57 protein-coding genes and 1 pseudogene (1 of these 58 cut by a window edge) are annotated in these 56,012 nt (G+C 72.1%); 29 read left to right on the top strand and 29 right to left on the bottom strand.

What is annotated here, in order from left to right; translation table 11 throughout:
* From OHB01_RS05435 to OHB01_RS05405, 7 genes are all read right to left on the bottom strand, one after another.
* Positions 1–180 carry the start of an MFS transporter gene (locus OHB01_RS05435; RefSeq protein WP_142650786.1) on the bottom strand. Its footprint begins 1,083 nt before the window's first position, so only the first 180 of its 1,263 coding nucleotides appear in the window; it begins with the start codon at positions 178–180; its stop codon lies off the left edge, out of view.
* Entirely contained in the window at positions 177–587 is a 411-nt protein-coding gene (locus tag OHB01_RS05430) for a DUF2237 family protein (protein ID WP_205830896.1), read from the bottom strand. Before OHB01_RS05430 ends, OHB01_RS05435 begins: the two co-directional genes overlap by 4 nt.
* Positions 584–2,140, bottom strand: coding sequence for an amidase family protein (locus OHB01_RS05425; RefSeq protein ID WP_142650785.1), 1,557 nt, complete (start codon positions 2,138–2,140; stop codon positions 584–586). The genes OHB01_RS05430 and OHB01_RS05425 overlap by 4 nt, the downstream gene beginning before the upstream one ends.
* A 5-nt stretch (positions 2,141–2,145) precedes the next feature.
* Positions 2,146–3,504, bottom strand: a complete 1,359-nt coding sequence (locus OHB01_RS05420; protein ID WP_142650784.1) for a DUF1116 domain-containing protein — start codon at positions 3,502–3,504, stop codon at positions 2,146–2,148.
* A gap of 123 nt (positions 3,505–3,627) precedes the next feature.
* Positions 3,628–4,323 carry a GntR family transcriptional regulator gene (locus OHB01_RS05415; RefSeq protein WP_205830895.1) on the bottom strand — a complete coding sequence of 232 codons (696 nt, stop codon included), beginning with the start codon at positions 4,321–4,323 and terminating at the stop codon, positions 3,628–3,630.
* Positions 4,320–5,279, bottom strand: coding sequence for a polysaccharide deacetylase family protein (locus tag OHB01_RS05410; protein ID WP_261985679.1), 960 nt, complete (start codon positions 5,277–5,279; stop codon positions 4,320–4,322). Before OHB01_RS05410 ends, OHB01_RS05415 begins: the two co-directional genes overlap by 4 nt.
* Entirely contained in the window at positions 5,276–6,022 is a 747-nt protein-coding gene (locus tag OHB01_RS05405; RefSeq protein ID WP_222709427.1) for an aspartate/glutamate racemase family protein, read from the bottom strand. Before OHB01_RS05405 ends, OHB01_RS05410 begins: the two co-directional genes overlap by 4 nt.
* A gap of 298 nt (positions 6,023–6,320) precedes the next feature.
* Between OHB01_RS05405 and OHB01_RS05400 the strand changes: the two genes are divergently transcribed.
* From OHB01_RS05400 to pth, 8 genes are all read left to right on the top strand, one after another.
* A complete protein-coding gene (locus OHB01_RS05400; protein ID WP_312845779.1) occupies positions 6,321–7,739 on the top strand; it encodes a nucleobase:cation symporter-2 family protein in 1,419 nt (472 codons plus the stop codon).
* Positions 7,740–7,783: 44 nt separating this feature from the next.
* Entirely contained in the window at positions 7,784–9,001 is a 1,218-nt protein-coding gene (locus OHB01_RS05395) for an aromatic ring-hydroxylating oxygenase subunit alpha (protein WP_142650781.1), read from the top strand.
* A gap of 33 nt (positions 9,002–9,034) precedes the next feature.
* Positions 9,035–9,229: a ferredoxin gene (locus OHB01_RS05390; RefSeq protein ID WP_168066390.1), complete on the top strand. Its 195-nt coding sequence runs from the start codon at positions 9,035–9,037 to the stop codon at positions 9,227–9,229.
* A 5-nt stretch (positions 9,230–9,234) separates the two neighbouring features.
* Entirely contained in the window at positions 9,235–10,482 is a 1,248-nt protein-coding gene (locus OHB01_RS05385) for an NAD(P)/FAD-dependent oxidoreductase (protein ID WP_328855018.1), read from the top strand.
* A complete protein-coding gene (locus OHB01_RS05380; RefSeq protein ID WP_142650779.1) occupies positions 10,479–11,009 on the top strand; it encodes a hypothetical protein in 531 nt (176 codons plus the stop codon). The genes OHB01_RS05385 and OHB01_RS05380 overlap by 4 nt, the downstream gene beginning before the upstream one ends.
* 28 nt (positions 11,010–11,037) lie before the next feature.
* Complete coding sequence (locus OHB01_RS05375) at positions 11,038–11,796, top strand: enoyl-CoA hydratase-related protein (RefSeq protein WP_142650778.1); 759 nt, start codon at positions 11,038–11,040, stop codon at positions 11,794–11,796.
* A 135-nt stretch (positions 11,797–11,931) separates the two neighbouring features.
* On the top strand, positions 11,932–12,528 hold the full coding sequence (locus OHB01_RS05370) for a 50S ribosomal protein L25/general stress protein Ctc (protein WP_142650777.1): 597 nt from the start codon (positions 11,932–11,934) through the stop codon (positions 12,526–12,528).
* Positions 12,529–12,706: 178 nt separating this feature from the next.
* Positions 12,707–13,318: an aminoacyl-tRNA hydrolase gene (pth, locus tag OHB01_RS05365; protein WP_142650776.1), complete on the top strand. Its 612-nt coding sequence runs from the start codon at positions 12,707–12,709 to the stop codon at positions 13,316–13,318.
* Here the strand turns inward: pth and OHB01_RS05360 are convergent.
* Positions 13,293–13,931, bottom strand: coding sequence for an exonuclease (locus OHB01_RS05360; RefSeq protein ID WP_205830893.1), 639 nt, complete (start codon positions 13,929–13,931; stop codon positions 13,293–13,295). The genes pth and OHB01_RS05360 overlap by 26 nt on opposite strands.
* 141 nt (positions 13,932–14,072) lie before the next feature.
* Between OHB01_RS05360 and OHB01_RS05355 the strand changes: the two genes are divergently transcribed.
* Genes OHB01_RS05355 through cysN form a run of 4 tightly spaced genes read left to right on the top strand, consistent with a single transcriptional unit; the run spans position 14,073 to position 18,436 of the window.
* Complete coding sequence (locus OHB01_RS05355; RefSeq protein ID WP_187280560.1) at positions 14,073–15,470, top strand: sugar transferase; 1,398 nt, start codon at positions 14,073–14,075, stop codon at positions 15,468–15,470.
* Positions 15,471–15,473: 3 nt separating this feature from the next.
* On the top strand, positions 15,474–16,247 hold the full coding sequence (locus OHB01_RS05350; protein WP_185949062.1) for a 3'(2'),5'-bisphosphate nucleotidase CysQ: 774 nt from the start codon (positions 15,474–15,476) through the stop codon (positions 16,245–16,247).
* Between the two features lie 12 nt (positions 16,248–16,259).
* Positions 16,260–17,174, top strand: a complete 915-nt coding sequence (cysD, locus tag OHB01_RS05345; RefSeq protein ID WP_142650775.1) for a sulfate adenylyltransferase subunit CysD — start codon at positions 16,260–16,262, stop codon at positions 17,172–17,174.
* Complete coding sequence (gene cysN / locus OHB01_RS05340) at positions 17,174–18,436, top strand: sulfate adenylyltransferase subunit CysN (protein ID WP_142650774.1); 1,263 nt, start codon at positions 17,174–17,176, stop codon at positions 18,434–18,436. The genes cysD and cysN overlap by 1 nt, the downstream gene beginning before the upstream one ends.
* Positions 18,437–18,770: 334 nt before the next feature.
* Here cysN and OHB01_RS05335 read toward each other — a convergent pair whose 3' ends face one another.
* The 4 genes from OHB01_RS05335 to OHB01_RS05320 are packed head-to-tail and all read right to left on the bottom strand — an operon-like array spanning position 18,771 to position 21,586.
* Complete coding sequence (locus OHB01_RS05335; protein WP_261985677.1) at positions 18,771–19,988, bottom strand: NAD(P)/FAD-dependent oxidoreductase; 1,218 nt, start codon at positions 19,986–19,988, stop codon at positions 18,771–18,773.
* Positions 19,989–20,005: 17 nt separating this feature from the next.
* Positions 20,006–20,605 carry a GTP cyclohydrolase I FolE gene (folE, locus tag OHB01_RS05330; RefSeq protein ID WP_142650773.1) on the bottom strand — a complete coding sequence of 200 codons (600 nt, stop codon included), beginning with the start codon at positions 20,603–20,605 and terminating at the stop codon, positions 20,006–20,008.
* Position 20,606: 1 nt separating this feature from the next.
* Positions 20,607–21,026, bottom strand: coding sequence for a hypothetical protein (locus OHB01_RS05325; RefSeq protein ID WP_142650772.1), 420 nt, complete (start codon positions 21,024–21,026; stop codon positions 20,607–20,609).
* A 35-nt stretch (positions 21,027–21,061) separates the two neighbouring features.
* Positions 21,062–21,586: a DUF2231 domain-containing protein gene (locus OHB01_RS05320; RefSeq protein ID WP_328855017.1), complete on the bottom strand. Its 525-nt coding sequence runs from the start codon at positions 21,584–21,586 to the stop codon at positions 21,062–21,064.
* Between the two features lie 127 nt (positions 21,587–21,713).
* On the opposite strand from OHB01_RS05320, the gene OHB01_RS05315 reads away from it, so the two are divergent.
* The 4 genes from OHB01_RS05315 (at position 21,714) to OHB01_RS05300 (ending at position 25,412) form a co-directional block, all read left to right on the top strand.
* On the top strand, positions 21,714–22,403 hold the full coding sequence (locus OHB01_RS05315; protein WP_328855016.1) for a helix-turn-helix transcriptional regulator: 690 nt from the start codon (positions 21,714–21,716) through the stop codon (positions 22,401–22,403).
* A 164-nt stretch (positions 22,404–22,567) separates the two neighbouring features.
* A complete protein-coding gene (locus OHB01_RS05310) occupies positions 22,568–23,491 on the top strand; it encodes a sulfotransferase (RefSeq protein ID WP_328855015.1) in 924 nt (307 codons plus the stop codon).
* On the top strand, positions 23,488–24,495 hold the full coding sequence (locus OHB01_RS05305; RefSeq protein ID WP_328855014.1) for a glycosyltransferase family 2 protein: 1,008 nt from the start codon (positions 23,488–23,490) through the stop codon (positions 24,493–24,495). The genes OHB01_RS05310 and OHB01_RS05305 overlap by 4 nt, the downstream gene beginning before the upstream one ends.
* Positions 24,496–24,635: 140 nt before the next feature.
* Complete coding sequence (locus OHB01_RS05300) at positions 24,636–25,412, top strand: WecB/TagA/CpsF family glycosyltransferase (protein ID WP_328855013.1); 777 nt, start codon at positions 24,636–24,638, stop codon at positions 25,410–25,412.
* On the opposite strand, the gene OHB01_RS05295 is transcribed toward OHB01_RS05300, so the two are convergent.
* The 5 genes from OHB01_RS05295 to OHB01_RS05275 all read right to left on the bottom strand — a co-directional run bounded on the left by OHB01_RS05295 (position 25,409) and on the right by OHB01_RS05275 (position 28,204).
* Positions 25,409–25,783 carry a DoxX family protein gene (locus OHB01_RS05295; protein WP_328709144.1) on the bottom strand — a complete coding sequence of 125 codons (375 nt, stop codon included), beginning with the start codon at positions 25,781–25,783 and terminating at the stop codon, positions 25,409–25,411. The two genes, OHB01_RS05300 and OHB01_RS05295, sit on opposite strands and share 4 nt — an antisense overlap.
* Positions 25,784–25,906: 123 nt before the next feature.
* Positions 25,907–26,179, bottom strand: coding sequence for a hypothetical protein (locus OHB01_RS05290; protein WP_205830891.1), 273 nt, complete (start codon positions 26,177–26,179; stop codon positions 25,907–25,909).
* Complete coding sequence (locus OHB01_RS05285) at positions 26,176–26,622, bottom strand: prevent-host-death family protein (protein ID WP_185949060.1); 447 nt, start codon at positions 26,620–26,622, stop codon at positions 26,176–26,178. The genes OHB01_RS05290 and OHB01_RS05285 overlap by 4 nt, the downstream gene beginning before the upstream one ends.
* Before the next feature lie 14 nt (positions 26,623–26,636).
* Positions 26,637–27,893: an RNA polymerase sigma factor gene (locus OHB01_RS05280; protein ID WP_142650767.1), complete on the bottom strand. Its 1,257-nt coding sequence runs from the start codon at positions 27,891–27,893 to the stop codon at positions 26,637–26,639.
* Complete coding sequence (locus tag OHB01_RS05275; protein WP_142624671.1) at positions 27,890–28,204, bottom strand: YciI family protein; 315 nt, start codon at positions 28,202–28,204, stop codon at positions 27,890–27,892. Before OHB01_RS05275 ends, OHB01_RS05280 begins: the two co-directional genes overlap by 4 nt.
* 232 nt (positions 28,205–28,436) lie before the next feature.
* Between OHB01_RS05275 and OHB01_RS05270 the strand changes: the two genes are divergently transcribed.
* Complete coding sequence (locus OHB01_RS05270) at positions 28,437–29,657, top strand: MFS transporter (RefSeq protein WP_168066386.1); 1,221 nt, start codon at positions 28,437–28,439, stop codon at positions 29,655–29,657.
* Positions 29,658–29,683: 26 nt separating this feature from the next.
* Here OHB01_RS05270 and OHB01_RS05265 read toward each other — a convergent pair whose 3' ends face one another.
* From OHB01_RS05265 to OHB01_RS05255, 3 genes are all read right to left on the bottom strand, one after another.
* Positions 29,684–30,541, bottom strand: a complete 858-nt coding sequence (locus OHB01_RS05265; protein ID WP_328855012.1) for a bifunctional 5,10-methylenetetrahydrofolate dehydrogenase/5,10-methenyltetrahydrofolate cyclohydrolase — start codon at positions 30,539–30,541, stop codon at positions 29,684–29,686.
* Complete coding sequence (locus tag OHB01_RS05260; RefSeq protein ID WP_328855011.1) at positions 30,538–31,158, bottom strand: cyclodeaminase/cyclohydrolase family protein; 621 nt, start codon at positions 31,156–31,158, stop codon at positions 30,538–30,540. The genes OHB01_RS05265 and OHB01_RS05260 overlap by 4 nt, the downstream gene beginning before the upstream one ends.
* 193 nt (positions 31,159–31,351) lie before the next feature.
* A complete protein-coding gene (locus tag OHB01_RS05255; RefSeq protein WP_328855010.1) occupies positions 31,352–32,299 on the bottom strand; it encodes an EamA family transporter in 948 nt (315 codons plus the stop codon).
* Between the two features lie 110 nt (positions 32,300–32,409).
* On the opposite strand from OHB01_RS05255, the gene OHB01_RS05250 reads away from it, so the two are divergent.
* Both OHB01_RS05250 and OHB01_RS05245 read left to right on the top strand, forming a co-directional pair.
* Positions 32,410–32,910, top strand: a complete 501-nt coding sequence (locus tag OHB01_RS05250; RefSeq protein ID WP_142650761.1) for a MarR family winged helix-turn-helix transcriptional regulator — start codon at positions 32,410–32,412, stop codon at positions 32,908–32,910.
* A 205-nt stretch (positions 32,911–33,115) separates the two neighbouring features.
* On the top strand, positions 33,116–33,523 hold the full coding sequence (locus tag OHB01_RS05245) for an ASCH domain-containing protein (protein WP_142650760.1): 408 nt from the start codon (positions 33,116–33,118) through the stop codon (positions 33,521–33,523).
* Between the two features lie 291 nt (positions 33,524–33,814).
* On the opposite strand, the gene OHB01_RS05240 is transcribed toward OHB01_RS05245, so the two are convergent.
* From OHB01_RS05240 to OHB01_RS05215, 6 genes are read right to left on the bottom strand one after another with little or no spacing between them, the layout of a single operon-like run.
* Positions 33,815–34,738, bottom strand: coding sequence for a sulfotransferase (locus OHB01_RS05240; RefSeq protein ID WP_328709147.1), 924 nt, complete (start codon positions 34,736–34,738; stop codon positions 33,815–33,817).
* A complete protein-coding gene (locus OHB01_RS05235; protein ID WP_328855009.1) occupies positions 34,735–36,135 on the bottom strand; it encodes a lipopolysaccharide biosynthesis protein in 1,401 nt (466 codons plus the stop codon). The genes OHB01_RS05240 and OHB01_RS05235 overlap by 4 nt, the downstream gene beginning before the upstream one ends.
* Positions 36,102–36,956: a sulfotransferase domain-containing protein gene (locus OHB01_RS05230; protein ID WP_142650758.1), complete on the bottom strand. Its 855-nt coding sequence runs from the start codon at positions 36,954–36,956 to the stop codon at positions 36,102–36,104. Before OHB01_RS05230 ends, OHB01_RS05235 begins: the two co-directional genes overlap by 34 nt.
* Positions 36,953–37,966: a hypothetical protein gene (locus OHB01_RS05225; protein ID WP_328855008.1), complete on the bottom strand. Its 1,014-nt coding sequence runs from the start codon at positions 37,964–37,966 to the stop codon at positions 36,953–36,955. Before OHB01_RS05225 ends, OHB01_RS05230 begins: the two co-directional genes overlap by 4 nt.
* Positions 37,963–39,360: a hypothetical protein gene (locus OHB01_RS05220; protein WP_328855007.1), complete on the bottom strand. Its 1,398-nt coding sequence runs from the start codon at positions 39,358–39,360 to the stop codon at positions 37,963–37,965. Before OHB01_RS05220 ends, OHB01_RS05225 begins: the two co-directional genes overlap by 4 nt.
* On the bottom strand, positions 39,357–40,664 hold the full coding sequence (locus OHB01_RS05215) for a YveK family protein (RefSeq protein ID WP_328855006.1): 1,308 nt from the start codon (positions 40,662–40,664) through the stop codon (positions 39,357–39,359). The genes OHB01_RS05220 and OHB01_RS05215 overlap by 4 nt, the downstream gene beginning before the upstream one ends.
* Before the next feature lie 323 nt (positions 40,665–40,987).
* Here OHB01_RS05215 and OHB01_RS05210 point away from each other — a divergent pair, with 323 nt between their 5' ends.
* Complete coding sequence (locus OHB01_RS05210; protein ID WP_142650755.1) at positions 40,988–42,019, top strand: glycoside hydrolase family 26 protein; 1,032 nt, start codon at positions 40,988–40,990, stop codon at positions 42,017–42,019.
* An 84-nt stretch (positions 42,020–42,103) separates the two neighbouring features.
* On the opposite strand, the pseudogene cysC reads toward OHB01_RS05210, so the two are convergent.
* Positions 42,104–43,354, bottom strand: a pseudogene (gene cysC, locus OHB01_RS05205) (adenylyl-sulfate kinase); the annotation flags it as partial.
* Positions 43,355–43,464: 110 nt separating this feature from the next.
* Between cysC and OHB01_RS05200 the strand changes: the two are divergent.
* Positions 43,465–43,983, top strand: coding sequence for a SigE family RNA polymerase sigma factor (locus OHB01_RS05200; RefSeq protein ID WP_328855005.1), 519 nt, complete (start codon positions 43,465–43,467; stop codon positions 43,981–43,983).
* The gene (locus OHB01_RS05195) at positions 43,980–45,245 is read left to right on the top strand and encodes a WD40 repeat domain-containing protein (protein ID WP_142650752.1); all 1,266 of its coding nucleotides are present in this window, start codon (positions 43,980–43,982) and stop codon (positions 45,243–45,245) included. Before OHB01_RS05200 ends, OHB01_RS05195 begins: the two co-directional genes overlap by 4 nt.
* 56 nt (positions 45,246–45,301) lie before the next feature.
* On the opposite strand, the gene OHB01_RS05190 is transcribed toward OHB01_RS05195, so the two are convergent.
* Positions 45,302–46,033, bottom strand: a complete 732-nt coding sequence (locus tag OHB01_RS05190; protein WP_168066382.1) for a methyltransferase domain-containing protein — start codon at positions 46,031–46,033, stop codon at positions 45,302–45,304.
* Positions 46,034–46,408: 375 nt separating this feature from the next.
* Between OHB01_RS05190 and mfd the strand changes: the two genes are divergently transcribed.
* The 7 genes from mfd (at position 46,409) to OHB01_RS05155 (ending at position 55,626) form a co-directional block, all read left to right on the top strand.
* Positions 46,409–49,906, top strand: a complete 3,498-nt coding sequence (gene mfd, locus OHB01_RS05185) for a transcription-repair coupling factor (protein ID WP_142650751.1) — start codon at positions 46,409–46,411, stop codon at positions 49,904–49,906.
* A 52-nt stretch (positions 49,907–49,958) separates the two neighbouring features.
* A complete protein-coding gene (locus tag OHB01_RS05180; RefSeq protein ID WP_168066380.1) occupies positions 49,959–50,603 on the top strand; it encodes a SurA N-terminal domain-containing protein in 645 nt (214 codons plus the stop codon).
* Between the two features lie 276 nt (positions 50,604–50,879).
* On the top strand, positions 50,880–51,857 hold the full coding sequence (locus OHB01_RS05175) for a MazG family protein (protein ID WP_328855004.1): 978 nt from the start codon (positions 50,880–50,882) through the stop codon (positions 51,855–51,857).
* Between the two features lie 82 nt (positions 51,858–51,939).
* Positions 51,940–53,220, top strand: a complete 1,281-nt coding sequence (eno, locus tag OHB01_RS05170; RefSeq protein ID WP_328709151.1) for a phosphopyruvate hydratase — start codon at positions 51,940–51,942, stop codon at positions 53,218–53,220.
* Between the two features lie 185 nt (positions 53,221–53,405).
* Positions 53,406–53,867 (top strand): septum formation initiator family protein, encoded by a 462-nt coding sequence (locus OHB01_RS05165; protein WP_328855003.1) that lies wholly within the window; start codon positions 53,406–53,408, stop codon positions 53,865–53,867.
* A gap of 273 nt (positions 53,868–54,140) precedes the next feature.
* A complete protein-coding gene (locus OHB01_RS05160) occupies positions 54,141–54,683 on the top strand; it encodes a DUF501 domain-containing protein (RefSeq protein WP_142650795.1) in 543 nt (180 codons plus the stop codon).
* A gap of 10 nt (positions 54,684–54,693) precedes the next feature.
* A complete protein-coding gene (locus tag OHB01_RS05155; protein ID WP_142650747.1) occupies positions 54,694–55,626 on the top strand; it encodes a Ppx/GppA phosphatase family protein in 933 nt (310 codons plus the stop codon).
* Positions 55,627–55,655: 29 nt separating this feature from the next.
* On the opposite strand, the gene OHB01_RS05150 is transcribed toward OHB01_RS05155, so the two are convergent.
* Positions 55,656–55,997 (bottom strand): ArsR/SmtB family transcription factor, encoded by a 342-nt coding sequence (locus OHB01_RS05150; protein ID WP_142650746.1) that lies wholly within the window; start codon positions 55,995–55,997, stop codon positions 55,656–55,658.
* Between the last annotated feature and the right edge of the window lie 15 nt (positions 55,998–56,012).

The raw sequence follows: 56,012 nt of genomic DNA, 5'->3' as shown, positions 1-56,012 counted from the left end.
GAAGGCCGCGGCCGTGGCGCCGCCGAGCGTGAGCGACTGCGTCGCCCCGCCGACCAGCAGCAGCGCGCCGAGCTGTCCCATGGTCGCGGGTATGCGGCCGACCAGCGTCACCACCAGGAACCGGCGACCGGTGGCGGCGGGCAGGGAGGTGTAGGCACGCAGGGCGCCCCAGCGGCTCACCGCTCGGCGTCCCGGCCGTCGTCCCGGCCGGGACGCGGGTCCACCCCGTACTCCATCAGCGCCTCGCGGGGGACCACCTCCAGGGCCCGGATGTTGGTCGCGGCGAGGTTCACCGGGCAGGCGCAGCCGGCCAGGTACGCCTCGTACCACTTGGAGGCGATGACACACCAGTGGTCGCCCGGCTTGAGCCCGGGGAAGGCTAGGTCCGGCCGCGGCGTCGCGATGTCGTTGTCGACCGTCGCCTGGAACGCGATGAAGCGCTCGTCCACGATCGCGCAGACCGTGTGCCCCTTGGGGTTGTCGGGTCCGGTGTAGCAGTAGCCGTCGCGCCGGTATCCGGTGATCGGGTCGAAGCCGCAGGGCTCCAGCGGCTCGCCGAAGACGTTCAGCGCCTGCTCGGTCATCATCGGCTCCTTGTGGTGGTGAGGTCGTCGCCCGCGGTCTCGTGCCGCGCCGGGGGCGGTGGGCAGCGGAAGACGTGCTCTTCGAACTCGGCGGCCACGCGGACCAGGCGCGCGTCCGCGCCGGGACGCCCGACGAGGAGCATGCCGACCGGCAGCCCGTCCACGAACCCGCAGGGGACGCTGAGCGCCGGGTGCCCGGTCAGGTTGAACACGCAGTTGTTGTCGTGCATCTCGAAGGGCATCTCGGTGTCGATCACGGCCGTGCGCGGGTCGGCCGGGAGGAGATGCGGCGGCATCGGGACGGTCGGCAGGACGAGGAGATCGACCTCGCGCAGCGCGTCGTCGATCTGCTCGCGCAGCCGCCGCCGCAGGCGCTGCGCGTAGGCCATGACCTTGCCGTGGGTGGCGTCCCGCAGCAGCGTGGCTCCGACGAGGGCCAGCACCCCGCCGACCGGGATGTCCTCGGGGCGCCGGGTCAGGGCCTCGCCGAACGCCTCCCCGAAGTTCGGGTGGTAAGGCCCGAAGTGGTTGTTGCCCTGGAGACGGGACTCGAAGACCGTGGTGAGACCGCCCTCGATGGAGATGGGCAGGTGGATGTCCCGCCCGAACCGGTGCAGCGGCACCGACACCTCGGACACGGTCAGTCCGAGCCGTTCCAGCGCCAGGCCGGACTCCCGCACCAGGCCGTCGACCCGGGGATCGGATCGGCCCGGCCACCCGAATCCCTCGGCGAGCAGCCCGGCGCGCAGCCCGGCAACCTCCCGGGCGTACCCAGCGGCGTACGGCTCGCCGTCCCCGTCCGGGCGCGGCGTCGCGGTCGCCTCGAGGAAGGGGATCAGGTCGGCGGCGGTCCGGGTGAGCACGCCGATGTGGTCCAGCGTGCGCTCGGTCGGCATGGCGCCGTCGTAGTCGATCACGCCGTAGGTGGGCTTGAGGCCGAACACGCCGGACCAGGCGGCGGGGTTGCGGACCGAGCCGCCGTGATCGGTGCCGATGCCGTAGTCGGCCTGCCCGGTCGCCACCAGGACGGCGGCGCCGCTGGAGGAGCCGCCGGCGGAGCGGCGCGGGTCCCAGGGGTTCCCGACGGGTCCGTGCGCGCTGGTGAAGCTCGACCCGGAGTAGCACAGGTCCTCGCAGACGGACGTGCCGAGGATCACCGCCCCGGCCGCCCGCGCCCTGCCGACCACCACCGAGTCGGACGCGGGCACGAAACCGGCCATGAGGCGGCTGCCCAGCGTCATCGGCACCCCGCGCACCGCGATCGACTCCTTGACGGTCACCGTCCGCCCGGCGAGCGGTCCGCTCCCCGGAGGTCCGGGTTCGTCCACGGTGTAGAGCCAGGCGCCGTACGGGTTGCCGGGCCCCCGGGAGACCCGGGTGACGGGGACGGGCGGCGGCTCGGGGGGCTGTCCCTCGGTCGCCAGATCGCGGACCCGCAGGTAGACCTCGCGCATGCGGTCGACGGCCGGGCCGAGCCGTGCCACCAGGCCGGGGTCGAGCCTCCATCTGGCGGCGACGGCGGCGAGGTCCGCGGGGCTGAAGGAGGGGATGCTCATGCCGCTCACGCGCGCGTCTCCGGTTCCCCGGCCACGCCGGACGGCGCGAAGCCGGCCTCCTCCAGCGCCCGGCTCGCCGCCGCGAAGGGCTCCACCGGGATGGGAGTGATCCCGGCTCCGACCCGGCCGCGTCCGGGCTCCCGGTGCGCGAGGCCGTTGTTGATGACGGGTTCGACGCCGGTCGCGCGCACCCGGTGCACGTCGATGCCGAGCGGCGTCCCCCGGAAGTCCTCACCGGGGATGAGGAAACGCCGGCTCGTGCCGGCGCAGACGGTCCGCATGCTCCGGGTGATCTCCATGGCGCGGGCCATGTCGCCGCCGACGAAGGACATGATCGCCGGCGCGGCGGTCATCGCGAACGCGCCGAAGCCGGCCGTCTCGGCGATCATCGAGTCGCCCATGGTCGGGTTGACGTCGTCGATGGTCGCCCCGTCCAGCAGAACCGGGTCGCCGATCGGCGCGGGCACGGTGAACCAGCGGTCGCCGAGCCCGCTGACGCGGATGCCGAACTCCCGCCCGTTGCTCGCCATGGCCGTCACGATCGGACTGCCCGGGATCCCCCCGGCGGCGACCGTCACCGCCTTGGCCGCCGAGATCGCGAAGGGCAGCGCGAAGTGCCCGTTGCCCGAGATGAACGCGACGACGTCCGCGGCGTCCGTACGGTCCAGGGGGGCGCGCAGCAGGCCGGGGGTGAGCGCCGCGAGCAGGGCCGCGCTGGTCGCGACCAGCCGGTTGTGGCAGTCGTCGCCGCGTCGCAGCCCCTCGGCCACCAGGGCGATCAGGTCGAGGGGGTCGCTGCGCCGCACGGCCTCGTCGAGGGCGGGGGCGAGCACGTCGCCGAGCCACCGCAGCCGCGAGAGCGTCCCCTCGTCGTACGACCCGTAGCGCATCGCGCCGCCGATCCCCTCGTTCAGGGGGGAGAACGTCGTGATGCCGCCCGTGGCCTCGGCGACCACGACGGGCGTGCTCGGCGTGACGACCCCGGCCATCGCCCCGACGGCGTTGGCGTCGTGACAGGGGCTGATGGTCACCTCGCCGGCGTCGATGATCGCCTCGGCCTCGGCGACGGTCGCGGCCTCCTTCTCCAGCAGCAGGCCCGCGATGATCGCGCCGCGCATGGGCCCGGTGACGTCGGCCAGGTCGATCGGCGGCCCGGCGTGCAGGAAACGCCGGGGCCCGACCCGGTCGGTGGCGTCCCGCGCCTTGCAGACGCGGCGCAGACGGACCTCGGTGCCGTTCAGGGCGTCGAGGGTCGCCTGCGTGGGGTCGGACGCCGGGGCGGCGCCGGACGGCGGGGTGGCGCCGGACGGCAGGGTGGCGCCGGACGGCAGGGTGGCGCCGGACGGCGGGGTGGCATTGGACATGGTGGTACTCCTGAGCGGGAGGGGGAGGAAGGCGCGGCGACGACGTGGCCGCGCGATGAACGGGGAGCGACCCGGATGGGGGGCGGTGTGCTCGCGCCGGGCGGTCGCGTCCGGGTCGTGGTGTTACGCCGAAGGCGTCTGGCGCTGCCGTTCGGCCAGGAGCTTGCGCACGATCTCCCGGTTCAGCCGGGCGTGCTCGCGGGCGCGTTCGGCGGCGAGGTCGGCCGAGCCCGAGGCGATCGCCTCGAACCACGCCGAATGCTCCTCGAACAGGTCGTATGGGTCGCCCGTCTGCCGCAGCAGCCAGTGCAGGCGCCCCTGCAGGGGCTCCAGCAGGGACTGCAGCAGGGTGTTGTGGGACAGCTTGAGTATCTCGTCGTGGAAGGCCTCGTTGGCCTTGCCGAGGGCGATGCGGTCTCCGGCGTCGAGCGCCTTGCGCGCCCGGGTCAGGATGCTCCGGACGCGGCGCAGCTCGGCCTTGGTGGCCCGCGTCGCGGCCTGCCGGCTGGCCAGGACCTCCAGCGACTCGCGCACGTCGAACAGCTCCTCGACGTCCTGCTCCGACAGCTCCACGACGACCGCGCCCCGCCGGGGGACCGTCTTGACGAAGCCCTCGCTCTCCAGGGCCCGGATCGCCTCCCGCACCGGCAGCCGGGAGACCCCGAGCTGGGCGGCGATCTCGGTCTCGACCAGTCGCGTTCCCGCGGGGTAGACGTCGTCGATGATGCGCTGGCGCAGCTCGTCGCGTACGCGGTCCCGGAGCGGCTTGTAGTCGGCGTCGATGTCGAACGCACCCGGCGCGTCCGCCTGCCTGCTCACAGGGCCGTCTCCCCGGTCTTCCGCCTCGGTCCCGGACCGGTGCCGACCGGCGCGGGCCGCTCGGCGCCGTCGAAAGGATAACGCCGCCGGAAGTCGTCGGCCGCCGCGTCGAACGTGGTGAACTCGACGCCGGGCAGGCCGAGCCAGCTGTCGAAGAGCCGCTCGAGCATCAGCAGGACCTGCGGCCGGCCGGACACGTCGGGGTGCAGGGTCATGGGGAAGACCGCGTAGTCGAACTCGCGGTAGACCCACTCGAACTGGTCGCGCCACAGCCGTTCCACATCGTGCGGGCTGACGAAGCCGTGGCTGTTGGGGGACTTCTTGACGAACATCATCGGCGGCAGGTCGTCGACGTACCAGTTGCCGCAGAACTCCACGAGGTCGACCTCGGCGCCGTGGGTGAGGGGCTTCATCCAGTCCTCGGCCCGGCGGCTGTAGTCGATCTTCGTCCACTCGTCGCCGACGCGGGCGTAGAAGGGATGGAAGTCGTTGTAGTTCTGCGAGTGGTCGTAGGAGAAGCCGAACTCCTTCAGCAGGGCCGCGGTGTGGCGGCTCATCTCCCACCACGGCGCCACGTAGCCGCGCGGCGGACGCCCCCACAGGCCCTGGATGAGCTCGACGCAGCGGCCGAGCACGTCCCGCTCCTGCTCCGGTGACATGTCGATGGGGTTCTCGTGCGAGTAGCCGTGCGCTCCGATCTCGTGCCCCGCCTCGGCGACGGCCGCCATCTGCTCGGGGAAGGTCTCGATGGAGTGGCCCGGGATGAACCAGGTCGTGCGCAGGCCGTACCGCTCGAAGAGCTGGAGCAGCCGGGGGGTGCCCACCTCGCCGGCGAACACCCCGCGCTGGATGTCGTTGGGCGAGTCCTCGCCGCCGTACGAGCCGAGCCAGCCGGCGACCGCGTCGACGTCGACTCCGATAAGGATCTTGATGTCCTTGGCCATGGTCTTCCTCATCTCTGCGTCTGGACTGCGGGCGGGTGGGCCAGTAAGCGCCCGTACCCGGTGATCGGTCTCGCGTCCCCGGCCAGGGCGAGGGCCTGCCACAGCGTCGCGGCGACGCTGTCGATGACCGGGACGCCACTGCGGTGTTCCCACCGGGCGGCCAGGTGTGCGGCGCGCAGGTTGGTGCATACCACGGCGACCGCGTCGCAGCCCGCCGTGACGAGCGCGTCGAAGGCCTCGTCCAGCTCGGCGTCCCCGAGCAGGGCGAAGTCGTAGTTGGTGGTGCGGCCGAAGTGGCGGGCCGCGTGCACGGGGAAGCCGTGATCGGCGTAGTGCGCGGCGATGGCGTCGCCGACGTCCCGCGTGTACGGCGTGAGCAGACCGGTGCGCCGGGCCGCCAAGGCGCGCAGGGCGGCGAGGACGGCCAGCGTCGAGGTCGTGGCGGGGGCGCCGGCGGCTTGTTCCATCTCGCGGCACAGCCGCTCGTCCCCGCCCGGGCCGAGCCAGGAGCCGGAGGTGCCGTTCCAGGCGACGACGTCGACACGCGCGTCGCCGAGGAGGCGGGCCGCGTCGACGAACGATTCGGGGGCGAACTGACGGGTGTCGGCGGCGTCGAGGCTGATGCTCGTGACCCGCAGTCGGGTGAAGTGGACCGAGACGTCGTCCCGGCCGGCGAGCAGCGCGCCGGTCATCGGTTCGACGACGGTGTTGGACGACGGGGTGATCATGCCTATTCGCCGGGCGGTCGGCCGCACGATGCCTCCGCTCAGAGGGGGTCATTGAGGATACTGTATACAGGATCCTAAGCACCCTCTGCGACTGAAAACAAGTGAAAACTGGTCATTGACACCCCTTTTGGGCCGCCTTACCCTCCTGGTACCGGCGCACCGGATACCCACCGTGACCGTTCCCGATGGGGGAAACCGGCTCCGTCGGATCTCAGACGACCCTGCTCGCCCAGGGGCGTCGCACGCCTGCCCATAGCTCCGAACCTTGGCTCGTCAACGCCGGCGGAGGGACCAGGGGGCGTTCACTCAGTGCCAGGAGACCGCCGTGTCACCTTCCACCCGTGCACCCAAATCAACGGCTTCCGACCGCCATCCGGTGGACGAAGTCCTTCCTGCGCCCCGACTCTTCTTCTTCGGCCTGCAGCACATGTTGATCATGTATGCGGGCTGCGTCGCGGTTCCGCTCGTGCTCGGCACGGTGCTCAAACTTGAGACGCACACCATCGCACTGATCGTCAATGCCGATCTGCTCGTGGCGGGCATCGCCACCGTCATCCAGAGCGTCGGCCTCACCCGCTTCTTCGGCATCCGCATGCCGGTGGTCGCGGGAGCCTCCTTCACCTTCCTCACCCCGATGATGCTCGTCGGCTCCGAGTACGGCATGCCGACCATGTACGGCTCGATGATCGCGGCAGGCGTCTTCGGAATACTGATCGCCCGGCCGTTCTCCAAGGTGCTGCGGTTCTTCCCGACGCTGGTCACGGGCTGCGTGATCACGATCATCGGGCTCTCGCTGGTCAAGGTCAGCGCCGACCTGATCACCGGGTCCGACCCGCAGTCGCCGGACTACGCGAGCGTGCGGTACATCCTCCTGGCCTTCGCCGTCGTCGTGATCATCGTGCTGGCCAACCGCCTGTTCACCGGGTTCCTCCGGAACATCTCGGTGCTGTTCGGCCTGGCGATCGGCACGGTGATCGCGGCGATCATGGGCATCACCGACTTCTCCTCCGTGGCCGGCGCCAAGTGGTTCGGCTTCTCGACGCCGCTGCACTTCGGCGCGCCGGAGTTCCGGCTCGTGCCGATCCTCGCGATGTGCGTCGCCATGGTGGTGGTCTTCTGCGAGATGACCGCGTGCGTGCTGGCCATCGGCGACGCGGTCGGCAAGCGCGTCACCGACAAGGACATGGCCCGGGGACTGGCCACCGACGGCCTGTCCGCCGTACTGGCCGGGTTCATGAACTCGGTGCCCGACTCCACGTTCGGCCAGAACGTGGGACTGATCAGCCTGACGAAGGTCAGCAGCCGGTACGTCATCACCGTCACCGGCGTGCTGCTGATGATCATGGGTGCCATCCCCAAGCTCGGCGAGGTCGTCGCCAGCCTGCCGGGACCCGTCATCGGCGGCGCCGGCCTGGTCATGTTCGCCATGACGGGGGCCGTCGGCATCCAGATGCTGCAGAGAGTCGACTTCACCGGGAACCAGAACCTGCTCATCGTCGCCGTCTCCCTCGGCCTGGGGATGCTGCCGGTGGCGGTGCCGGGTATCTACCAGAACTTCAACCAGGACACGCAGTTCATCCTCGGCAGCGCCGTCACGGTCACGGTGCTGGCGGCCTTCCTGCTCAACCTGCTCTTCAACCACCTGCTGGTCCGAGCGGGCACGCCCGTTCCACAGGCCCCCGAGGCCCCCGGGGCCGCCGAGGCGCCCGGGACCGCCGCCACGGCGGCGGACGGCACGGCCTGATTCGCGCCCGCCGCGACACATCACACGTAAGGAGCATCCGAACCATGGGTCTTGCACCCGTCTCCGAGAACATCCGGCGCATCCTCAAGGTCATCGAAGAGGGCTCCCGGGACATGGCCACCGGCTGGAACCTCCCTCGCGAGTGCTACGTCGATCCGGAGTTCTACGCCTTCGAGCAAGAGGCGATCTTCATGCGCCAGTGGCTGTGCCTCGGCCGCGTCGACGAGATCCCGAAGCCGGGTGACTTCGTGCGCATCGACATGGGCGACGAGCCCCTGATGATGGTCCGCGGCAAGGACATGGAGATTCGGGTCCTCACCCCGGTCTGCGCACACCGGGCCCACCTGGTGTGCGAGGGGTCGGGGAACACCGGCAGGCTCTTCCGCTGCCCCTTCCACGCCTGGACGTACGGGCTGGACGGCTCCCTCATCGCGGCGCCGTCCATGAACGACACCGTCGGCCTGAAGAACCTGAAGGCGGAGGCGTACCTGCCCTCGCACCGGGTCGAGATCTGGAACGGCTTCGTCTTCACCAATCTCGACCCGAACGCGAAGCCGCTCGCGCCCACGCTCACCAAGCTCACCAAGGAGCTGGAGAACTACCACATCGACGAGATGGTGAGCATGCCCGTCGCGGAGCTGCGCGGCAACAACTGGAACTGGAAGGCGCAGCTCGAAAACGGCATCGAGCCCTACCACAGCGCCTACCTCCACGGCATGCTGCACGACTTCGCGCACGTCAGGCTCACCAGCTTCGTGGACCTCGACCCCGACGAGGGCGCGGTCTACCACCCGACCGGCTTCTACCACCCGGACGCCGGCTTCAACGCGACCACCAAGGCCCTGCTCCCGATCATCCCGACGCTCGGCGAGAAGGAGCGCAACCAGGTCATCTTCGCCTCGGTCCCCCCGAACCTGGGATTCGGGGCGGTTCCCGAGGGTCTGTTCTACTACCTCGTCTTGCCCGCGGGGCCGGACCACATGAACCTGCGCATCGGTCACCTGTACCCCGAGGAGTCCACCCGGCACCCCCGCTTCGAGCAGCTCTACAAGATCGCCCAGGACGGCCTGGTCCTGTTCCACCAGCAGGACGCCAGCTCCGATCTGTCGCTCCAGAAGGGCATGCGCTCCCGCTTCCGCCGTCCCGGCCGCTACTCCTTCCAGGAGGAGTCGCTTCTCCAGTTCAACCGGTGGCTGCTCAAGCGCTACAAGGACTACGTGAACCTGGTCGACGGCGTGACCGAGCCCGCGGCGGCCAACTGAACGCGACATCTTCCCGCCCTCAAGGAGATCCACATGAAAGTCACTGTCGACCGCACCCTGTGCGACGGAAACGGCGTGTGCATGGGCATCGCCCCCGACGTCTTCGACGTCGACGACGACCTGAACCTCCACATCGTCGACGAGATCCCCGACGACCCGGTCATCCAGGCCCAGGTCCGGCAGTCGATCACCTCCTGCCCGGTCCTCGCGCTGAGCCTGGAGGAATAGCGGCCGTGGTCGCCACCACCTCGCAGACCGTCGTCGTGGCCGGCGGGTCCCTCGCCGGCCACAGGGTGGTCGCCGAACTCGCCCGGCATGGCTTCGCCGGCGACGTCGTCTGGGTACGCGGGCCCGAGGGCACCGCTCCCTACTCCCGGCCCGCCCTGTCCAAGGAACTCATCCAGGGCAAGGTCACCCGCGACGACATCCGGCTGCCCGGCCTCGACACGCACGGCCTGCGGCTGCGCGTCGTGGACCACGCGGTGTGCGCGCGGCTGGACCCCGACGACGACCGGGTGCTGGTCACGCCCACGCACGAGGCTCCGGCAGAACCCTCCGACGGCGAGTGGATCCCCTTCGACGCCCTGTTCGTCTGCACGGGGACGCGCGCCCGCCTGCCGGAGGCGTTCGCCGGGCTGCCCAACGTCCACTGCCTGCGCACGCTCGCCGACGCCGAACGGATCAAGGAGCGGCTGCCCGGCCGGCCCCGGACGGTGGTCGTCGGCGCCGGTCTCGTCGGCAACGAGATCGCCGCGTCGCTGCGGTCCTGCGGGCTGCCGGTCGAGCTGGTCGTGCAGGGGCGGCTGCCCATGGACACGGTGTTCGGCGAGGACCTGGGACGGTTCTGCCTGGACCGGCACCACGCCAACGGCGTGACGACCCGGCTGCTGACGACCGTCACCGGCCTGTCGGCGACCGAGCCGGACGGCCCGGTCGTCCTGACCTTCGACGACGGCGGGCAGACCTGCGCCGACCTGGTCGTGCTCGGGCTCGGCGCGGTCACGGCCTGCGAATGGCTGCACGGCTCCGGGCTCGACGTCTCCGACGGCCTCGGCTGCGACGAGGCCCTGCGGACCGCGCGGCCGAACGTCTTCGCGGCCGGGGACATCGCCAACTGGAGGCACCCCGTGTTCGGGCGGCGGATGCGGGTCGAGCACTGGAGCAACGCGTCGGCGCAGGCGCGGCACGCCGTCGAGAGCTGGTGGGCCGGGCTGGAGGGCCGCGAGCCCGCGCCGTTCGCGGAGGTGCCGTACTTCTGGTCGGACCAGTACGGCCTGAAGTACCAGATGGTCGGCCACGCGCGCGGGCACGACGAGGTCAGCGTCGAGCGGATCGGCGCGGACGGGTACCCGTTCGTGACCTACTTCCGCGAGGGCCGCGTCGTCGCCGCCGCCGGAGTGAACGCGCCGCGCGCGGTGATGCGCATGAAGGCGCGCATCCAGTCCGAAGCAACCACGATTCAGGGGGCGTACGCAGGGTGAACGGCGACCTGGCCGCAGACGGCACGACATACGCGCACGACGACGAGCGGGACCCGGCGCTGGCCAAGGTGATCCGGGACCACATGTGGTCGCTGCTGAGCGCCCGCTACCGCACCAACCGCCGCTCCCCGGGCGCGCCGACCGAGGACGAGTACCTCCACGACCGGCCGTTCTGGCCCGAGTTCACCTTCGAAGAGGTGACGTACGCGGTGGAGGACGACAGGGACCTGCTGCTGGTGGCCTTCCACGACACCGACGTGCCGGACGTCACCCTCGGCTTCCGGATCGACCTCGGCAAGGCCATGACCAAGTGGTCCCGTCGCGTCGGCGGACGCCACCCGCGGCAGCACCCGGAGATGTTCGCGGCGGAACTGATCTGGTTCATGGTCTGCTTCATCGGCGTCGCCGACTTCGACAAGGCGACGAGCACCCCCGGGCCTCCGCCGTACTGGATCAACGACGGATCCGAGATCTTCGGAAAGCTCAAGGACAACCCGAACATGGAGACCTTCGAGTCCCACCACTGACCTCCCCGCAGAAAGGCCGGCATCCGCCATGGCAGTTGTCGAGATCGAAAAGCCCCGCGACGGCGTCGCGGTCATCCGGCTCAACCGGCCGGAGGTGCGCAACGCGCTCAACACCGAGATACGCGTGCTGCTCGCCGAGGCCGTCGAGACCCTCAACCAGGACGACGACATCGGCGCGATCGTCCTGACCGGCGGCGACACCGTCTTCGCCGTCGGCGCCGACCTGAACGAGCAGGCCGGACGCGATGTGGTGGGCGCGATCCGCGCCTACACCCACCAGGCGTTCTGGTACAGCGGAAAGCCCGTGATCGCCGCCGTGAACGGGGACGCGTTCGGCGGCGGCAACGAGTTCATCCTCCAGTGCGACTTCGTCATCGCCTCGCAGAACGCCCGCTTCGCCCAGACCGAGGTCACCATCGGCCTGGTCCCCGGCGGCGGCGCGACGCAGCGGCTGCCCCGCGTCATCGGCCGGCAGAACGCGCTGTACGCCCTCCTCACCGGCACGCCCATGACCGCCGCCGACGCGTACCGGCTCGGCTACGTCTCCGAGGTGGTCGAGGGCAACGCCATCGACCGGGCCGTGGAGCTGGCCGCGCTGATCGCCTCCCGCCCCCGCCTGGCCGTGCGGCAGATCAAGGAGGTCGTCCGCCTCGGTCTCGACACGTCCTTCGAGGCCGGGATCGCGCTGGAGCGCCGCGGCTACCAGCTCATGTTCGGCACGCGAGACCTGCGCGAGGGCTTCGCCGCGGTACGGGAGGGGCGGGAGCCGAAGTTCACCGGCGAGTGACGGGCGGAGCGCCGATGGCGCGTGGCCGGCGCGGCGAACGGTAGGCTACTGGGGTTGCGCTCGTAACGCCTTCCGCTAGGGCGGGTGAGGGGGAGCGCGCCAATCCCGATTCGAGTCATCCCTAGGAGATGTGCCGTGTCCGAAGTACGCATCGCCGCCGAGCTCCGTAACGAGTTCGGCAAGGGCGCCGCCCGCAAGATCCGCCGGGCGAACAAGGTCCCCGCCGTCCTCTACGGCCACGGCACCGAGCCCAAGCACCTGACCCTTCCCGGCCACGAGCTGCTGCTCGCGCTGCGCACGCCGAACGTGCTCATCCGCCTGCAGGGCGAGGGCGTGGACGAGATCGCGCTGCCCAAGGGCGTCCAGCGCGACCCGATCAAGGGCTTCCTCGAGCACGTCGACCTGCTGCTGGTCAAGCGCGGCGAGAAGGTCACCGTCGAGATCCCGGTCACCGTCGTCGGCGAGCCGGTCGGCAGCGCGATCGTCGAGCAGCCGCTGAACACGATCTCGGTCGAGGCCGAGGCGACCCACATCCCGACCGGCGTCGAGGTGGACGTGAACGGCCAGGACGCCGGCTACACCGTGCACGCGGGCGACCTGAAGCTGCCGAGCGGCACGACGCTCGCCGGTGACCCCGAGGCGCTGGTGCTGCACGTGATCGCGGCCCCGACGGCCGCGCTGCCGGAGGAGGGCGAGGCCGCCGAGGGCGAGAGCGCCGAGGCCGCCGAGTAGGACCCGTTCGTGAGAGAGTCCTCCACAGAATGTCTGTGGAGGACTCTTCCATGTGAGTCGGCGGTGGAGCCGGCTGGTGGAGCCGGCTGGTGGAGCCGGCTGGCGGAGTCGGCTGGTGGAGCCGACAGCGGAGCCGGCGGCGAGGCAGACAGCAAGGCAGACAGCGGAGGAGACAGCGATGTCCGACACGTCCGCGCAGCGGTGGCTGGTGGTCGGCCTGGGCAACCCCGGGCCGGAGTACGCCGGAAACCGGCACAACGCGGGCTTCATGGTGCTCGACGAGCTGGCGGCCCGGATGGGCGGCCGGTTCAAGGCGCACCGGTCGCGGGCCGAGGTGGTCGAGGGCCGTCTGGCCGGGCTACCGGTCGTGCTGGCCAAGCCGCTGTCGTTCATGAACCTGTCGGGCGGCCCGGTGAAGGCGCTGGCCGACTTCTACAAGGTCACCCCCGACCGGGTGATCGTGATCCACGACGAGCTGGACATCCCGTACGGCGCGCTGCGCGCGAAGATCGGCGGCGGCGACAACGGCCACAACGGCCTGAAGTCGATCACGAAGGCGCTCGGCACGCGCGACTATCCCCGGATCAGGTTCGGCATCGGCCGCCCGCCGGGCCGCATGGACCCGGCGACGTTCGTGCTGCGCGACTTCGCCACGGCCGAGCGGAAGGACCTGCCGTTCCTCGTGGACCGGGCGGCCGACATGGTGGAGTCGCTGATGACCGCCGGTCTCGAGGCGACGCAGAACCGCTTCCACGCCGCCGATCTCAATCCGGCGAAGCCGCCCCGCTGAGACCCCGCGAAACGGCCCCGTCGCCGGCCTCGCGGTGCGCCGAGCCCGGCCACTCCATGAGGTTCTGCAGCAGCTCCGCCTGCTCGATCGCGTCATCCAGGGCGTTGTGCGTGTGCGGGCGCCGCGAACGCACCTCGCGCGGCATCTGACGCTTGGTCGCCCAGGCGACCGGCACCACGGCTTTGGCGGCGTACAGCGTCTTGATGTCGATGCACCGAGAGTGGCCGAAAGGCGACTGTCCGGTGAAGCGGAGGAAGTACCAGTACATCCACATCCAGTCGTACGACAGCGGGAAGGCCGCGAGCACCGGCAGGTCGTCGCCGCACACCTCGGCCACCCAGGCCGCCGCCTCGGTCATCGCCTCGGCCGGGTCGCGTCCCTCGCGCAGCAGCGTCTCCCGGTCGAGGCCGCTCACCGCCAGCGCCTCCGCCACGTGGTCGTCGCTGATCGGCCGTAACTCGGCGTAGAACGTCAGCGCCTCAGGGTCGGTCCGCTCGAACCGCCGCCCGGTCATCCGCCCGGCCACGGTCATGCCGAAGCTGACCATCGAGTACGGCCCCGGAATGGGGCCGTCCGCCTCGACATCGACCGATATGTACGTTTCGGCTTTCAACGAATCTCCCTGAGACGCCGGGGTGAGGCCGCTAGCATTCCATCACCGTCGGTAGTGGCAGGATTGCGGGGGGCGACAGTGCTGGACGGCGATACGACCGCGCTCGCCGTCGGCATGTCCCGGGACGCGCCCGCCCATCCGATGCCGCGGCCGCCCGCGTGGGCCGTGCGATATCGGCTCACCGCGGCCGTCTGCGACATCGTGGGGGCCCTTCTCGCTGGGGTCACCGCCGTGGTGATCCGGTTCGGCGAGGTTACTCCGTACGTGATGCCCTATGTGATGGTGAGTGCCGCGCTGCCCGCCGTCTGGGCGATGACTCTCGTGCTGAGCCGGGCGTACGAGCCGCGTCTGATCGGCGTGGGGGCCGAGGAGTTCCGCCGGGTCGCGCGGGCCGGGTTCACGCTGATCGCGGGGGTCGCGATCGTGGCGTACGCGTCGAAGACCGGGCTCGCCCGCGGATACGTGCTGATCGCGCTGCCGCTCACGACCGTGCTCACCCTCGCGGCGAGGTACGGCCTGCGGCAGCGGCTGCACCGCAGGCGGGCCAGAGGTGAGGGCTGCATGCGCAGGGTCGTGGCGGTGGGCCACCGGACGGCGATCGCCGAGCTGGTCGAGACCTTCCGCAGGGAGCGCTACCACGGCATGGAGGTGGTGGCCGCCTGCGTGCCCACCCGCGCCTCCGGCCATGTCGCCGACGTGCCGGTGCTGGGCGACTTCACCGACGTGCCGCTCGTGGTCGAGCAGGTCCGGGCCGACACGGTGGCGGTGCTCGCCTGCCCGGAGCTGGACGGCACGGCGCTGCGCCGGCTGGCCTGGCGGCTGGAGCGGACGCGCACCGATCTGGTGGTGGCGCCCGCGCTGATGGAGGTGGCCGGTCCGCGCATCGCGATCCGCCCCGTCGCCGGGCTCCCGCTGCTGCATGTGGAGCATCCCGAGCTGGCGGGAGGACGCCGGCTGGTCAAGGGCGTTTTCGACCGGCTGGTCGCCGCCGTCGCGCTGGTGCTGCTCGCCCCGCTCCTGGCCGCCGTCGCCGTGGCCGTACGGGTGACCAGCCCGGGGCCTGCCCTGTTCCGCCAGCGGCGGGTCGGCAGGGACGGCGTGGAGTTCACGATCCTCAAGTTCCGCACCATGTGGCGCGACGCGGAGGCCCGCAAGATCGAGCTGGTCAGCGACGCCGACGGCGTGCTGTTCAAGGTACGCAGGGACCCGCGGGTGACCCCGCTCGGCGCCGCGCTGCGGCGTTACTCCGTCGACGAGTTACCGCAGCTCATCAACGTGCTGCGGGGCGACATGTCGCTCGTCGGGCCACGTCCGCCGCTGCCCGAGGAGGTCGCGCGCTATGGCGACGACGTGCGCCGCAGGCTCGTGGTGCGGCCCGGGCTGACCGGGCTCTGGCAGGTCAACGGCCGGTCCGACCTCTCTTGGGAGGAATCGGTACGGTTGGACCTACGTTATGTCGAGAACTGGTCTCTCATGCTGGATCTGCAGATCTTATGGAAGACGTGGTCTGCGGTCGCACGCGGGGCGGGAGCGTACTGAGGAATGACGATGCGGGACGACCACACCCTCGCCGGTGAGCTGGCGACGGAGGCGGGGGAGCGGCTCCTGGGGCTGCGCGCCCGTCTCGGGTTCGACGACGGCCGGGCGCTGAAGGACGCGGGAGACCGCGCGTCCCACGAGTTTCTCATGGACGCGCTCAGGCGGCTGCGGCCGGACGACGCCGTGCTGTCGGAGGAGGCGACCCGCGAGGAGCGGATGGACCCCCGGCGGCTGTCGGCCGAGCGCGTCTGGATCGTCGATCCTCTCGACGGCACCCGTGAGTTCTCCGAGCAGGGCCGCACCGACTGGGCCGTCCATGTGGCGCTCTGGCAGCGCGGCGCTCTCGTGGCCGGGGCCGTCGCCCTGCCCGCCCAGGGACGTACGCTCACGACCGCGGCGCCGCCCGAGCTGCCCGAGAAGGTGCGTGAGCCGTTCCGCATCGCGGTCAGCCGCACCCGGCCGCCCGAGTTCGTCCGCGAGCTGGCCGCCCGCCTCGGCGGGGAGCTCGTCCCCATCGGCTCGGCCGGTGCCAAGATCGCCGCGGTCCTCACCGGTGAGGTCGAGGCGTATGTGCACGCGGGGGGACAGTACGAGTGGGACTCGGCCGCCCCGGTCGCGGTGGCGGTCGCGGCGGGGGCCCATGCGAGCCGGATCGACGGCTCACCCCTGACCTACAACCAGGAGGACCCGTACCTGCCGGATATCCTGGTCTCCCTACCGGATCTGGCGCCAACGTTGCTCGCCGGAATCCGTGACCTGCATCGCCAGACTCCGTGAAGGAAGTCCCCAATGCTTCAGCGTGACTACACCACGTCACAGCTCGACGTGCTCGAGGCCGAGGCGATCCACATCATGCGTGAGGTCGCGGCCGAGTTCGAGCGCCCCTGTCTGCTCTTCTCCGGCGGCAAGGACTCCATTGTCATGCTGCGGGTCGCCGAGAAGGCCTTCTGGCCGGCGCCGATCCCGTTTCCTCTGATGCACGTGGACACCGGGCACAACTTCCCCGAGGTCATCGAGTTCCGTGACCGGCGCGTCGCCGAGCTGGGCGCGCGCCTGGTGGTCGCCTCGGTCCAGGCGTCGATCGACGCCGGGCGCGTGGTGGAGCAGACCGGGCGGCGGGCCTCCCGCAACCGGCTGCAGACCACGACGCTGCTGGACGCGATCGAGGAGCACCAGTTCGACGCGGTGTTCGGCGGAGCCCGGCGCGACGAGGAGAAGGCACGGGCCAAGGAGCGGGTGTTCTCCTTCCGCGACGAGTTCGGCCAGTGGGATCCGAAGAACCAGCGCCCCGAGCTGTGGAACCTCTACAACACCAAGATCAGCAGGGGTGAGCACATCCGCGTGTTCCCGCTGTCGAACTGGACCGAGCTCGACGTGTGGCACTACATCCGGCGTGAGGGCATCGAGATCCCGTCGATCTACTTCTCCCACACCCGGACGGTCTTCGAGCGTGACGGCATGCTGCTGGCCGACTCCGAGGTGGTCCAGCGGGGCGACGACGAGCCCACGTTCGATGCCGTCGTCCGCTACCGCACGGTCGGCGACATGACCTGCACCGGCGCGGTCGCCTCGACCGCCACCACGATCGACCAGATCATCGACGAGATCGCCGCCACCCGGATCACCGAGCGCGGCGCGACCCGCGCCGACGACCGGGCCTCCGAGGCCGCCATGGAAGATCGCAAGAAGGAAGGCTACTTCTGATGGACATCCTTCGGTTCGCGACGGCGGGCAGTGTCGACGACGGCAAGTCGACGCTGATCGGGCGGCTGCTGTTCGACTCCAAGGCGATCTTCGAGGACCAGCTCGAAGCGGTCGAGCGCACCTCCCGCGACCGGGGCACGGAATACACCGACCTGTCGCTGCTCACCGACGGCCTGCGGGCCGAGCGCGAGCAGGGCATCACGATCGACGTGGCCTACCGCTACTTCGCCACGCCCAAGCGGAAGTTCATCATCGCCGACACTCCCGGGCACATCCAGTACACCCGGAACATGGTCACCGGCGCCTCCACGGCCGACCTGGCGATCATCCTGATCGACGCGCGCAAGGGCGTGCTGGAGCAGTCGCGGCGGCACGCCTTCCTGACCACGCTGCTGCGGGTGCCCCACCTGGTGCTCGCGGTCAACAAGATGGACCTCGTCGACTACTCCGAGGCCCGGTTCGAGGAGATCCGCGAGGAGTTCACCGCGTTCGCGAGCAAGCTGAACGCGTCCGACCTCACGTTCATCCCGATCTCGGCGCTGCACGGCGACAACGTGGTCTCCCGCTCGGAGAACATGCCGTGGTACGAGGGCTCCTCGCTGCTGCACCACCTGGAGAACGTGCACATCGCCTCCGACCGCAACCTGGTCGACGTGCGCTTCCCCGTGCAGTACGTCATCCGCCCGCACAGCGCGACCAGCCAGGAGCTGCACGACTACCGGGGATACGCCGGGCAGGTCGCGGGCGGCGTGCTCAAGCCGGGTGACGAGGTGCTGCACCTGCCGTCCGGCCTGACCACGACGATCACCGGGATCGACACCTTCGACGGCCCGGTGGAGGAGGCGTTCGCGCCGATGTCGGTCACGCTGCGGCTCGGCGACGACATCGACATCTCCCGCGGCGACATGATCTGCCGGCCGAACAACCAGCCGCAGGTCGCCCAGGAGATCGACGCGATGATCTGCTGGATGGCCGACGGCCTGAAGCTCCAGCCGCGCTCCAAGCTGATCATCAAGCACACCACCCGTACGGCCCGGGCCCTCGTGCGCGACCTGCACTACCGGCTCGACGTCAACACCCTGCACCGGGACGAGTCGGCCACCGCTCTCAGCCTGAACGAGATCGGCCGGGTGTCGCTGCGGACGACCCAGCCGTTGTTCGTGGACGACTACGCGCGCAACCGCCTCACCGGCGGCTTCATCCTGATCGACGAGGCCACCAACGGCACCGTCGGCGCCGGGATGATCGTCGACGCACGCTGACGCCGCCGCTTCCCAGGAGAGGTCCGGCTCGGACGGCTTCCGAGGGCGAGGCACGCGGCTTATGCGCCGAGGTGCACGGTCCGCGAGAGCGAGGCGCACGGCTTTTGAGGGCGAGGACGTGGTCTGCGAGGGCGAGCACACGGCAGTGCTCCGGTTCGTCCGGGTGGCGCTGGCCCGTGCCCGCCCTCGGGCCGCGCGAGGGGCGAGGTGAACGCTCCGGCGAGGGTGAGGCGCACCGGCCATGCGAGGGCGAGGCACACGGCGGCGCTTCCGGGTTCATCGAGGTGCCCGTGCCCGCCCTCGGGCCTTTTACGTACGGGCCGGCCCGGCGGGACTATGACGCGACGAGCTTGTCCAGGGGCAGGCCGGGGTCGGCCAGCGCCTGGGCGGTGACGGGTGTTCCGGTGCGGATCAACGCCTTGATCGGCTCGACGACGTCCCAGATGTTGACGTTCATGCCGGCCAGGACGCGATCGCCGCTGAGCCAGAACGCGATGAACTCCCGCCCCGCGACGTCACCCCGGAAGACGACCTGGTCGTAGCCGCCGGGCTCGACATGGCCGACATACTCCATGCCGAGGTCGAACTGGTCGGTGTAGAAGTAGGGCAGCTCCTCGTAGGCCGCCTCCCGGCCCAGCATGGTGGCGGCGGCCACCCTGGGTTGCTTGAGCGCGTTGGCCCAGTGTTCGACCCGTACGCGCCTGCCGAGCAAGGGGTGATGGGCATTGGCGACGTCCCCGGCGGCGACGATGTCCGGGTCGGCCGTACGCAGGGCCGCGTCCACCACGACGCCGTCGTCCACAGGCAGCCCGGCCTGTACGGCGAGCCGCACCTCGGGCTCGGCGCCGACACCGACGAGGACGGCGTCGGCGGGGATCTCCTCGCCGTCGCCCAGCCGTACGCCCGAGCGTGTGATCTCGCTGACGACGACGCCGAGCCGCAGATCGACACCGTGGTCACGGTGCAGACCGGCGAAGACCCGGGCGACCTCGGGCCCGAGCACGCGCAGCAGGGGCAGCTCGGCCACTTCCAGCACCGTGACCTCGACGCCGGCCCGCCGGGCCGCCGCGGTGACCTCCAGCCCGATCCAGCCCGCCCCGATGACCGCCAGCCGCGAAACGCTCCCGATGACCTCCTTGAGCGACTCGCAGTCTTCGATCGTGCGCAGGTAGTGCACGTGGGGTGCGTGCGCGCCGGGGATCGGCGGCGTGCGCGGGCGGGCCCCGGTGGCGAGCAGCAGTTTGTCGTATTCGACCGCGCCGCCGTCGGTCAGCTCGACGCGGTGGGCGCCACGGTCGAGGCCGGTCGCCGCCACGCCGAGCCGCAGCTCGACGTCGTGGTCGGCGTACCAGCCTTCCGGGTGGACGAAGACGCCGGCCCGCTCGGTCGTGCCCATCAGATAGCCCTTGGACAGCGGGGGCCGCTCGTAGGGACGGTGCGGCTCGGCGCCGATCAGCGTGATCCGCCCGTCGAATCCCTGCTCGCGCAGGGCCTCGGCGGCCTTGGCACCGGCCAGACCGGCTCCGACGATCACGAATCTCTGCGGTGTCACGGCGATGATCTCCTTGTTCAGGGGCGGGTGCCGGTGAGGGCGAAGAACTCCTGCCGGGATCGGGCGTCCTCCCGGAGTATGCCCAGCAGCGTCGAGGTGACGGTGGTCGAGCCGACGGCCCGCACTCCGCGCAGGGTCATGCAGGTGTGCTCGGCCTCGATCACGACGCCGACCCCGCGAGGCCGCAACCGCTCTGCGAGCCAGTCGGCCACCTGCTTGGTGAGCCGCTCCTGCACCTGTGGACGGCGGGCGAAGTGCTCCACGACGCGGGCCAGTTTGGACAGCCCGAGGATGCGGTCGCCGGGCAGATAGCCGACATGGGCGACCCCGGCGAAGGGCAGCAGGTGATGCTCGCAGACCGAGCGGACCGGGATCGACCGGGCCAGCACGAGCTCGTCGTAGCCTTCCTCGTTGGGGAAGGTGGTCAGGTCGAACGGGCGCGGCGTGAACAGCTCGGCATACGCCCGGGCCATGCGTGCCGGGGTCTCCCGCAGGCTCTCGGAGTCGGCGGAGACGCCCAGCGCCTCCAGGAACGCGCGGGCCGCCCGCTCGGCCGCGGCAAGATCCACGCCGGCGCGCTGCTTGTCGATCACCCGAAGGGCGGTGCCGGAACGCATCTCAGGCACCGCTCGTGCCGAGCGCGGCCAGCAGCACCAGCACCACGGTGACCACGGCCAGCAGGCCGTGCACGGCCACGACCGCGACCGGGAAGTGCCGCTCTGCCGGTTGTGCCGTGCCGGGCCCGGCGGCCACCGCCGTACGGGCGCGGTAGGCGGGGATCCACCGGGCGAACATCGCGAATCCCAGCAGGGCGACCGGGACCAGCAGGACCAGGGCGACCCACGCCAGTGCGGCGGCGTCGGCGACCAGGAACACGATCCACACGACCAGCCCCGCGGCGGCCAGCGCGAAGTGGCCGAAGATCAGACCTGGTGAGAAGCGGCTGGTGCGCCGGCCGCCTCTGGCGATCCAGACGCCCAGCATCACGAAGCCGCCCACGGCGGTGAGCAGCCACGTGATCAGTGCCGCGATGGCCATGATGAGTTCTCCTTCTGTGCGGGTGGGAAGGGGGGTCAGCGCCGGAACCCGCCGGCCTGGGTGGCCTCGTCGGCGACCCGTACGCCATAGCGGTAGGCGAGCTTGCCGCCGAGATAGCCGGAGACCACGAGCAGCGCCAGGCTGCCCGCCGAGAGCAGCAGCGGGCCGGCCGCGACCGGCCCGCCCGCCGCCGTGTCCGCGGGTGAGAGGGCCTGCCGCCACAGGAAGCCGGCGGCGTACGCGGCGGTGATCACGAGGTTCAGCCCCATGTGGAGCAGACCGGTGCGGAACGCCGGGGTGCCCGCCGGGATGGCGAACAGGTCGAGGAACCCGGCCATCGCCGCGGCCACCGCGCCGAGCACGCCGATGGCGATCAGCCACGTCGAGCCCTCGGCGAGGAAACCCGGGTCGGGGGCGAACCGGGACGCCAGGTCGAAGACCATGCTCGCCACCCAGGCCCCGATGGGCACCGCGACCAGCATGGGGTGGAACGGATGGCCGTACGGCCCGGCGAGCAGCGCGCTCACCGGTCGTTTCGCCTCGTGCAGTTCACCGGTCATCCGGGCCTCCGCGTTCGACTTATTACGCCAATGAATGTTGGTCTTATTCAGTCTGGCGGTCAAGACGTTCGCGTACATCGAGGGGGTGATGGTTTTCGACCGTCGAAGCGGGCGATAAGGTGGCGGGGTGACGACGGATCCCGCGATCGGTGCGGTGGCCGCGCTGGACGACGAGCTGCGGCAGGGCATGTACGCCTACATCCGCAGGGCGCGCCGTCCGGTGACCCGGGACGAGGCGGCCGCCTCGGTCGGGATCTCCCGCAAGCTGGCCGCCTTCCATCTGGACAAACTGGTCGACGCCGGGCTGCTGCGTGCCCGTTACGAGGCGGTCGGCGGCATCCGCAAGGTCGGCCGCACGCCGAAGGTCTACGAACCGACCGATATCGACATCCGCGTCACGATCCCCGAACGCCGCCACGAGGTGCTGGCCGACATCCTCATGGACGCCGTGCTCACGGAGAGCGAAGGGGAGAGCGCCCGCCAGGCGGCGGTGCGGGTGGCCTCCCGGCGCGGCGAGGAGATCGGCGCCGCGGAGCGCGCCCGCACCAGGCCCGGACGGCTCGGCGCCGAGCGCGCGCTCACCCTGCTCGAAGGGCTGCTCGCGCGGCACGGCTTCGAGCCCGGCCGCGAGTCGCCGACCTGTGTGCGGCTGCGCAACTGCCCGTTCCATCCGCTGGCCGCCCGGGCCCCCGACCTGGTCTGCGCGGTCAACCACGCCTTCCTTGACGGCATGCTCGACGGATTGGCAGCCGCCAAGGTGGAGGCCGTCCTCGTGCCGCGGCCGGGGGAGTGCTGCGTCGAGCTGCGCTCCTCCTGAGCAGGCATTCCGGCGGGAGTATGCGTCCGGACGGCCGGTGATCGGCGGCTCAACCTCCGGTTATGGCGGCGCAGGGGGCTCGTAGATTCTTTGGGCGATCGGGATTCGCCCGATTACCGTGCGCGCTAGTGTCGTCACGTTTCGCATCCATCCGTGGAGGGCACGTGGCCGACAGTCAGCCGGTGATCTTCGTGGGCGGCCTGGGACGCAGCGGTAGCACCCTGCTCGAACGCCTCCTCGGCGAGGTGCCCGGCGTGGCACCGCTCGGCGAGGTCGTCCACCTGTGGGACCGTGGCGTACGCGCGGACGAGCCGTGCGGCTGCGGGCAGCGGTTCTCCCAGTGCCCGTTCTGGACCAAGGTGGGTGCCCGCGCGTTCGGGCAGTGGCGGCAGAGCCAGGCGGGCTGGCTGCCCGCCCTGCGAGGCCGCGTCGACCGGACCCGCCGCGTGCCCGTCCTCGCCCTCGGGCTCGTGACCCGTGAGGCCGAGCTGGCCGAATATGTCCGGTCGTACGCCCGCATCTACGCGGCGGCGGCGGAGGTGGCCGACGCCCGGGTCGTGATCGACTCCAGCAAGCACGCCTCCCTGGCGTACTGTCTGGCGGCCATCATGGAGCTGCGCGTCGTGCAGGTGGTGCGCGATCCGCGGGCGGTGGCCGCGTCGTGGCGGCGCAGGGTGCGCAGGCCCGAGGACGGCCGGCCGATGACCCGGTGGACGCCCGTGCGCACCGCCGTCCACTGGCTGGCCCAGAACCTGGCCTTCGAGGTGCTGCGCCGCAAGGGCGTCGAGGTCGTCCGGGTGCGTCACGAAGACCTGGTGCGCGACCCGCGCGCGACCCTGGGACGCTTGGTCGCGCAGATCGGCCTTCCGACCGGCGGTTTCACCTTCCTGGACGACCGCGAAGCGCTGCTCGGCGTCGCGCACACCGTCTCGGGCAACCCGATGCGTTTCTCGGTGGGACCGATCGAGATCCGTCACCGTCCGGCGCCCCTCCCGTGGTCCCAGCGGTGGCTGGTCACCGCGATCACTCTTCCCCTCCTGTGCTTTTACGGCTATCGCCTCGCCTATCGCCCGGGAGCCCGGCGATGAGGCCGTCCGTCGGCGTCGTCATCCCGACAAGGGGAGACCGGCCCGGCCCGCTGCGGGCCGCGCTGACCGGCGTGCTCGCCCAGGAGTACGACGGCCGGGTCGAGGTGGTGATCGTGGCCGACGGCGTCCCCGCCTCACTGGTCGCCCGGCAGGTGTCCGGCGTCTCCGGTCCCGGTCCCGGTGCCGGTGCCGATGCCGTCGCCGGTTCCGGGGCCGGTGCTGCGGGCGGCTCTACGGGCGGCTCTACGGGCGCTGCGGATGCGGGCGGTGTGGCCAGGACCGTCCGGGTGCTGGGCAACCGGCGCGCCGCCGGCCTGCCGGGAGCGCGCAACACCGGGATCGCGGAGCTCGGCACGGATCTCGTCGCCTTCTGCGACGACGACGACCTCTGGCTGCCCGGCAAGCTGGCCGCCCAGGTCGCCGCGCTGACGGAGGAGCCCGACGCCGGCTTCGCGAGCTGCGCCGTCGAGGTCGAGTATGGCGACCGCCGGGTGCCGCGGCTGGCCGGCACCGGCCGGGTCACTCACCGGCACCTCACCCGCTCGCGCATGATGATGGTGCACTCCTCGACGTTCCTGTTCCGCCGGGGCTGGGCGTGGGTGGACGAGAGCGCGCCGGCCGGTCAGAACGAGGACTGGGATCTCGCGCTGCGGGCCGCCTGGCGGCATCCGATCGTCCACGTCGACCGGCCCCTCGTGCGGGTGCGCTGGGGGTCCTCGCACTACGTGGGCCGCTGGGACGACCGGATCGCGGGGCTGGAGTGGATGCTCGCCCGGCATCCCGGGCTTACGGCGGAGCCCCGGGGTGCGGCCCGCGTCTACGGGCAGCTCGCCTTCTGCCACGCGGCCCTCGGCCGGCGGCGCGAGGCCGCCCGCTGGTCGCTGCGCGCCCTCTCCGCCCGTCCTGCCGAGCCGAGGGCGGCGGTGGCGCTTGCGGTCGCCGGGGGGCTGGTCAGCCCGCGCACCGTGCTCCACGCCCTCCACCGTCGCGGCCACGGCATCTGATGGCCGAGCCCGCACACGCACGTCCGGCGGCGGTGAGCCCGACGCCCCCGCGGCGATGCCTGGAGGCGGTCCGCGCCCCGCTTGCCGGTGCAGGAACGGCCAGAGCGGGGACGGCCGCCGCGCGGGCAGGCAGGGTCCGCGTGGGCGGCGTGCTGCTCGACCCGCTCACCGAGGCCCAGGTCGTCGCCCGGGTGATGGCCGCGGCAGAGCGCGGCGCGGGCGGCCACATCGTCACGCCGAACGTGGACATCTGCCGTGCCGCCGCCCGTGATCCCTCGCTGCGTGCGCTGATCGACGCGGCCGAGCTCGCCGTGGCCGACGGCATGCCGCTGGTCTGGGCGTCACGCCTGCTCGGACGCCCACTGCCGGAGCGGGTGACCGGAGCCGACCTGATCTGGTCGCTGACCGGGGCCGCCGCGGCCCGCGGGCTGCCCGTCTACCTGATCGGGGGACCGCCCGGCGTCGCCGTGGCGGCGCGTGACACGCTGTGCGAGCGGCATCAGGGGCTGGTCGTGGCGGGCGTCCACGCTCCGCCGTACGGGTTCGAGACCGACCCGGCGGCGCTGGCAGAGGTGCGGGAGAGACTCGTGGCCGCGCGGCCGTCGCTGGTCTTCGTGGGGCTCGGCTTTCCCCGGCAGGACCGGCTCATCGCGGAGCTGCGGGCCGACCTGCCGGGTGCCTGGTTCGTGGGGTGCGGCGCGGCCATCGCGTTCGCCGCCGGGTCGGTGCGCCGGGCTCCGGGCTGGATGGGCGACCACGGGCTCGAATGGCTGTATCGCCTGATCAGCGAGCCCAAGCGGCTCGCCCGCCGCTATCTGGTCGACGACCTCCCCTTCGCCTGCCGCATCCTGTCCGGCGCCCTGCTGCGCAGGGTCTTCCGGGCGCGGGTCCTGCGGCGCGTACGTAGGAAGGGCTAGAAGGCGTACGGGCCGAAGCGGCCCCAGACGACCACGGCGGCCAGCACCAGGAGCACCAGGTTGACGACGATCACCTGGGTTTCCGCGCGGCGGGCGTGGACGACGACCGCTCCGGCCATGAGCAGGGCGATGCCGAGCGCGGCGAGCGGCGTCAGCACCGGGGCGATGCCCGTGACGGCGGGCAGTACAAGACCGAAGGCGATCAGCACCTCGATGGCCCCGATGCCCTTGATCGCGCCGGCGGGGAAGTTTTCGGTCCAGGCCATGCCGGAGGCGGCCAGCCTCTCCTTCGGCTGGGCGAGCTTCATCACGCCGGCGACGAGGAAGGCGAGAGTGAGCAGGCCGGCTATGACCCACAGGGCGACGTTCATGGAGAGTCCGTTCTTGCGCGACAGCAGAGCGAAATGTAGCGGATGAGCGGGCCACGGCCATCGTCGGCGCATCGCTGTCACGCCTGCCGCGGCCGAACGCGGGACCGGCGGGCCGGTCGCCGGTCATCTCTTCCGTCCACGGTAGGACGCCGCCGCGACCACCCGATGGACGGCGAGCCTCTCAGACGGCCAGGCGGCCACGAAGCCGGTGTTGCCGGTCCGGGTCCTTCTGTGACAACGGGTCCGCGCGTAACGCCTCGAAACAGCGCCGGTGTTCCCGGCAGCCTCGGCGCAGAGGTCGCTCCAGCCCTTGGCGGCCTCGCTGGTGGCGAACCGAAGATGCCACTCGTCGCCGACGGCGGGCGGGGCCACGGCGTCGCCGCGCTTCGGGCTCATGGCGCGAACACCTCGCCGTGGTCCTCGTCCGGCAGTGCGCGCGTGAGCTGTTCGGTCAGTGCCGGATCGGCCAGGATCCGGGCCGTGGCCCGCCATTCGACGACGACCCGGTGCAGCGTGGCGTGAACGTCCAGATCGATCGCGTCGTGAGTGGCGTCGACAAGGTCCCGCACGAACTGCTGCTTCTCCTCGTCGTTCAGGTGCCGCACCCAGGGAAATACGACGGGAAGGGCGTGCAGCACGGCACGGATGCCCTCGTCATCGGCGAGGAGCGCCGCGACCATGCGGGCGGCGACTTCGGCGGTCTCCTCCCGTTGCCGGTCATGCCGGGCGGTGGAGATGAACGGGTCCTCTCCGTCGCGGCGCCGCCCGCACCGCCGGGCCGCCTCGGGGGCACGGTCCCCAGCGACCGGGGGCAGGCGCCCGGCCGGCAGGGGCCGCACGACCGGGCAGCCTGTCAGGTCCCACCGGTCTCGGCACGTCTGCGGGCGAGGTACCGGCGCTCCGCGTCGGTCGGCGCGAGCGCCAGGGCCTCCTCGTAGGCCTGCGCCGCGTCCGCCGTACGGCCCAGCCTGCGCAGCAGGTCGGCACGGGTCGCGGCGAGCAGATGGTGCCCGGCCAGCGCGCCGCCCGCCCGCAGTTCGTCGACCAGCCGCAGACCCGCGAGGGGGCCGTCGGCCATCGCGACTGCCACCGCCCGGTTCAACTCGACGACCGGAGACGGCGCCAGCCGTGCGAGCCGTGCGTAAAGACCGGCGATCTGCGGCCAGTCGGTGTCGTCCGGGTCGAGGGCGGTGGCGTGACAGGCGGCGATGGCCGCCTGCACCTGGTAGGGCCCGGGACGGCGGCACGCCAACGCGTTGTCCAGCAGCCGCAGCCCCTCGTCGATCTCGTCGTGGTCCCACTGCGCGCGGTCCTGGAACTCCAGGGTGACGATGTCGCCCGCCGCGTCGAACCGGGCCACGCGCCGTGAGTCCTGCAGCAGCATCAGCGCGAGCAGCCCCTGCGCCTCGGGCTCGCCCGGCATCAGCCCGGCGAGCACCCGGGCCAGCCGGATGGCCTCGGCGGTCAGCTCCGGCCGGGCGGGACTCGGCCCGCCGCTGGCCGAGTATCCCTCGGTGAACAGGACGTACAGCACGCCGAGCACGCCCGCCGTCCGCTCGGCCAATAGGTGCGCGGGCGGCACCCCGTAGGGTATGCCCGCGTTGCGGATCTTCTTCTTGGCCCTGACCAGCCGCTGGGCCATGGTCGTCTCCGGCACCATGAACGCCGCGGCGATCTCGGCCGTGGTCAGCCCCGCGAGCGTACGGAGGGTGAGGGCCACCTGCGCCTCCAGCGGCAGGGCCGGGTGACAGCAGGTGAACATCAGGCGCAACCGGTCGTCGGGCACGTGGTCCTCCTCCACGTCCTCCTCCACCGGCTCCGGATCGGGGCCGGCCGGCATGGCCGCGACGGAGCGGAGCCGCGCCACCTCGGTCGTGTCGCGACGGAGTCGGTCCAGCGCCCGGTTGCGGGCCGCCGTGGTGAGCCACGCCCCGGGACGGCGCGGAACGCCGTCCCGGGGCCAGCGGGCGATTGCCTGGGCGAAGGCGTCCTGGGCGCACTCCTCAGCAAGGTCCCAGTCGCCGGTCAGCCGGATGAGCGTGGCGACGACGCGGCCCCACTCCTCGCGGAACGCCTCCTCGACGACCCGGGTGACGTCGGCGCCGCTCATTCCGGCCAGAACGGCCTCACCTCGATCGAACCGAACGACGCCACGGGATGCTTCAGGGCGATCTCGATGGCCTCGTCCAGGTCGGCGCACTCGATGATGTCGAATCCGCCGATCTGCTCCTTGGTCTCGGCGAACGGCCCTTGGGTCACCAGTCCGGCTCGCACCGTCGTAGCGTCGCTGACCGGGCACAGGCGATGCCCGTCGAGGCGCACTCCGCGGCGCTCCGTCTCCTCGATCCACGGCTCGGGGTCGGCCTGCTCGGGGCTGACTTCGACCGACTCCTCGCCGCAGATCAACAGCAGGTATTTCAACGGCTTTCTCCTCCGGACACGGGCCGCCCCGCGCGGCCGCTCTCCTCTACGACGCGGTGAGTCTCCGAAATCGACATCCGATCGCGCCCGGATGTCGAAAATCCGCGTCGGCGCCGTCGTCCTTCCAAGGGGCGCCCGTCGGGAGGCGCCGTACGGGAAGGCGGGACGCATGTCCATAGTGGCTGGGGAAGCCGGCCAGGAGCGACGACGAGAGGGCCGGGAGGGGAGAGCCGTGCGACGGGCACGCGCGGCGGTGACGGCGGTGTTCGCCGTGAACGGCGCGCTGATCGCCTCGCTCGCGGTCCGCACGCCGTCGCTGAAGACGGATCACGATCTGACGGCTGGGCTGCTCGGGCTCCTGACCGCCCTGGTCGCCGTGGCGGCGCTCGCCGCCACGCAGGTCGCCGGGCGCCTCGCGGCGCGGATCGGCAGCGCGTGGGTCGTGCGGATCGCCGCAGTCACGCTTCCCCTCGCCCTGCTCGGAGTGGGCCTCGCCGGCGGACCCGTTCACCTGGCCGCGGCCATGCTCCTCGTCGGCGCCGCGAACGGGCTGCTCGACACGGGCATGAACGCGCAGGCGGTGATGGTCGAACGGGCGGCGCACCGTCCCATCATGAACGGCTGCCACGCGGCATGGAGCATCGGCTCCGTGGCCGGGTCGTTCACCGGCGGGGCCGCAGCGCAGGCGGGTATGTCTCTCACCACGCACTACCTGATCCTGGGAGCGGTCGTGACGGCCGTCGTCCTGGTGGTGGGCAGGGGGCTGCCGGCCGAGGAGTTCTCCGCGGAGCACCCGCCCGCGCGGACGGACGACGGCGCCGGACGGCGAGGATGGCGGGCTGGCTGGACGCGCCGCGTCCTGCTCCTCGGCGCGCTGGGCGCGGCGGTGCTGGCCTGTGAGGGGGCCGTCATCACCTGGAGCGGCGTGTTCCTGCACGAGGACCTCGGCGCCTCGCTGGGCGTGGCCTCGCTCGGCCTCGTCGCCTTCACCGCCTCCCAGACGGCCGGACGGCTGGTGGGCGACCGGTTGTCCGCCCGGCACCCGGCACGGGTCCTGGTGCGGAGCGGCACCGCGCTGGCGGCCGCCGGTCTGACGGCGGTGGTCGTGGCCCCCACGCCGATCCTCGCGGTCGCCGGGTTCGCCCTCGCCGGTCTCGGGCTGGCGACACCGCTGCCACTGATCTTCAGCGCGGCCGGGCACGCGGGCACGGAGGAGGGCGGCACGGGAGCGACCGCCGCGGTCGCCCGGCTCACCACCATGACGTACTCCGCCATGCTGCTCGCTCCGGCGCTCGTCGGCCGCGTCGCACAGGCGCTCGGGCTGACCTGGACGCTGGCGCTGCTGGTGCCGCTGCTGGTGACCGTGGCCTGGAAGGCTCAGGTGGTGGCGCGCCCCCCGTCGAGCGTGGCCCCACCCGTCGTCGCGGCCAGGGTGCCGGACGAGGCGCGTTGACGGCGCGGGGCCGGGGCGGGGCGCGATCAGCCGCGGCCGGCGGCCTGCACGGCGGCTTGCACGGTGTGGCGCAGCAGCAGCGCGGTGGTGACCGGGCCGACCCCGCCGGGCACGGGCGTGAGCGCTCCGGCCTTGTCCGCGACCGCGACCGCGTCGACGTCCCCGACCAGGCCGCCGTCGTCGGTGGGGTTGGTGCCGACGTCCACGACCACCGCCCCGGTCCGTACGTGCTCGGCCGTGATCAGCCCGGCACGGCCGACCGCGGCCACGACCACGTCGGCCGCGGAGGTGACGGCGGGCAGCTCCCGCGTACGGGAGTGGCAGACCGTCACGGTGGCGTTCCGGTCCAGCAGGAGATGGGCGGCGGGTTTGCCGACGACGGTGGACCTGCCGACGACGGCGACGTGGAGGCCGGTCAGGTCGATCTCGTGGTGGTCGAGGATCGCCACGACGGCCTCGGCGGTCGCCGGGGCGAACGCGGGCAGGCCCGCAGCCAGACGGCCCAGCGACAGCGGATTGGCGCCGTCGACGTCCTTCTCGAACGCGATCGCGCCGGCCAGGTCCTCCAGCTTCGCTCCCTGCGGCAGCGGGGTCTGGAGGATGATCCCGTGCACGGTGTCGTCGGCGCTCAGCGCCGTCAGCCTGTCGCGGATCAGGCTCGGGGCGGCATCCGCCCCGAGATCGACGATGTCGCAGGCGATGCCGGCCTTCTCGGCGGCGCGGGCGATCGAGCGTACGTACCAGGCGCTGGACTCGTCCGCCGTGGCGACGACGACCGCGAGCTTCGGCGGTGTGCCGGCCGCGGCGAGCGCGGCGGCCCGCTCGGCGGCCTCGGCCCGGATGGACGCCGCGAGCTCCTTGCCGGACAGCACGCGGGCGCTCACTTGGCGATCTCCTCGCGTACGGCGGCGGTGACCCGTTCGGCCCGCGCGGCGACCTCGTCCACTCCGGCCGCCTCGGCGGCCAGTTCGGCACGGGCGCGCTCGTCCTTGATCCCGCCGAGGTTGATCTCGATGTTCACCCGGGCGGTGGTCGCCGCGGCCCGGGCGGCCTCGGTGGCGGCGGCGATGTCGGAGACGACGTTGCGGTTGCCGATGGGCAGTAGTTCCTCGGCGATGCCGACGGCCTTCCTCGCGACGGCGACCACCTCGGCCGGGACCTTGCCCGCTCCCACCAGCGCCTCGGCGATGGCGGCCGACCGGGCGGCCTTGGCCTCGTCGGTGTCCTTGGGCAGCTTGTACGCCTCGGTGACCGCCGTGAACGCCGCCTCGTCGGCCTCGGCCAGGCGCAGGGCCTCCGCCCGCAGGTCGTCGGTCTCGCCGATGATCCGCTCGATCACGGCCGCGTGCTCGGCGTACTTCTCGCCGGTGGTGTAGCGCGCGACCATGCCCAGCAGCGCCGCGGCCTGCGCGGCCTGCAGGGCCGCTGCGGCGCCACCGCCCGGCGCGGGCACCCGATCGGCGAGGCGGGACAGGAAATCGCTGATCTTCTCGTCGCGCATCGCGCTCGTCCTCCGGTCGTCCTGGTTCGCGCACGCGTGGCACGGTTCGTGCTGGTTCGCGCACGCGTGGCACGGTTCGTGCTGGTTCGCGCACGCGTGGCATGGTTCGTGCGTCGCCACAGCTCCCGCATTGCACGGCCGGGAAAATCCTCCCACGCCCCGCTCGTCACTCCGCGTATGGGGCTCGTTCGTGTCAGCGGGACGGGCTGGCCGTCTGGGCTGCGGGCCGTACGGGCTGGGGCGGGGCCGCGGCGCGCCGGGAAGGCCCGGCCGGGGCCTGGCCGAGGAGAGTGCCGCCGAGGGCGAGGATCATGCCGAGCAACTGGATCGGGCTGAGGGACTGCCCCAGCGCCGCCCAGCCGATGACGGCCGCGGAAACCGGGCTCAGCAGTGCGAGGAAGGCGACGGACGTCGCGGGGAGCCGGGAGATCCCGCGGAACCAGATCCAATAGCCGACCGCGGTGCCGACGATGCCCAGGTAGGCGTACCCGAGCAGGTTCTCGCCGCTCAACGCCGGAGGTGCGCCCTCGATGAGCAGGGCGACGGGAACGAGCAGCAGCCCGCCGGCGGTGAGCTGCCATCCGGTGAGGGCGAGTGCCCCGACCCCCTCCGGGCGGCCCCAGCGCTTGGTCAGCACGGTCCCGGCGGACATGGACGCGGCCCCGGCCAGCCCGGCGAGCACGCCGACCATGTCGAGCCGTGCCTCGGCGCGCAGGACGACCAGCCCGACCCCGACCAGTCCGAGGACTCCGGCGAGCACCTTGCGTGTGGTCGGACGCTCGGCGAGCAGCAGGGCGGCGAAGCCGAGCGCGAACAGCGGGCCCACCGCGCCCAGCACGGCCGCGACGCCGCCGGGCAGCCGGTACGCCGCCAGGAACAGCAGCGGGAAGAACGCCCCGATGTTCAGCACGCCGAGCACCGCGGCCCGCCAGATCCACACGCCGCGCGGCAGCACGCGGCCGATGACCAGCAATGCCAGCCCGGCGGGCAGCGCTCGCATCACCGCGGTGAACATCGGGCGGTCGGGCGGCAGGAACTCCGTGGTCACGGCGTACGTCGAGCCCCAGGCGAGCGGTGTGAGCGCGGTGAGGGCCAGCGTCGCGGCGTGCGGCGCGGAACCGGACCGGGATGCGGCGGACATGCCCATGAAGATTGCTCCTCGTTGATAATCTCAACGTTGAAATAACATCACGCCGAACGCATCGACGTCAAACTGATGAACGTTGAGATACTTAGTGCTTAGGGGTCGCCATGGGTGACGCGGTCGATCTGTTGCTCGCGCAGTGGGCGCGGGAACGGCCTGACCTGGACGTATGGCCGATGGGGATCATGGGCAGGATCAGCCGGCTGTCGCGGCTGCTCGACCGGGAGCTGAAGGAGTTCTTCGCCGCGTACGGCCTGGAGCGCTGGGAGTTCGACGTCCTGGCCACGTTGCGCCGGTCCGGCCCGCCGTACGAACTGTCGGCGGGAGCCCTCAACAAGGCGGCGATGGTGACCTCCGGTGCGATCACCAACCGCATCGACCGGATGGCGGCCAGGGGTCTGGTCGAACGGATCCCCGACTCCGACGACCGGCGGTCGGTCCGGGTGCGGCTCACCGATCGTGGTCTCGCGCTCGTGGACGAGGTGCTGGGGCCGCATGTCGCGAACGAGGCGCGCCTGCTGGCGTCGCTGGACCCCGGGGAGCGCGACCACCTCGCCGGCGCCCTGCGCACCCTCCTCGCCTCTCTCGGCGACACCACCCTCGGTTAATGCCGCTCGTACGGCGGCGCGCGCGGTTTTCCTTTCACGCCGACCAAGATCATGAAAGGATACGGCTTATCCTTTCACGCTCCGGGTGGCGGTGAAAGGATAAGCCGGGGCTCCAACCCGTCTGCCTTGCGCGGACCTCGCGCTCATGAGGGTCGTGAAGCGAAGTTCCGTACGTCTCGGGTGGGTGGCGCGACACTGTGTCCTCATGCGGGGTGAAGAAGAGGCACGGGCAGTCGCCGATGGTCCGCCGGACAAGATCCGTACGCCGCGGAGCGTGCGCGTTCGCTCGATGAACCTGTACCGGCGGTACTTCGATCTCGTCGCCGACGGCAGCAAGACCATCGAGGTCCGGGTCCAATACCCCAAGCTGCGGGACCTCGCCGCAGGCGACTACATCCGATTCACGTGCGGCGGCGACGACGCCCTGACCAAGGTCAAGCGGGTCGCTCGCTATCGCAGTTTTGAGGAGCTACTGGACACCGAAGGCCATGAGAAGGTCGACCCGACCAGCCCGCGAGATCAGCAATCGACCGCCATCCGGCGCATCTATGGACCGGAGAAGGAAGCCCTCGGCGTCCTGGCCATCGAGATCGAGTTGGTCGCCACTACGTGATTACCTGGTCGAACCTGAGCGTGCCGGGCCGTCGCGGCCGGTTCGGCCGCTTCCTCGTGTGACGGCTTTCTGAATGCCTCAGGATGCCTCACCCGGGATTGTCTGCTGATACCTCAGCTCATAGAGATGGCCGCCCTTGATGAGGATGGACACCTCGACCGGGCGCGCTTCGTCCCTGCCGTCTCGTACGCGGGAGGGTGGCGACGGCCCGAGGCCAGTGATCGGTGGCGTCGGCTCATCGCGGGCCGCGCCGGCTGAGCTGCGCTCCCCGCACGCCGGACCGGCGAATGCCTAGCTGGATACGGCTGGATCGGTGGTCAGGGCGCGTACGCGGACGGCGTCGTCGTGGGGGAGGGAGGTCGCGGTGAGCGCCTGCCGGGAGTCCATCGGGCGGTAGGCCGTACGGGACAGGCCGGTCCAGGCGAAGGCGGGGCGAGATCCGGAGCGGGAGGACGTGCAGGCGGCGGTGACCCGGCGGACGGCACGGCCGGTCCAGGGCAGGCCGCACCAGGCGTACAGGTCGCGGAAGCCGTCGAGGGGCGCGGCGCACAGGTCCTCATAACGCACGACCTTGATCCCGGCGGTGCGGCCGGCCACCGTGCCGGTGACCCGCCAAGCGGTCCTCCACAACACCGCCGCCGCGGTGATCACGTCGTGCTCGCCGGCGAAGGGCGCCAGATCGGCCACGTACGGGTGGTCGCGCAGCAGGAGGGGCTGGTCGAGCAGTTCGCGCGCGTCCACCCGCCAGCCGAGCCGCCGCCAGCTCCCGGCGAACGACACGGGGTCGCGGACCACGACGACGACCCGGCAGCCGAGGCGGGCGGCGAACCACTCGGCGGACAGGAGCGCGAACGGATCATCTAGCAGCGCCCGCCTGGCCAGCCGGCGGCCGAGGGTGAAGGCGGTGCCATATTTGGCCATCCGCGCGAGGTCGCCCGGGCCGTGGTTGCGGCGAAGCTCGGCCGCCCAGCCGTAGCGCAGCGCGACCGTACGGGAGAACGCCGCCAGCCAGGGCGTCTCGTTGTCCGGGCAGATGTACTGGAAACGGTGCGTCACGGACGCGTTCAGCACGCCGGGGGAGCGGCCAGGCGGGCGCTGCGGGTTGAGCGGCTCGTTGACGTAGACCAGCCGCCCGCTCGCCGTGAGCATCCGGCCCACCCAGCTCGTGCCGCTGCGCGGCAGGCCGGTGACCAGCACGGGCGGTTCCGCGCTCACGAGGCCGCCCTCGTCGTCCCCGCACCGCCGGCCGCCGCTCCAGCCCCAGTCGCCGCCCCGGTCGTACTCGTACCGCCGGGCGCCTTGGCGGGATCGGCCGAGCGGCCCACACCGAAGGGGAGCAGGCCATAGCGGCGGTGGACCTGGAGGGCGGGCAGCAGGTTCTTCACGAGCACGCCGCCCGACCAGCCCAGCACCGCCCCCAGCGCGCCGTACGCGGGGACGAGCAGCACGTCGAGGCCGATCGTCACGGCGACGGCCGTCGTCACGTTGGCGAGGCTGGCGGCCGTGCGCCCGCCCGCGACGAGCACGACGTCGACCATGCCGCACGCGGTCGCGACCATCATCGTGGCCGACAGGACGATCGCGATCGCGCCGCCGCCGGCGTACGCGGGCCCGAACAGCGGCAGCAGCCACGGCGCGAGCGCCGCGTAGCCCAGCCACAGCGGCCAGGTGAGCACGATCAGCCACCTGGTGGTGGTGCGATAGAGGGCGCGGGCGGCGTCCAGGTCGCCCTCGGCCAGGGCCCTGACCAGCCGCGCCTGCGCGGCCTGGGCGAGCCCCTGACCGGCGAGCTGCCCCAGCACCTTGAACCGGGTCGCCGCCGTGTAGACGGCCGCCGCCGCGGGCCCCGCGAGCAGCGCGACGATCACCACGTCGAGCCGCTGGAACACCGACTGCAGGGCCGCCGCGGCCGACCTCGGCGCGGTGTGCCGCCAGAAGGCCCCCACCTCCCCCACGTCGTACAGCGCGAGCCCGCGCAGCCGTACGGCGGCCAGCACCGCGCCGGCCACGGAGGGAAGCGCCCAGGCGGCGGCCAGCACCGGCGGCGGGGCCCCCGCGAGCACGGCGGCGGTGACGAGGGCGAGCTGCCCGAGCGGCTGCACGGCCCCGGCGAGCAACAGCGTGGGCCGCATCGTGCCGAGGCCGCGGGTGGCGCAGATCAGCACGTCGGACAGGACGACGAACGGCAGGGCGGCGGCCAGCACGATCCAGACGCCGCCGGGCACGCCGGTGAGCCCGGCGAGCGGCCCGGCCGCCACGGCGACCCCGGCGCCGGTCAGCGACGCGAGCGCGGCCACCGGGGCGAGGACCCCGCGGACCAGCCGCCGTCCCCCACCCGGGGTGCGGGCGGAACGGTTGCGGGCCAGGGCGTGGACGAGGCCGTTGCCGGTGTCGAGGCGGACGATGCCCGCGAGCATCAGGCACAGCGCGGTGGCCGTGAAGAACGCCCCGGCGGACGCCGGGGTGAGCGACCGCGTCACCACCAGCACGAGCGCGAACTGCCCTCCCGCGGCGGCGGCCGCCGTGGCCAGCCCGGCCACTCCATGCCGGAGGAGGCCGCCCGGCCGCGACAGGCCGGTCAGCGCCGCCACGAGGGCACCGCTCCCAGCCACGGGACGAGCTGCGCGTCCCATGGCTCGAAGTGCTCCCGAAGCCGCCGATAGACGGACGCGGGCATGGCCTCCCGCGGCCGGGCGTTGTGCCGCTTGAAGTCCACGCCGCCGATCCGGGGCAGCCCGAGGAACCCCAGCACCCGGTCATAAACGGCGGCGGGATCGCGGAACAGCAGCCCGCTGTCGAGGACCAGGATCCGGTCGCGTCCCACGAGCGGCTCCAGCCGGGCCAGTTGCTCGGCGTACCGTCCCCGTGCCAGGTAGGCGTGGTGCCGGTGCTCGTGGCTGGCGTAGCCGGGGATGGTCCGCAGCCGTTCGGCCTCACCGGCGAGGCGCTCGGGCTCCAGCGCGAGGGCGCGCTCGAAGCACGGCTCGGTCTCGAACCCCCGCGCCAGCTCGTGGGCGTGCGCGGAGCAGGCCCGCTCGACCGGGTCGCGGACCAGGACGATCAGCTTGACTCCGGGCAGGTCGGCCGCGATGCGGGCCCCCGCCAGGGGATGGAAGAGGTAGTAGGGGGACGACTCGAACGCCTGCGGGGCATGACCCCATCGATAGCGGAGCGCCCGCGCCCGGGAGGTCAGCGGGAAGTGGGCGCGATACCAGGGCAGCCCTCGCTCGTAGTCCATGTCGAAGTAGTGGACGCCCTTGCGCAGCACGGGCTTCATGACCAGCGGATGCCGGGACAGGGCGCGGTAGAGCGAGGTCGTGCCGCACCGCTGCGCCCCGACGATCAGGAACGACGGCAGCACCCTGCCGCCGCTGGTCAGCCTTCCGGCGGCGTACGACACGGCGTGCGCCGAGTGCTTCAACGGCGCCTTCACAGCAGGCACTCCTCGTGATCGACGAGAGGGTTCAGCCAGACGGCGGGCGGCCCGAGCGGCTCGTGGCCGTCGCGGCGGTGCCGCTCGGCCAGGGTGACCAGGTAGTGGACCGCCGTACGGCGGGCCTGGGCCACCTCGACGCCGAACGGTTCCAGGAGCCCGCCCGCCTGGGCGAGACAGGACCGGGCGGCGACCGGCGGCGGCATCCGGCGCAGCGCCCGGTGGAAGAAGTGGTGCAGGACGTCGAAGCCGAGCGGCACGCCCACCGCGAACCGCTCCCAGTCCCACACGAGCAGCCGCCCGTCCGCCCCGGCGGCGAGGTTCCAGGGGGTGAAGTCGCCGTGCCAGGCCGCGGCGTCCCCGCAGCCCGCCTCGTCGCCGTACGGGCGGATGGCGGCGATCTCCCGTACGGCCGACGCGAGCAGGGGAGCGGGCACACGGCGGGAACCCACACGGCGAGAGTCGACGGGAAGCGGCGACAGCATCAGCACCTCAAGGCCCCGCCACTGGCCGTGATAGAGCACGTCGGGCGGCACGACGACCTTCAACGGCCGCCCGGCGAGCATGCGCAGCACCTCGCTCTCGTAGCGCACCAGCCGCCTGGCCCGCGGCGTGTCGCCGATCTTCACGAATCCCGCGAGCCCCGACTCGTCGTACGCCTCCAGGATCGGCTTGCGGTTGGCGCGGCGGGCGGGCCTGACGTGGACGACGACCCGCATCCGGCGGCCGAGCACGTCGCTGAGGTGCGTCTCGATCGTGTCGGTCCCGCCGGCGACGGGCAGGCCGCGTCCGAGCGCGCGGTGCCACCACGTGCGCGGGACGACCCGCCGGGGCACGAGGCGGTGCGGCACCACGGTGCGGGCCTCCGGCCGGACGCCGGGCCGGACGCCCGGCCGGGCGCCTGGCAGGGCACCGGGGCGGGCACCGGGGCGGGCATCGGGAGGGGAAGGGGGGAACAGCAGGTCCATCACCTCGTCCAGGTAGTGGAGCCGATCGGCCGCGTCCCTCATCGGGCCTCCCCGAGGTCGGATGCCCCTGTGGCGTTGCGCCAGAGCAGGGCGAAGGAGATCAGATACAGGGTCAGGGCGCTGATCAGCCCGTCGTAGACGACCATGTAGAGCAGCACGAGGATCATCACGAGCGTCCCCGCCTTGCCGATGGGCGTCCGGTCGGCCCAGTAGCGCCGCACCGCCCCGGCGAAGAACGCGACGTACAGCAGGGCACCCGTGAAGCCCTGGCTGATCATCAGGAGCCACAGCTGCCCGTCGCTGCCGAGCGGGGGATGGCCGCACTCCGTGCACCACGGGCTGCGGCCCGTCGTCACCGTGCGGTGGCTGCCGTACGCGGTGCGCGTGTTGCCGTAGCCGATGACCGGCGACGTCGCCGCGACCCGGATGGTGGTCGCGACCGTGAACGCGCGGATGCCGTTGCTCTGGGGGTTGTCCAGCCGCTGCGCGACGATCGTGCTCAGCGGCGAAAGCAGGAACGCCGCCGCGGCGACGGCCGCGACCGCTCCGGCCAGCAGGGGGCGTGCGCCCCGGATCATCACATAGGCCGCCGAGATCCCGAGCCCGATCCACAGGCCCCGGTTGAGCGAGTAGACGACCGGCACCGCGGCGGTGGCGAGCGCGAGCACGGCCACCACCCGGCGGTACGGTCCGCCGTAGGTCCACCAGCCGACCACGAACCAGATCACCAGCACCGAGACGTCGGCGCCCCAGGCGTTGGACCACTCGAACGGCGCCTCCGGGCGCGGCGCGGCGTGCCCGAGCACATGCTGGATCTGGGCCGCCGTCGGGTGGATGAGGTTGGCGACGAAGGGATGGCCGCCGATCGCCGGCGGCAGCACCATCTCCAGCGGCGAGGTGAACGCGAAGCCGGGCGCGAACACCCCGAGCAGCCCGCCCCCGACGGCCGTCAGGAACAGCACGCCGAGCCACCTGACCAGGGTGCGCTGCGGCAGCTCGTCGTGGGTGAGGTTGCCCAGGTAGAGCACCATGATCAGGAGGGAGACATAGACGGCCAGCCGCATCAGGTAGCCGATGACCCGGCCGGCGGCGAGCTCGCCGTACGTGCCGTCCGGCGTCTCGGCGAGCGTGAGCGCGCTGATCAGGTAGCCCGTCAGCAGCAGCGCCCACAGGCCGAAGCCCTTCGGCGCGCGGATCGGCCGCCTGCGCCACAGCAGCACTGCCATCGGCACGGCCAGCACCACCACCGACAGCCCGCCCAGGCCGAGCGCCCACCAGACCGGATAACCGAGCAGGTACGCCGCGATCGGCCACGCCGCCCTGACAGAAGGGCGCCTGGTGGGAAGGGCCTGCCACCCGGTTCCGTACGCCGTGACCGGCAGCTGGGGGGCGGCGACCGCCGACGCGGCCGGGGTGCGGGGGCCGGGGATCGTCACGCGCCCCACTCCGCGGTCTCGGGCACGGGCGCGACGAACCCCGGCGGCACGGCGACGGCGCCGAGCACGCGGGCGCCCTGCCGGGCGAGCTGCCGTACGGCCCGGGTGACCTCAGGGGAGGTCGTCCGCCGCAGGCCGACCAGCAGCACGGCGGCGTCGGGATGGGCGGACCGGCCGGTCACGACCGTCACCGGCACCAGGTGCGCCAGCGCGGGGCCGAGGCTCTTGGCGAGCAGCCTGGCCTTTCCCTGTGCGCCGGTGCCGTCCTGGCGTCCCGCTCCCGCGCCTCCTGATCCCGCGCCGTCCTGGCGCGCCGCCCGTGAGCCCTTCTGGCGTCGTGACCGCCCGCCGTCGAGGATGCCCGTCCCCACGCCCTCGACGAGCAGCCGGTGGGGCCCGCCGCCCAGCGACGTGGCGACGGCGGCGGCCATCTCGTCGAGGGCCGCGGAGCTCGGCCTGGCCGGAAGCTCGGCGAGCAGCGGCAGGCCGCACAGCCGTTCGATGTCGGCGCAGGTGCGGATGCGGGTGTCCAGCCGGTCGCGGCAGAACGCGGCCCCTGCCCCGGCGAGCACGCCGAGGAACAGGCCGCTGCCGAGGAAGAGCGGCGGGCTCGGGTAGGACGGGCGGGCGGGCGGCCTGGCGGGGCTGATCACCGTGCCCGGCGTCACCGCGACGGTCTTGAGCGCGTCGTAGCGCAGCGTGAGGTCCGCTGCCTGGCGGGCGAGCAGGGCCTGCCGCCTCGACGTCGCCTGCCCCGCCGTGGTCGTGGTGGTCGTGCCCGCCTTTTCGAGGTCGTCCTCGATCTGGTGCAGCCGCGCGGCGATCAGCCTGAGCTGGCCGCCGATCGCGTCCTCGGCAGCGCGGGCGCGGTTGCGCAGATAGGCCTCCGCGTACGCCTGGGCCCCGGCGGCCGCGGCCCGGGGATCGGACGCCGAGTAAGAAATGGAGAGAACGGCGGAATTGGGAGGGACGTCCACGGTCAGCCGCTCCCGCAATTCCTCCGGATCCGGATATTTCAGTATCGCGGCGGCCAGGGTGGAGACGACCGCCGATCGGGCGATCTGTGATTCGGTGTCGAGATTGAGGATTTCGCGCTGCCGGGAGTTCGGCACGTTGAACTGTTCCTGCGCGCCGGTCGCCGTCACCTGCACCTGGGCGGTCGCGGTGTAACGCGGGGGAGTGAGCACGAGCGCCGCCGTCCCGCCGCCCACTCCGGCGAGCAGGCAGATGACGGCGACCAGGCGCCTGCGCCGGAGCACAGAACCGTATTCTGCAAGGTCGCGGCTGTGCGGCGGCAGGCTCATCGAACTCCCCGTGCCCTCGTGTGTCACGCGGCCACGGCCGGCGGTGGGGCCGCCGGTGCCCCTCCGGATGCGGGAGGGAAAGCCGGGCGCGTTCGCGGTCCCGGCGGCGGTCCGGCGGGATCCGGTCTCGAACTATAAGCCGCCGTGGAGTTTCGTCCCCGGCTATTGCCGAATTCGCGTCCGGCAATGGCCGCTCAATTAGCCGATGAAAACGGAAATATCCGTACACGTGAGATGGGGAAACCGGCCCCGAAGTCACAGGGATTGATGGGATGGTGTTTGCCCATCCGTTCAATGCGTGGTCTGCCGAGAAAGGGGGCGCGATGAGACTCATCGCCGGCTTGGCCGTACTGGTGGCGGGAGCGTGCGCGACGGCGTGCACGGGCACCGCCACGAGCGGGCGGGTGCCGGGGGGCGGCGCCGGGACGAGGCCGGTCGCCTGTGCGGTCACGGACAAGCTCATCCCGACGTGCGGGGCGTGGTGGGGGATCGCGCCCGACGTCTTCTCCGGACGCGGCCCGATCCGCGCCGTGGACATGGCCGAACGGCGCATGGGCCGCCGGGCCGACATCGTGCACGTCTACCACCGGGGCGGGGAGCTCTTCCCCACGATGGAGGAGCGGGTGATCGCCAAGGGGCCCCGGCTGCTGCTGGTGAACTGGAAGCCGGCGCTCGACCGCACCTGGGCCGAGGTCGCGCGTGGTGCGGTGGACGGGCGCATCGACCGGCTCGCCGCGCACATCCGGCGCACCTTTCCCGGCCGGTTCTTCCTCACGATCCACCACGAGCCGGAGAACGACGTGCGTGAGGGCCGCGGCTACTCGCCCGCCGACTACGTCGCGATGTACCGCCACGTCGTGATCCGCCTGCGGCAGCAGGGGGTACGCAACGCGGTGACCGTGATGACCTACATGGGCGCGCCCAACTGGGCGGTCAAGCCGTGGTTCGGCCGGCTCTACCCCGGTGACGACGTGGTCGACTGGGTCGCCTTCGACCCGTACGCGGACGACCGGGTGCGCGACTTCGCCACGCTCGTCGACAAGACGCGGCCCGACGCGCCCGGCTGGCCCGGGTTCTACCGGTGGATGCAGGCCAGGTTCCCGGCCAAGCCGATCATGGTGGCCGAGTGGGGCGCCTTCGAGCGGCGCGGGGCGCCCGCGTTCAAGCGCGATTTCTTCGACTCGGTCCGGCGGCAGATCGGGGACTATCCCCAGATCAAGGCGCTGGTCTACTTCGACTCGCCGCTGGCGCCCCGGGGCGACACCAGGTTCGACACCACGCCGGGCGCCACCCGGGCGTTCGCGGAGCTCGGGCGGCTGCCCCGCTTCACGTCCACCCCGGTGCCGGCCTCCTGAGCCGGCCCGCGCGGAACGTCGCCCCGGCCCGCCGCGTACGGGGCCCGGGATCGGCGTCGCCCTCCCGAGCCGTGGACGCGGGCGTCAGCGGACCCAGCCGCCCGAGGTGACCAGGTTCAGCACGGCGCCGACCGCGCGCTCGATCGTCATGTCCGTGGTGTCGAGGACGAGGTCGGCGTCCTCCGGCTCCTCGTACGGGTCGGAGATCCCGGTGAACTCCGGGATCAGCCCGGCCCGCGCCTTGGCGTACAGGCCCTTGCGGTCGCGGCGCTCGCACTCCTCCAGCGGCGTGGCCACGTGGACGAGCAGGAAGTCGCCGCCGACCTCCTCGACCATCGCCCGCACCTCGTCGCGGGTCGCGGCGTACGGCGCGATGGGCGCGCAGATGGCCAGGCCGCCGTGGCGGGCGACCTCGGCGGCCACGAAGCCGATCCTGCGGATGTTGCGGTCGCGGTCCTCGCGCGAGAACGTGAGCCCCGCCGACAGCATCCGCCGCACCACGTCGCCGTCCAGGTAGGTGACCGTGCGGCCGCCGCGTTCGAGCAGCGCGTCGCGCAGGCCCCGGGCGATCGTCGACTTGCCCGAGCCGGACAGGCCGGTGAAGAACACCACGAGCCCCCGCTTGTGCGGCGGCCCCGGAATGCTGATCGGCGCGGGACCGGCGTAGTGCTCGGTGGCGCCGTAGTTGCGGGCCACGTGCTCGCGGAGTTCGAGGTCGATCTCGGCGTCCTCGCGCGGCGCGAGCGGCACCGCGACCACCGTCGCACCGGGAAGCCGCTCGGCAGCCTTGAGCGCGGCGCGCACCACGGCGGGGCCGCCCTCGCCGAAGACGAGGGGCATGAGGAGCACGGCCGCGTCCAGTTCCTCTGCGGTCGCCGCCACGTCGTCGAGCGTGGGGCCGTCGAGCGGACCGCGCATCGTCACCGCGAGGACCTCGCCGTCCGGCAGGTCCTTGCGGATCTCCTCCGGCGTACGGCGCAGCCGGGCGAACGGGCCGTACGCGGGGGCGTCGAGCGCCTCGACGGGTCCGGCGACGTGGTGGCCGTCCCGCTCCACGACGGTCAGCACCGCGACCGCCGCGCCCTCGGGGTCGCGGAGCGTCACCCGGTCGCCGGGCCCGAACTCGTCCGGCAGCGCGATCGTGATCGGGTCGGGCCAGGACGCCCCTCCGGGCAGCCGCCCGCGCTCGACCACGCTCTCCACCTCGGCCGAGGTGAGGAACCCGGTCAACGGCGCGTACGCCCCGGACAGCAGCAGCTCCAGGTCGGCCAGCTCACGTGCGTCGGGCGTCCACTCGGTCATGGCTTCCGTTTCCGCTCGAATCGGTCGGCGCTCGCTTGAGGTCGCGGCTTTGGTGGGTCGGAACGCACCCTACTGGCAACCCCACGCATAGCGTGCCGGTGCCCGGGGCGTCTACAGGCAGACACTAATCCGAGGAGGTGCTCGTGGACGCCGCAGAAGAGCGACGATTCCGCGAATTCGTGTCGGCCCGCGCGCCGGCGTTGATGCGGCTGGCCTATCTGCTGACCGGAGGAGACCAGCACGCCGCCGAAGACCTGGTGCAGACCGCCCTGGCCAAGGTCGTCACGCGGTGGGGGCGGCTCGACGAGCCCGAGGCGTACGTGCGGCAGGTCATGTATCGGCAGCAGATCAGCTGGTGGCGGCTGGCCTGGCGGCAGCGGGAGACGAGCGTGGCCGACGTGCCGGAGCGCCCGGCCGGGCGCGCGGGCACCGACCAGGCCGAGCTGCGGATGATCCTGCGCCGGGCGCTCGCCCGGCTGACGCCCCGCCAGCGGGCCGTGCTCGTGCTGCGGTATCTCGACGACCTGCCCGAGGACGAGGTGGCCCGGATCCTCGGCTGCTCCGTGGGGACCGTGCGCAGCACCGCGCACCGGTCGCTCGCCCGGCTGCGGACGACCGCGCCGGAACTCGCCGATCTGCGCCTGAGTGAGGTGACGTCATGACCCCCCGGATCCTGAAGGAGACCCTGTCGGAGTGGTCGCGGGAGGTCCACGTGCCCGCCGACCTCGCCGACCGCGCGCTGCGCCGCCGGTCTCGGCTGCGCCTGACGAGGTTCGCGGGTGTGGTCGCGTGCGCGGCCGTCGTGGCGGCCGTGGCGCTGCTGGTGCCGCTGGTCGTGGTCCCCCTCCTCGACAGGGCGCCGGTCTCGCAGGTCGGCGGCCCGCCTGTGGTGGTGCCCGTCCAGCCGTACCGGGAGACGCCCCCCGCGCAGGACGTGCTCGCCGACACGGAGAACTCCCCGCCGAAGAGGATGATCGCGGCGGGCCGGGTGGCGTTGTCCGCCTACTACACCTGGCGGCGGCGTACGGTCGACGGGCGTGAGGCGCTCGACCTGACGTGGTATCTCCTCGACCAGGTGACCGAAAGCTACGAGAAGACGGAGTGGGGCTGGGTCGAGGTCGCCCCCGGCCTGCGCTGGGCGGCGGTCCTGGAGAAGGACCTGCCCGTGCGGAGGATCGGCATCTTCGACATGGAGACCCGGCGGGTGCGGGCGTGGGTGCCGGTGGACCACCCCGTGGGCGGCGTCGCCTGGTCGCCCGACGGCACGCGCCTGGTGGCCACCGCCTATGACGAGTCCCCCGATCTGGACATGAGGTCGGCCGAGGAGCGGCGGTGCCCGGCCCCGGTCGCGGCGACGCCCGGCGATCCCCGGCTGCTGCCGCCGTTCCAGGCGGTCTCCACCAGCCGCACCGGCTTCTACATCGTCGACGTGGCCACCGCTACGGCGGGGGACTTCCACGCCGTCGATCCCTGCCGGACCGACAACAGCAACGTGCGGCGCGACTTCCGCTGGAGCGACGACGGCACGCTGATCCGCGAGGCCAGCAACATCTGGAAGCGGCCCGACGCCTTCTACGACCTCGACGGCAGGCCGCACGACGCGCCCGCCGGCTACGTCGTCACGGAGTCGAAGGCGGGCGTGTCGCCCGACGGCACGCTGCTCGCCGGCCCCGACGGCATGCCCACCGAGATCACCGAGCTCTCGACGGGCAAGGTCGTGGGCCGCCAGGAGGTGCTCCAGCTTCTCGCCTGGGCCGACGACCGCCGCCTGGTCGCCCTGGGCTGCGCGGACACGTGCGGAAGCGAGTTCCACAACGGCCTGGTCCTGGTGGGCGTCGACGGCGGGAGCAGGGTCCAGCTCTCGGTCTACCGGCAGAACGCCCAGGAGCCCGGAACATGGCAGCCGGTCCTGACGCCCAGATAGCGGCCCCGGATAGCGGCCCCGGATAGCGGCCCCGGATAGCGGCCCCGGATAGCGGCTCAGATGAGGCGGGCGAAATGGTTCTGCGGACGGCGGATCACCATGGTGATCTCGTCCTCGGTGCCGTTGAGCCCGCCTCGCGAGAGCGCGGCCACGGTCCGGCAGACCACGGAGACCAGACCGCCGTGCGGGCCCCGCCGGGCCGGGCCGCTCACCGCCGAGTAGTCCTCCGCGATCATGAGCCCGCGCATCAGGCAGTACGCCTGGATGCCCTCGCGGGAGGCCAGCGGCTCGTAGACCGCGGGAAGCGGCCCCACCGACCCGGCCGGGGCGAGCGTGCGCCACAGCGCCCGGCGCACCCAGCGGGGGGTCACCCGGTCGCAGAAGCCGTACGCCGACTTGCGGTCGCGCATCTTCAGCAGCAGCAGCCCGCCGGGGCGCAGCCCGGCGACGAGCCGGTCGAGCACGAGCTCGGCGTGGCGGATGCGTTCGAGGAGGAACGACACGTAGACGACGTCGAAGGAGCGCGGCGGGATCGGCACGAGCCGCAGGTCGCCCAGGTAGGACGCCTCCAGGTCGTCGCGGTTGGCGGTGTGGGTCCGCAGTGGCGGCAGATCCTCGTCCACCCCCGTCATCCTCGGCTCGTAGCGCCCCACGTCGAGGACGCCGCCCCGGCCGCATCCGGCGATGAGGATGTCGAGACGCCGACCGAGCTGGTCGGTCCACTGCTCGCGGATCCGCTGGCTGAACACGTCGTCCTGGTCAGCGGACGACAACCGAACCTCTGTCATACGACCGAGCGTAATCATTTGACGACGCTGAGTTGCGCATTTGCCGTTCCCCATCATGTCCCCGCCGAGGAGCGAACGGAGTGAGACGCATGGATATGCGAGGGGCGCGGCCATGTCTGGAGTGAGGAGCGCGCGGAGCGAGCGACGAGCGAGCACGCACTGAAGGAAGTGCCCATTGCGCGCCTCCGGCACGACCGCGGACTGTAGGCGCCTGAGCGGCCGAGCGGAGCGAGGCCATAAGACAGGGCGTAGCCTTGATAGCCGCGGCCCGGTTGGGAGCGTCTCGCGGATCTCCTCTGTCAGGGGGATCGGCCGGACGAACGGGGTCGCGTCCGCACGCCGGCTGTCTTTGTCACGGGGCTTTTGAAGGCATCGATGTCTCTTTCCGGACTGCTCGACCTCGTATCCGCCGAACCCAAACTGGCCGCCGCGCTCGACGCCGCCGGTCAGACCGCCGAGCCGGGCGCCGAACTGGTGGCGCCTCCCGCGCTGCGGCCGTTCGCCGTGGCCGCGTTGTCCCGCGTACGGCCGGTGCTCGCCGTCACGGCGACCGCGCGTGAGGCGGAGGATCTCGCCGCCGCGCTCACGAGCCTGGTCGACGAGAGCTCCGTGGCCGTCTTCCCCGCCTGGGAGACGCTGCCGCACGAGCGCCTGTCGCCGCGCAGCGACACGGTCGGCCAGCGCCTGGCCGTGCTGCGGCGGCTGGCGCACCCGATCGAGGGCGACCCCGCGGCCGGGCCGCTGCGGATCGTGGTGGCCCCGGTCCGCTCGCTGCTCCAGCCCATCGTGGCCGGGCTCGGCGACCTGGCGCCCGTACGGCTGCGCGCGGGCGACGACGCCGACCTGGACGACGTGGTGGCCCGGCTCGTCGAGAACGGCTACCACCGCGTGGACATGGTGGAGAAGCGCGGCGAGGTGGCCGTGCGCGGCGGCCTGCTCGACGTGTTCCCGCCCACCGAGGAGCACCCGCTGCGGCTGGAGTTCTGGGGCGACACGATCGAGGAGATCCGCTGGTTCAAGGTGGCCGACCAGCGTTCGCTCGAAGTCGCCCAGGACGGGCTGTTCGCCGCGCCCTGCCGTGAGCTGCTGCTCACCGACGACGTACGGCGGCGCGCCCGCGAGCTGGGGGAGGAGCACCCGGCGCTGAAGGACGTGCTCGACCAGCTCGCCGAGGGCGTGCCGGTGGAGGGCATGGAGGCGTTCGCGCCCGTGCTCGCCGGGGAGATGGACCTGCTGCTCGACCACCTGCCGATCAGGTCGGCGGTGTTCGTCTGCGACCCCGAGCGCATCCGCGGCCGGGCGGTCGAGCTGGTCCACACGAGCCAGGAGTTCATGGAGGCGTCGTGGATCGCCGCGGCCGCGGGCGGCGAGGCCCCGATCGACCTGGAGGCTGCCGCCTTCCGCACGCTTGAGGAGGTGCGCGACCACGCCGGCGAGCTGGGCCAGCCGTGGTGGAGCATCGCGCCGTTCGGCGAGGGCGTGGAGCTGGACGCGCAGGACGTCGAGGCCTACCGGGGCGACACCCAGCGGGCGCTCGCCGACATCAAGGGCTGGATGGGCGCGGGCAAGGCCGTCGTGCTGCTGAGCGAGGGCCACGGCCCGGCCGAGCGCATGGTCGAGCTGCTCAAGGGCGTGGACGTGGCGGCGCGGCTGGTGCCGTCCCTCGACGGTCCGCCGCCGAAGGACGTCGTGCAGGTCACGACGGGCCGGATCGACCACGGCTTCGTCACGCCGGACGTCGCCGTCATGACCCATCTCGATCTCGTCGGACAGAAGGCGTCCACCAAGGACATGCGGCGGCTGCCGTCGCGCCGCCGCAACATGGTCGATCCTCTGCAGCTCAAGGTCGGCGACCACGTGGTGCACGAGCAGCACGGCGTGGGCCGCTACATCGAGATGGTGCAGCGCACGATCCAGGGCGCGACCCGCGAATACCTCGTGATCGAGTACGCCAGGGGCGACCGGCTCTATGTGCCGACCGACCAGCTCGACGAGGTCACGCGCTATGTCGGCGGGGAGGCGCCCACGCTCAACCGCATGGGCGGGGCCGACTGGGCCAAGGCCAAGACCCGGGCGAAGAAGGCGGTCAGGGAGATCGCGGGCGAGCTGATCCGGCTCTACTCGGCCCGGATGGCCTCGCCCGGTCACGCGTTCGCGCCCGACAGCCCGTGGCAGCGCGAGATGGAGGACGCCTTCCCGTACGCCGAGACGGGCGACCAGCTCGAAGCGATCGACGAGGTCAAGCGCGACATGGAGCGGCCGGTGCCGATGGACCGCCTGATCTGCGGCGACGTCGGCTACGGCAAGACCGAGATCGCGGTGCGGGCGGCGTTCAAGGCGGTGCAGGACGGCAAGCAGGTCGCCGTCCTCGTGCCGACGACGCTGCTCGTGCAGCAGCACCTGTCGACGTTCGGCGAGCGGTTCGCCAGCTTCCCGGTCACGGTGAAGCCGATCTCCCGCTTCCAGACCGACTCCGAGGTGCGGGAGACCCTCGACGGGCTGCGTACGGGCGGGGTCGACGTGGTGATCGGCACGCACCGGCTGCTGTCGCCCGAAGTGAAGTTCAAGGACCTCGGCCTGATCATCGTGGACGAGGAGCAGCGGTTCGGCGTCGAGCACAAGGAGGCCATGAAGCACCTGCGCACGCAGGTGGACGTGCTGGCCATGTCGGCGACGCCGATCCCGAGGACGCTGGAGATGGGCCTCACCGGCATCCGCGAGATGTCGACCATCCTCACCCCGCCGGAGGAGCGGCACCCGATCCTCACGTTCGTCGGGCCGTACGACGAGAAGCAGATCGCGGCGGCGATCCGGCGCGAGCTGATGCGCGACGGCCAGGTGTTCTTCGTGCACAACCGGGTCCGCACGATCGACAAGGTGGCCGCGCGGCTGCACGAGCTGGTGCCGGAGGCGCGGATCGCGGTCGCCCACGGGCAGATGAACGAGAGCCAGCTCGAAAAGATCATGGTGGACTTCTGGGAGCGCAACTTCGACGTGCTCGTCTCCACCACGATCGTCGAGTCGGGCCTCGACGTGCCCAACGCCAACACGCTCATCGTGGACCGCGCGGACAACTACGGCCTGTCGCAGCTCCACCAGTTGCGCGGCCGGGTCGGCCGGGGCCGCGAGCGCGGCTACGCGTACTTCCTCTATCCGCCCGAGGCGCCGCTGACCGAGACCGCGCACGAGCGGCTCGCCACGATCGCCCAGCACACCGAGATGGGCGCCGGCATGTACGTCGCCATGAAGGACCTGGAGATCCGCGGCGCCGGCAACATCCTCGGGGCCGAGCAGTCGGGCCACATCGCCGGCGTCGGCTTCGACCTGTACGTCCGCATGATGGCCGAGGCCGTCCAGGAGCAGAAGTCCAAGCTCGCGGGCGAGACCAAGGTGGAGGAGCGGCCCGAGGTCAAGGTCGAGCTGCCGATCAACGCCCACGTGCCGCACGACTACGTCACCTCCGAGCGGCTGCGCCTGGAGGCGTACAAGCGGATCGCGGCCATCGGCTCGGAGGACGACATCGCGGCCGTCCGCGACGAGCTCACCGACCGGTACGGCAGGCCGCCCCAGGAGGTGGACAACCTGCTGGAGGTGGCGCGCTTCCGGATCAAGGCCCGCAAGGCGGGGCTGACCGACGTGACGCTGCAGGGCCAGCAGATCAGGTTCGCGCCGGTCGAGCTGAAAGATTCACAGCAGGTGCGGCTGCAGCGGCTCTATCCCCGCTCGATCTGGAAGCAGGCCACGGGCATCCTGCTGGTGCCGGTGCCCAAGACCAAGCCGATCGGCGGTCAGCCACTCCGCGACCTCGACCTGCTGAAATGGTGTGGGGACCTGGTCGAGGCCCTGTTCCTGGAGCCTGTGCGGGTACAGTGACCCGCGAAAATGTCAACAAATGCGTGGCCGGTGTCGTTCGGGAGGATCGTCCGTGAAGTCGTATCGAGTGCGCGTCGCCGTGGCGCTGGCGGCGACCGGGATCGCCGTGACCGCGTGCGGCGGCCCCGTGCAGGCGGGTTCCGCGGCCATCGTGGGCTCGGAGCGCATCACCTCCAGTGACCTGAACGACGAGGTCCGCGAGCTGCGCGCCGACCTGGCCGCGAACAAGATCTCCGAGGACCAGCTCCAGCTGACCTTCTCGCTGCCGCAGACGGTGCTGCTCAACATGACCACGAGCAGGCAGTTCCAGGAGCTCGGCCGGCGCAAGGGCATCACGGTCACCGACCGCGAGGTCGACGACATCGCCATCGCGCAGGGCGGCTGGGACCAGTTCAACAAGGTGCTGCTGGCCAACGGCATCCCGCTCGACGAGGGCCGCGCCTTCATCCGGGCCGTCATCGTCCGCAACAAGCTGGCGCAGCAGTCCGGCGCCGGGCAGGACCAGGCGGCACAGCAGGCGGCCCTCCAGAAGATCATCCAGGAGGCGGACTCGACCGTGCCGGTGAAGTACAGCCCGCGCTACGGCAAGTTCGACCCCCAGCAGGGCTTCGTCGCCGACGACCGCTTCGGTTCGCCGGCCGCGGCTGCGGCCGGTGGCGCCGCCGCGGGCGCGGCCGACGCCGGCCAGGCCGGCTGACCGCACGCCCGAGCTGCCTCGTGCGCCCGGGTGGTGTGGCCACGCCGGTCCCGCGTGCCCGGGTGGTGCGGTGACGCCGGTTTCGCGCGTCCGCGTGGTGTGGCCACGCTGGTCCCGCGTGCCCGGGTGGTGCGGTGACGCCGGTTTCGCGCGTCCGCGTGGTGTGGCCACGCCGGTCTCGTGCGCCCGGGTGGTGCGGCGACGCCGGTCCCGCGTGCCCGGGTGGTGCGGCGACGCCGGGCGGGAGGGCTCGTCGGGCTTCACTAGGCTGAGTCCATGGCGTTGATCGTGGTGACCACCTCGCCCCGGGTCGCTCCCGGCCTGCTCGCGCCCGCGGCGTGGCGCGCCCTCAACCGGGGGCGGGTGCTCACCGGCACCCCGGACCACCCCTATCTGCCCTATCTCGACGAGGCCGGCGTCCAGGTCGAGGTGGTGACCCCCGACCCCGGCGCCATCGCCCGCGAGAGCCGTACGGGGACGGTGGTGTGGCTGGCCGCGCAGGACGGCGACGAGGACTTCATGCGCGCGGTCGGCCACGCCGCGATCTCCCTCGACGAGCCGCCGGAGATCGAGGTCGTCCCCGGCTCCTACGACCTGCCCGGCGCACGGCTGCTCGACCTCGTGCAGGTCATGGACCGGCTGCGCCGCGAGTGCCCGTGGGACCGCAAGCAGACCCACGAGTCGCTCGTGCCCTACCTGGTCGAAGAGGCCTACGAGGTGCTGGAGACCATCCACGAGGGCGACTTCGGCCCGCCGCTGCGCGAGGAGCTCGGCGACCTGCTGCTCCAGGTGATGTTCCACGCCCGGCTCGCCCAGGAGCGGATGGGGCCGGACGGGGACGGCTTCGACATCGACGACGTGGCGGACGGGATCGTGGAGAAGCTGGTGCGCCGCCACCCGCACGTCTTCGCGGACGTCCAGGTCTCCGGTGCCGGTGAGGTCAGCGACACCTGGGAGACCATCAAGGCGGCCGAGCGGGCCGCCAAGGGGGAGACCGGCTCGGTGCTCAGCGGCGTGCCGATGGGCCAGCCGGCCATCTCCCTGGCCGCCCAGCTCCTGCGCCGGGCCGGCGGGGTCGGGGCGCCCGGCTCCCTCGCCGGCGACCTCACGCCGTCCGCGGGCGCCCGCCTGTTCGCGCTCGTACGGGAGATCCAGGACGCGGGGCTCGATCCCGAGGCCGAGCTCAGGGCGGCGGCCAGGGAATACCGGCGGCGCGTGGAGGAGTGGGAGAGCACCCGCTCGGACACGCCGTGAACGGGACACCCTGCGCAGTACCGAGTAGTAAGGACCGATAGGCTCGGGTGGCAAACCGCCCGCCATTTTGCTAGGAGCGTTCGTGGCTGCCATCGAGGCCATCACCGCCCGCGAGATCCTCGACTCCCGTGGGAACCCCACGGTCGAGGTCGAGGTACTGCTGGACGACTACAGCACCGGCCGTGCCGCCGTTCCGAGTGGCGCCTCCACCGGTCAGTTCGAGGCCGTCGAGCTGCGCGACGGCGACAAGAAGCGTTATCTCGGCAAGGGTGTCGAGAAGGCCGTCCTCGGCGTGACCGACGAGATCGCCGACGAGCTCATCGGCTTCGACGCCGAGGAGCAGCGTCTCATCGACCAGACGATGATCGACCTGGACGGCACGCCCAACAAGGCCCGTCTCGGGGCCAACGCGATCCTCGGCATCTCGCTGGCCGTCGCCAAGGCCGCCGCCGACAGCGCCGACCTGCCCCTGTTCCGCTACGTCGGCGGGCCGAACGCGCACATCCTGCCCGTGCCGATGATGAACATCCTGAACGGCGGCGCGCACGCCGACACCAACGTGGACATCCAGGAGTTCATGATCGCGCCGATCGGCGCCGAGACGTTCTCCGAGGCCGTGCGCATGGGCGCGGAGACCTACCACACGCTCAAGAGCGTACTGAAGGAGAAGGGCTACGCCACCGGCCTGGGCGACGAGGGCGGCTTCGCGCCCAACCTGCCGTCCAACCGCGACGCGCTCGACCTGATCCTGGTCGCCATCGAGAGGGCCGGTTACACGCCGGGCCAGGACATCGCGCTCGCGCTCGACGTCGCGGCCAGCGAGTTCCACAACGACGGCGTCTACACGATCGACGGCAAGGGCGTGTCGTCCGCCGAGCTGATCTCCTTCTACGAGGACCTGGTCCGCTCCTACCCGCTGGTCTCCATCGAGGACCCGCTGAACGAGGAGGACTGGGAGGGCTGGAAGGCCATCACCGCCTCCCTCGGGACCAAGGTCCAGCTCGTGGGCGACGACCTGTTCGTCACCAACCCCGAGCGGCTCGGCCGCGGCATCGCCGAGGGCGCGGCCAACGCGCTGCTGGTGAAGGTCAACCAGATCGGCACGCTGTCGGAGACCCTCGACGCGGTCGACCTGGCCCACCGCAGCGGCTACCGCAGCATGATGAGCCACCGCTCCGGCGAGACCGAGGACACCACGATCGCCGATCTCGCCGTGGCCACCAACTGCGGCCAGATCAAGACCGGCGCCCCGGCCCGCTCGGACCGCGTGGCCAAGTACAACCAGCTCCTGCGCATCGAGGAGCTGCTGGACGACGCGGCGCGCTACGCCGGTCGCGCCGCCTTCCCGCGCTTCCAGGGCTAGCCTGCGGCGGGCCCTGCGGCAGACTCTGCGGCAGACGGGGATTCCGGCCGGACACGTTCCGGACGCCCGGTGGGGCGATGGGCGCGGCGACGCCGTGCCCAACCGGGCGTGTACGGCCGGGACGGGCGGTTAGTGTGGCCGTTGTCACCGGGCCCACGCGCTGACCGACCGGGAGGGGTGGTTTCGTGGCGGCGAAGCGGCCGCAGCTCACCGGGCGCGCGGCGATCCTCGCGGTCGTCGTGTGCGCCATCGCCATGAGCCTCGCCTACCCCGCGCGGGAGTACGTCGCCCAGCGCCGGCAGATCGCCCAGCTGGAGGCGCAGCAGGCGAACGCGCTGCGCAAGCTCCAGAACCTGGAGCAGCGGCGCAGGCGGCTGGAGGATCCGGACTACATCAAGCGCCTGGCCAAGGAACGGCTGTTCTACTGCGAGCCGGGCGCCGACTGCTACCAGGTGATCGACGAGGACACGGCGGGCACCGCCGCCGCCAAGGCGGGGACCAAGCAGCCGGAGCGTCCCGCCTGGTACGTCACTCTCTGGCGGTCGTTCGAGGCGGCCGACAAGGGGCGGCCCGCCGCACCCGCGGCGGGGCGCAGTCCCGCACCCACGGCGTCCCCGTCGGCGTCGGCGCCGCCGGCGGTGGGATGAGGGCCCCGGGATGAGGGCCTGGGATGAGGACCCCGGGATGAGGATCACGGACGCCGCCGGGAACGGCGGGGCGCGCAGTGTCAACGGCGCAGGGCGCGCAGTGTCAACGGCGCAGGGCGCGCAGTGTCAACGGCGCAGGGCGCGCAGTGTCAACAGCGCAGGGCGCACGGCGTTAAGGGCGCACAGCGTTGAGGGTGCAGGGCGCACAGAGTGAAGGGCGAGGAGATCGACGTGGCGGACGACCAGGCGGACCACGCGGGCCACACGGGCCGTGTGGACCCCGCTGACCTGGCGGCGGCGCGGGCGCAGCTCGGGCGGCAGCCGCGCGGGGTGCGGGCCGTCGCTCACCGGTGTCCCTGCGGCCTGCCCGACGTGCTGGAGACCGCGCCCCGGCTGCCCGACGGGGCGCCGTTCCCCACGCTGTTCTACCTGACCTGCCCGAAGGCCGCCTCGGCGATCGGCACGCTGGAGTCGTCCGGTCTGATGAAGAGCATGCAGGCCCGGCTCGCGGAGGACCCCGAGCTGGCCGAGGCCTACCGGGCGGCCCACGAGGACTACGTCGCCCGCCGCGACCAGGCGGCCAAGGAAGAGGGCCTGGAGCCGCTGCCGCGCGACATGCAGAGCGCCGGCGGCATGCCGGGCCGGGTCAAGTGCCTGCACGCGCTGGTGGCCCACGAGCTGGCCGCGCCGGGGGTCAACCCGTTCGGCCGGGAGGCGCTCGACGCGCTGCCCGACTGGTGGGCCGGCGGCCCCTGCGTGGTCGTTGAGAGCCCCGCAGAGCGGCCCCAGGCTACGCGGAGCACCGAGACGGACTGAGGGAACGAGCGTGAAGACGAAGCGGGTCGCGGCCATCGACTGCGGGACCAACTCGGTCCGCCTTCTCATTGCCGATATCTCCGGCGACGTCCTCACCGACGTCGAACGGCGGATGGAGATCGTCCGGCTCGGCCAGGACGTCGACCGTACGGGACGGCTCGCGCCGGAGGCCCTGGAGCGGACCTTCACGGCCATGCGCGGCTACGCCAAGCTGATCAGGGAGCACTCCCCGGACGGCCCCGTGCCGGTCCGCGTGGTCGCCACCTCGGCGACCCGTGACGCCGCCAACCGGGCCGACTTCGTCGCCGGGGTGCGCGACATCTTCGGCGTGGAGCCCGAGGTGGTGACCGGCGACGAGGAGGCGCGGCTGTCGTTCACCGGCGCGACCCGGGGCCTCGCCGGATCGGACGCCGAGACGCCCTACCTCGTGGTGGACATCGGGGGTGGTTCGACCGAGTTCGTCGTCGGCTCCCGGTCCGTCGAGGGCGCGCTGTCGGTGGACATCGGCTGTGTGCGGCTCACCGAGCGCCACCTGCGCGACGATCCGCCGAGCGCCGAGACGGTGGAGGCGGCCGTCGCCGACATCGAGGCGGCCATGGACCGGGTCGAGGAGCGCGTCCCCGTGCGTACGGCGCGGACGCTGGTCGGCCTGGCGGGCTCGGTCACCACGGTCGCCGGGATCGCGCTCGGCCTGCCCGCCTACGACCCCGCGCGCATCCACCACTCGCGCATCCCGGCCGAACGGGTCCACGAGGTGTCCGCGCGGCTGCTGCGCATGACCCACGACGAGCGGGCCGCCATCCCGGTCATGCACCCGGGCCGGGTGGACGTCATCGGCGCGGGCGCGCTCATCCTCGACCGCATAGTCCGCCGTTACGGCTTCCCCGAGGTCGTCGTCAGCGAGCACGACATCCTCGACGGCATCGCCTGGTCCCTCGCCTGAGAAAGGCCTGACGAAGGCTCGACGAAGGCTCAAGGAGCGGCGGGCTCGTTCTCGTACGCGCCGAGGATCGAGTCGAGCAGGCCCGGGAACCGGCCGTCGAGATCGGCCAGGCGCAGCGCGGTCCACCGGCGGTTGCCGTCCTCCCGCTGATGGATGACACCTGCCTCCCTGAGCACCCGGAAGTGGTGCGTGAGCGTCGACGGCGCCACATCCACCGGAAACGTGCCGCAGGGCCGTTCCGGCTCCGCGCGCAGCGTCCGCACGATCGTCATGCGTGTGGGGTCCGCCAGCGCGTGCAGGACGTCGAGCAGGTCGATCTCGGCGGCGTTCGGATGCGTCAGTGCCGACCTGCGGCGTTGGGTTCGTGGCATCTCCCCACCTTTCTC

The sequence above is a fragment of the Microbispora hainanensis genome (genome assembly GCF_036186745.1).
GTDB lineage: Bacteria > Actinomycetota > Actinomycetes > Streptosporangiales > Streptosporangiaceae > Microbispora.
Note: the sequence above shows the minus strand (reverse complement) of the source record. Positions and strands in the feature narration are given on the sequence as shown.

What these genes read in the sequence shown, in the direction of transcription:
- OHB01_RS05175 (WP_328855004.1), top strand. Translation starts at nt 50,880, where the DNA reads ATGGCGTTGATCGTGGTGACCACCTCGCCCCGGGTCGCTCCCGGCCTG.
- OHB01_RS05325 (WP_142650772.1), bottom strand. Translation starts at nt 21,026, where the DNA reads ATGGCCATCGCGGCACTGATCACGTGGCTGCTCACCGCCGTGGGCGGC.
- OHB01_RS05280 (WP_142650767.1), bottom strand. Translation starts at nt 27,893, where the DNA reads ATGAGCGGCGCCGACGTCACCCGGGTCGTCGAGGAGGCGTTCCGCGAG.
- OHB01_RS05395 (WP_142650781.1), top strand. Translation starts at nt 7,784, where the DNA reads ATGGGTCTTGCACCCGTCTCCGAGAACATCCGGCGCATCCTCAAGGTC.
- OHB01_RS05260 (WP_328855011.1), bottom strand. Translation starts at nt 31,158, where the DNA reads ATGCGCGACGAGAAGATCAGCGATTTCCTGTCCCGCCTCGCCGATCGG.
- OHB01_RS05305 (WP_328855014.1), top strand. Translation starts at nt 23,488, where the DNA reads ATGAGGCCGTCCGTCGGCGTCGTCATCCCGACAAGGGGAGACCGGCCC.
- OHB01_RS05225 (WP_328855008.1), bottom strand. Translation starts at nt 37,966, where the DNA reads ATGAGGGACGCGGCCGATCGGCTCCACTACCTGGACGAGGTGATGGAC.
- OHB01_RS05215 (WP_328855006.1), bottom strand. Translation starts at nt 40,664, where the DNA reads ATGAGCCTGCCGCCGCACAGCCGCGACCTTGCAGAATACGGTTCTGTG.
- OHB01_RS05210 (WP_142650755.1), top strand. Translation starts at nt 40,988, where the DNA reads ATGAGACTCATCGCCGGCTTGGCCGTACTGGTGGCGGGAGCGTGCGCG.
- pth (WP_142650776.1), top strand. Translation starts at nt 12,707, where the DNA reads ATGTCCGACACGTCCGCGCAGCGGTGGCTGGTGGTCGGCCTGGGCAAC.
- cysD (WP_142650775.1), top strand. Translation starts at nt 16,260, where the DNA reads ATGCTTCAGCGTGACTACACCACGTCACAGCTCGACGTGCTCGAGGCC.
- mfd (WP_142650751.1), top strand. Translation starts at nt 46,409, where the DNA reads ATGTCTCTTTCCGGACTGCTCGACCTCGTATCCGCCGAACCCAAACTG.
- OHB01_RS05195 (WP_142650752.1), top strand. Translation starts at nt 43,980, where the DNA reads ATGACCCCCCGGATCCTGAAGGAGACCCTGTCGGAGTGGTCGCGGGAG.
- OHB01_RS05350 (WP_185949062.1), top strand. Translation starts at nt 15,474, where the DNA reads ATGACGATGCGGGACGACCACACCCTCGCCGGTGAGCTGGCGACGGAG.
- folE (WP_142650773.1), bottom strand. Translation starts at nt 20,605, where the DNA reads ATGCGTTCCGGCACCGCCCTTCGGGTGATCGACAAGCAGCGCGCCGGC.
- OHB01_RS05295 (WP_328709144.1), bottom strand. Translation starts at nt 25,783, where the DNA reads ATGAACGTCGCCCTGTGGGTCATAGCCGGCCTGCTCACTCTCGCCTTC.
- OHB01_RS05390 (WP_168066390.1), top strand. Translation starts at nt 9,035, where the DNA reads ATGAAAGTCACTGTCGACCGCACCCTGTGCGACGGAAACGGCGTGTGC.
- OHB01_RS05250 (WP_142650761.1), top strand. Translation starts at nt 32,410, where the DNA reads ATGGGTGACGCGGTCGATCTGTTGCTCGCGCAGTGGGCGCGGGAACGG.
- OHB01_RS05410 (WP_261985679.1), bottom strand. Translation starts at nt 5,279, where the DNA reads ATGAGGAAGACCATGGCCAAGGACATCAAGATCCTTATCGGAGTCGAC.
- OHB01_RS05245 (WP_142650760.1), top strand. Translation starts at nt 33,116, where the DNA reads ATGCGGGGTGAAGAAGAGGCACGGGCAGTCGCCGATGGTCCGCCGGAC.
- OHB01_RS05150 (WP_142650746.1), bottom strand. Translation starts at nt 55,997, where the DNA reads ATGCCACGAACCCAACGCCGCAGGTCGGCACTGACGCATCCGAACGCC.
- OHB01_RS05320 (WP_328855017.1), bottom strand. Translation starts at nt 21,586, where the DNA reads ATGACCGGTGAACTGCACGAGGCGAAACGACCGGTGAGCGCGCTGCTC.
- OHB01_RS05290 (WP_205830891.1), bottom strand. Translation starts at nt 26,179, where the DNA reads ATGAGCCCGAAGCGCGGCGACGCCGTGGCCCCGCCCGCCGTCGGCGAC.
- cysN (WP_142650774.1), top strand. Translation starts at nt 17,174, where the DNA reads ATGGACATCCTTCGGTTCGCGACGGCGGGCAGTGTCGACGACGGCAAG.
- OHB01_RS05430 (WP_205830896.1), bottom strand. Translation starts at nt 587, where the DNA reads ATGATGACCGAGCAGGCGCTGAACGTCTTCGGCGAGCCGCTGGAGCCC.
- OHB01_RS05355 (WP_187280560.1), top strand. Translation starts at nt 14,073, where the DNA reads ATGCCGCGGCCGCCCGCGTGGGCCGTGCGATATCGGCTCACCGCGGCC.
- OHB01_RS05375 (WP_142650778.1), top strand. Translation starts at nt 11,038, where the DNA reads ATGGCAGTTGTCGAGATCGAAAAGCCCCGCGACGGCGTCGCGGTCATC.
- OHB01_RS05420 (WP_142650784.1), bottom strand. Translation starts at nt 3,504, where the DNA reads ATGTCCAATGCCACCCCGCCGTCCGGCGCCACCCTGCCGTCCGGCGCC.
- OHB01_RS05255 (WP_328855010.1), bottom strand. Translation starts at nt 32,299, where the DNA reads ATGTCCGCCGCATCCCGGTCCGGTTCCGCGCCGCACGCCGCGACGCTG.
- OHB01_RS05190 (WP_168066382.1), bottom strand. Translation starts at nt 46,033, where the DNA reads ATGACAGAGGTTCGGTTGTCGTCCGCTGACCAGGACGACGTGTTCAGC.
- OHB01_RS05425 (WP_142650785.1), bottom strand. Translation starts at nt 2,140, where the DNA reads ATGAGCATCCCCTCCTTCAGCCCCGCGGACCTCGCCGCCGTCGCCGCC.